Raw genomic sequence first — 53771 nt, forward strand, 5'->3', positions numbered from 1 at the left:
GCGCTGCTGGCGCTGGCGCTGTTCCACGGCGTGCGCAACGCCGACGAGGTCTGGGCCGCCGCCCATGTCGATGAGGACTGGAACATCGAAAAATGGGGCCTCGACGAGGAGGTCGCGGCCCGCAGGGCAGCCCGGCTGGTCGATTTCACCGCCGCGGTGACCATCCTGAAGGCCCTGAAGCCTTGAATCGGGTGGTCGGTTAACGAGAGGTTTGCGGCGTCTCCGAAATACGAATATCTATCAATAGCTTAGGGCGTTTTCCAGGCTAACTGAAAGTAAACTCAGGCGGAGCGGGCAGAACGAAAGGCGAAAATATCTGGGGTTGAATCCAATAGAACCGCTTCATGCCTCGCGAAATGTTCGGCAAGGTATCGAGCGGGGGAGATATGAAGCGGGCAAGAATCACAGTCAAAAACTATCGTGGCTATTCGGACACCGAACCGGTCGTAATTGAGATCGGCCCCGGCTTCACAGCCTTGCTAGGTCGCAACAACGCCGGCAAATCGTCGTTTAAACTTTTATTCTATGAGCTACGCCCGCTCTTTGCGCGTCTTTGCCAAATGAAGCCTGCTTCAAAGGGTGCATAGTTGAGGCCTCGGGGAACGGACTCAATGTAGTCGTCGTGCATCTGTTGCAAGGACATGCCGCCACTTGCCAGGGGAGCAGCGGGCACTCGATTGGTCGGACGCGGGTCGATACCCAGCCGGAGCCCGCGATCCAGGCCGCGCGCGCGGTGTTCCCGACTGATCCCTGGTCGATCGCGGCGCTGCATGTGGTGACGACGCTGACCGGCTCCGCGCTGCTGGCGCTGGCGCTGTTCCACGGCGTGCGCAACGCCGACGAGGTCTGGGCCGCCGCCCATGTCGATGAGGACTGGAACATCGAAAAATGGGGCCTCGACGAGGAGGTCGCCGCCCGCCGGGCAGCCCGGCTGGTCGATTTCACCGCCGCGGTGACCATCCTGAAGGCCATAAAACCCTGAATCAGGTGGTCGGTTAACGAGAGGTTTACGACGCCGGGGTAGCCTCAAGCCCTGGCCGAGACCTCTGATATGGCGATCTCTATCAACAATTCCGTGCTTCCGGTGCTTGCCGCCCAAGAGGTCGGCGGCGTGGCGCCCGAGCTCGTGCTGGCGCAGGGCAGTGTGGTCAATGCGCAGGTCCTGAAAATTCTCGACGCCAATCTGGTGCGGATCGCGATATCAGCGCTTTCCATCGATGTGGCCACGGAGATTCCGCTGCAGGCGGGACAGTCGCTGCAACTGGCGGTGTCGCAGACCAAGGACGGGATCAGGCTTGCACTGGTCGGGCAGGGCGGCGTCGCCAATGATGCCGTCACGCTGTCGCCGCAGGCGCTGGTCGACGCGGCGGCCAACCGACCGACAATCGTAGCCCCCTCCAAAAACGTCCTGACGCCGCTGGAACGCGCGGCCGTGTCGGTCGCGGCACAGAGCGCGGCGACCGAGCAGGACAGCCTCGCGCCATTGTTCGCCAATCTCGGCGCCGCGGTGTCATCCGCTAACCTGCCGCCGAAACTGCAGCAGGCGATTGCGCAGGTGCTGGCGCAACAGACCAGCCTCGACCAAAATCTCGACGGTGGTGACATCAAGACCGCGTTCCAGAAGTCCGGGATTTTTCTCGAAGCGTCGCTGGCATCGGGCGCGGTGCCATCGTCAGGCGCGCCCGATCTGAAGGCCGCGCTGATCGTGCTGCGCCAGACGCTGCAATCGGCGCTCGGCGGGGATGCAACGGTGACCACGAAAGCGCCGCCGGCACAGGCCGGTTTGCCGAATGCCGCCCCCAGCCTCGCGCCTTCTGCGGCTCCCGATCTCGACGTCCACGAAATCCTGCTGCCGCAGGCCCGGCTGCCTGTCGCTCAGGAGATTGCCCAAGCGCGCGGCGGCCTGCAGGGCGCGCTCGCCCAGGCCCTCAATTCCGGACCGAGCGCGGGCGCGACCATGAACCTGCTGCAGGAAGCGCTGCAGCAACTCGGCACTCCCGCGCGGTCGGCAACACTGTCGAAGGCGGCTCCCGGCGACGACGTCACCGTTCACACCAACACGCCGCCGCCGCCGTTTCGCGGCGCATCGCCGACCGCGCAGCCGGTTGCGTTGCCCTCGCTCGCGCCGGACGCGCCGCTCGCCACCACGGCGCATCATCTGCTCGACGACACCGATGCCGCGATTGCGCGGCAGACCCTGCTGCAGGTCGCCTCGCTGCCGGACCGCATCGATGTTACAGGGCCGAAGATCGACGCGACGACGCCGCGCTGGAATTTTGAAATCCCGTTCGTGACGCCGCAGGGCACGGCGATGGCGCAGTTCGAGATTGCCCGCGACGGCAGCGCCAGCGAGGCCGAGGCCGCCAAGCGGGTGTGGCGGGCGCGGTTTTCGCTCGATGTCGAGCCGACGGGGCCGATTCATGCGCTGGTGTCGCTGGTCGGCGAGAAGACCTCGGTGAGAATGTGGGCGGAACGATCAGCCGCCGCCGCGCAGCTGCGCGCCGGTGCTGCGGAATTGAGCCAGGCACTCACCAGGGCCGAGCTGCAGCCCGGCGAGATTGTGATCCGCGACGGCGCGCCGCCGCAGGCCGTCCCCGCCAAAGCCGGGCATTTCCTGGATCGCGCGCTATGAGCGTCGAGGTCCGCAATCAGCTCGCGGTCGCGCTGCACTACGACAAGAAAGGCGCGCCGCGCGTCGTCGCCAAGGGCAAGGGCACCATCGGCGCCAAGATCATCGAACTCGCCAAGGCCCACGACATCCCGATCGAGGAGAATGAGGTGCTGGCGGGCGCGCTGTCCCATGTCGAGATCGGCGACGAAATTCCGGAGGAGCTCTACAAGGCGGTCGCCGAAGTGCTGATTTTCGTGCTGCGTCTGTCGGGACGAATTCGCTAGCTGCGCTTTGTACCGGTCGCAACCGCGATCACCGCTTCTCCGCCTTCGACAAGCGCCCGCGCAGGGCCCTTCTTGCCAAGCACCTGGCTGTTGGCAAACGCACCGTCAATCAACAGCACAAGCTGATCGGCCAGGCTCTCGGGCGACCTCGCCTTGATTGCCTTGGCGAGCGCCAGGAATCGCTGATGCAGCTCGGACTTGTTTTTCTGCGCAACGGCGCGACCGGGCAGGCCGGGCTGCGGAAACTCGATCGCCATATTGAGAAACGGGCAACCGCGATAGCGCGGACCGGTGATGTAGGCCGCGAGCCATTTCAAATGTTCGCTCAACTCCTGCCGCGGCCGATCCTTGTTCGCCGCGGCCACCTTGTCCCAGTGCGCAAAGAAATCTCGGTGCTCGCGCTCCAGGAACGCGGCCACCAGATCGTCCTTGGTTGGGAACCAGCGATAGAGGCTGGTTTTGGCCGCGCCGGATTCGGCAACGACGGTATCAACCCCGACCGCGCGAATGCCGTCACGGTAAAATAGCTCGCTGGCCACGTTCAGAATCTTCTCGCGCACCGGGCTGCTTTGCCGGGGCCGGCGCTTGTTCGTCGCTTCGGTCGCTTCCGCCATCGCACGGCATCCTCTTTGGAACTTTCACGTCGCTTGACAGTACAGACCTGTCCGTACTACATCAATAGATACAGACCTGTAGCGTTTATGGGTCCGAAACGAAGAGTGGAGGATCCGTGATGACGCATCAGATTGGTATCTACGGCGGCGCGGGGCACACCGCGAAAATGGTGGCGGCCGAACTGCGGGATCGGGGCTTCGTGCCGGTTCTGGGCGGACGCAATCGCGCCAAACTGGAGGCCGCGGCGCAGGGGCTGAACGGCGTGGAGGTTCGCACCGCCGATATCGCGCGTAGCGATGAACTGCGTGCGTTCCTGAGCGGCTGTAGCGCGGTGGTCAATTGCGCGGGGCCGTTTCAGGCCACGGCCATGCCGATTGCCTCGCTCGCGGTAGAACAGGGCATTCACTATTTCGATTTCACGACCGATGCTTCGATCGTCAACGCGCTTCATCTGGAGTTGGGGAGGGCGGCCGCGGCGAAGAAGTTGCTGATTGCACCGGCGATCGGCTTCTATGGATCGCTGGCGGAATTGATGGTGCGCGCCAGCGCGCCTGATCTTGCTGCGGCCGACGATGTCCTGATCGCCTATTCCGTCAAGGGCTGGAAGCCGACGATTGGATCGCTCAAGGCCATGGCCGAACTCGGCGGGCGGCGTGGCGTCCATACCAACGGACGGTTCGAGATCCGCACCGGCGAGCCGCGGTTTCAGACGTTCAGCTTTCCCGCGCCGGTGGGAGAGGCGCCGGTCTTGCTGGATTACCCGGCGCCCGAAGTCGTGACCATCCCGCGCTACCTCACAACATCAGAGATAAGGGTGATGATGACGGTAGGGACGGTAAAGGATCTGCGCGCCGCACCGCCGCCGGATTCCGTATCCGACGAGGAGCGTGCCGGAACTGACTATATCATCGTCACCGAAGTCACCGCGGCGGGCCGGGTTTATCGGGCCACGCTGAGGGGCGGCGATATCTACCGTATCACCGCGCCGATCATCGGCGAATGCGTCGAACGCGCGCTGACGGATCGCGCGCGCATCCATGGGGTGGTTTCCGCAGCGGAGGCTTTCGACGCCGCGGACATGCTGCAGCAGGTCGCCCGGCATGGGCTGACCGTCTCATTCAACTGACCAGGGAGGACGACGATGACTGTTATGACGATGCCTGCAACCGCCATTCCGAATTATCAGGACGTTGCGCGCCGCTATGCGGACGCGTCGAATGCCCATGATGTCGGCGCCATCATGGCGATGCACAGCGACGATACGAACTACCATCTGCATGGAGAGGTCGAGATCCATCGCGGCCGCAAGGCGGTGACCGACAAATTCACGACCCAGCTCAAACAGGTGCCAACATCCATTTCGCGTTGAAGTCGCTCCATGGCGGTAGCGACCATTTTGTGTTCGAGGCCGTGATCACCTACACCCGAAACGGCGAAAAGTCGCGGTTCGACGGCATTGACCTCATTACGATTCGCGACGGTCTGGTCGTCAGCAAGAACTCCTATATGGTCAAGGCGGAGTAGGGTCGGCCGTATCCGCCACGGTTTTACCACGATGTGAGTGAACTTGGCGGCGGCCGGCCATTGCGTCCGGCCGTTGCAGAGGTGCTCTTTCGTGATCAATCGCCGCCATGCGCTCGGACTTGTTGCCGCCGCGAGCCTTTTGCCTTCGCGCAGTTTCGCCAATGTCTCGTACCAGCGCAGCGAATTCCGCGACAGCCTCGCAAAGCGGTTCTTTGATCTGGGCACGGATGGCACCTTCGTCGGCTACAAGGTCGACGATTATCTGATGATCGCCAGCGACAAGGTCCGCTCCGGAGAGGACAAGCTGCCGGCTTCCACCTTCAAGATTCCGAATTCGCTGATTGCGCTGGAGACCGGCGTGGTCGAGGACCCCGACAAGGACATCTTCAAATGGGACGGGGTGACCCGCAGCATCGAGGCGTGGAACACGGACCACACGCTGCGCTCGGCGATCGCGGTCTCCGCGGTGCCGGTCTATCAGGAGATCGCGCGGCGCATTGGCTTAGAGCGGATGCAGAAATATCTCGACCTGTTCGAGTATGGCAACCGCGACATCGGCGGCGGCATCGATCAGTTCTGGCTGACCGGAAATCTCCGCATCGATCCCATCCAGCAGATCGATTTCGTCGACCGGCTGCGGCGCGGCGTGCTGCCGGTCGGCAAGCGCTGCCAGGAGCTGGTGCGCGACATCCTCCCCGTAACGAAGGTCGGCGACGCCACGATCCGCGCCAAGAGCGGTTTGCTGGGCGCCGAGCAGGGCAAGCCGTCCCTGGGCTGGATGGTCGGCTGGGCCGAGAAGGGCAGCATGCAAACCGTGTTCGCGATGAACATGGATTGCAAGGAGCCCGCCCATATCGCCGCGCGCATGACGGTGACGCAGCAATGCCTGTCGGACATTGTCGCGATTTAATGTCCCCGCTTCTGGCGGCCGGGATCGCGCTGAACTAGCATTCCCTGCGATGGCAAATCGCCATCAACGGGGCTTTGGCATGCTGCATCGCCGCGCTGTCGTGCTGGGTGGGTTGGCGCTTTCGCTCGGTGCCGGCTACGCGCGGGCACAGGCTCCTGCCGAGGAGAGTCTTTCGACGATCCTGAAGGAGCGGGTGGATATCGGCCGCGAAACCACCGGCCTCGTTGCCGTCGTTCTCGATGGCGGCCGGCGCATCGATGCCGCCTACGGCCGCTCCGACGCCGCTGACAACCGTGCGCTCGATGCCGACAGCGTTTTCGAGATCGGATCGATCAGCAAGGTTTTTACCGCGCTGCTGTTTGCCGACATGGTGGTGCGCGGCGAAGTGTCTTCCGGTGATCCCGTCGCCAAATTGCTGCCCGCGAACGTTCGCGTGCCCGAATTCCAGGACAAACCGATCACGCTGCTCGATCTTGCGACCTATATGTCGGGCTGCCGCGCATGCCTTCCAATTTTGCGGCGAAAGACAAGAGCAATCCCTTCGCCGATTACACGGTCGAGAACCTCTACGCTTTCCTGGCCGACCACCAGCTGCGCTTCATGCCCGGTACCCATTATGAATACGCCAATCTGGGCTTCGGTCTGCTCGGTCATGCGTTGGCGCTCCGCGCCGGCATGAGTTACGAAGAACTCGTGATCTCCCGCATCTGCGCGCCGCTTGGCATGGACGATACACGGATCACGCTGTCGGGTTCGATGCAGTCGCGGCTGGCGCGCGGACACAACTCCAGGCTCGAGCCGGTGGCGAACTGGGACATTCCCACACTTGCCGGCGCCGGCGCGCTGCGCTCGACCGCGAATGATCTGTTCAAATTCCTGGAAATGGCCCTCGGCAACAGGTCGTCGCCGCTGGCGCCGGCCATGGCCATGACGCTGGGCGAGCGCCACCCGACCGAGCGGCCGAGAGTGGAGGTCGGCCTCGGTTGGTTCCTGAGCACCAGCTACAAGGATGAGATCGTCTGGAAGGATGGCGGCACCGGCGGCTATGCCACGTTCGTTGGGTTCTCGATGAAATCGCACCGAGCCAGCATCCTGCTGTCCAACACGGCCGACTACGGGCCGAACCTCAGGCTCGGTGTCCATCTCGTCAATTCTGCCTACGCGCTGCCAAAACTGCGCCGCGCGGTGCCGGTCGATCCGGCGGTGCTTGCGAGCTATGCCGGCCGCTACATGCTGGCCCCGACCTTCGTGCTGACGGTCCGCGCCGAGGGCGGTCGGCTGTTCGTCCAGGCGACAGCGCAGCCGGAGTACGAAGTGTTTGCCGAGGACGACACCAATTTCTTCTATCGCGTCGTCGACGCCCAGATCACCTTCGATCGCCTCGACAACGGCGCGACGCCGCCGCTGACGCTGACACTGCATCAGAACGGCAGGGATCGGCCGGGACGGCGGCTGCAATGATCCGGTATTGCGCTTCCCGCTACCCCAATTTGAACAGCGCCTGCAAAAAGTCGCTCACGGCCTTGCGCGCTTCCGCGGCGGTCGCCGGGTTGCCGCCGACATGCGGGTTGAGCTCGATGCAGGCGTCCTTGTAGCTGAACGGCGCCTTGGTATCGGCATTCATCAAGACGCCGCCTTCGCCCTCGCTGAGCTTGCAGCTGCGCGCGGTCTGCGAATTGGCCGAGACCGTCGTCGCGCTGAGGCCGAGCAGGCCGGAATCGAAGCCGTGCGGGGAGTCCGGATATTCGGTCAGCACCACGTCGCGCTTGGCTTCCTGTAGCCGCGCCAGATAGGCCTTGCAGCTCGAGACCGGATTATAATCGTCGGGCGTGCCGTGATGGATCCGGATCGGGCGCGCCGCGATCTCGGTGTCGGTGGCGTAGGTCGTCGAGCAATCCGGATAGAACGGGATGTAGGCGGCGAATTGCGCGCCGGACTTGTTCCACAGTTTGTTGAAGCGATCGAGGCTGGCGTAGAGCGTGGCCTGTCCGCCGCGCGAAAATCCCATCAGCACGATCCGCTCAGGATCGACGCGCGGATGCTTGGCGAGGATCTCCAGCGAGCGGTAGATATCGACGATGAAATTGAGCCGGCCGAGCAGGCCCTGGTTCGGGCCAACAGCGGTGAGACCGCGGCCGGAGAAGCCGTCGATCACGAAAGTCGAAATCCCCAGGCTGTTGAGCTGACGCACCCACGGATCCATCCCGGCGCCGACGCCGCTCGAGCCGTGCATCAGCACCACGACCGGCAGTTTTCCAGTGCCTTGCGCGATGCGGAATGAACCGGCGACGGTGACCTGCTTGCCGTTGGCGTCGCCGTTCAAAAATTGCTGGTCCGAAATCGTCAGCGACGGGATCGCGTAGATTTCGGTCCGCGCGGCGACTTCCTTCGGGATCGATTGCGCGTTGGCCTCAGGCGAGCTCAGGAGAATCCCGCCGCAGAAGATCGCGGCCGTAACGGCGAAGCGCCAGTCTCTCAGCATCGGTGTACCCCCAGTGTTTTTCGTTGTGGGGGCAACTAGACCAAGCAGGGCAATACCTGTCAAACCGGACAGCCCTAGGTCGATTTCTTCCCGATCCGCCCGAGATGGGTGAAGCCAAACCCGGTGGCATATTTCAGCCCAAACCCCAGCGCGCGGTCGAAGCCGATATGGGCGAGCCAGATCATCGCGATCGACAGCACCAAAGGCTCGGCCGTCACAAAGCCGACCGTCATCAGCGCCATCGGCACCATGTAGGTGTGGGCGGCGTTGTAGAGCATCGCGCCGAAGCGCGGCCCGAAAAAATAGGCGGCGAAGCTGAGGTCGGGCGCCAGGAACAGGGCGGCGTAGACCGACCACGATCCGTCCCAGACCCAGTAAAGCAGCGTCATCCCCAGAAATAGCGCCAGGCCTTCCAGCCGGAGCATGGTTCGCAGGCCCCCGGTAACGGTCCCGGTAGGCTCGGCGGTCGCAGTATCCGTCAATTGCATCCCCTGTGCAGAGGTGCGGATATAGGTGCATTTCCGCACCGGTGCCAGAGGGCATGGAGGGGTGTTTCCGGTTCGCAAAAGGCCGTGTTAGAACCCCGGCCAATTCGGACCTATGACGGGCGGCAGCAAATGAAAGATATCCTGGACACCCTCGAAGAACGGCGCGCCGGCGCCAAGCTCGGCGGCGGCGAGAAGCGCATCGAGGCGCAGCACGCTCGCGGCAAGCTGACCGCGCGGGAGCGCATCGAACTGCTGCTCGACAAGGGCTCGTTCGAGGAATTCGACATGTTCGTCGAGCACCGCTCGGTCGAATTCGGCATGGAAAAGAACAAGATCCCCGGCGACGGCGTCGTCACCGGCTGGGGCACCGTCAACGGCCGCAAGACCTTCGTGTTCGCCAAGGATTTTACCGTGTTCGGCGGTTCGCTGTCGGAGACCCACGCGCTGAAAATTACAAAACTGCAGGACATGGCGATGAAGGCGCGGGCGCCGATCATCGGGCTCTATGATGCCGGCGGCGCGCGCATCCAGGAAGGCGTCGCGGCCCTCGCAGGCTATTCCTACGTGTTCCGGCGCAACGTCATTGCGTCAGGCGTGATCCCGCAGATCTCAGTCATCATGGGCCCCTGCGCCGGTGGCGACGTCTATTCGCCCGCGATGACCGACTTCATCTTCATGGTGAAGAACACGAGCTACATGTTCGTCACCGGGCCCGACGTGGTCAAAACCGTCACCAACGAAGTGGTCACGGCCGAGGAACTCGGCGGCGCCTCCGTGCACGCCACGCGCTCCTCGATCGCCGACGGCGCGTTCGACAACGACGTCGAGACGCTGCTGCAGATGCGCCGGCTGATCGACTTCCTGCCCAGCAACAACACCGACGGCGTGCCGGAATGGCCGAGCTTCGACAATATCGAACGCCTCGATATGTCCCTGGACACGCTGATCCCCGACAATCCGAACAAGCCCTACGACATGAAGGAACTGATCCTGAAGGTCGTGGACGAGGGCGACTTCTTCGAAATCTCGGAGACGTTTGCCAAGAACATCGTCACCGGCTTTGGCCGCATCGCCGGCCGCACCGTCGGTTTCGTCGCCAACCAGCCGATGGTGCTGGCGGGCGTGCTCGACTCTGACGCCTCACGCAAGGCCGCCCGCTTCGTTCGGTTCTGCGACGCCTTCAACATCCCGATCGTGACGTTCGTGGACGTGCCGGGCTTCCTGCCGGGCACCGCGCAGGAATATGGCGGCCTGATCAAGCACGGCGCAAAACTGCTGTTCGCCTATTCGCAATGCACGGTGCCGCTGGTGACCATCATCACCCGCAAGGCCTATGGCGGCGCGTTCGACGTGATGGCGTCCAAGGAAATCGGCGCCGACATGAACTACGCCTGGCCGACCGCCCAGATCGCCGTGATGGGCGCCAAGGGCGCGGTGGAAATCATCTTCCGCAGCGACATCGGCGACGCTGACAAGATCGCCGCCCGCACCAAGGAATACGAAGACCGCTTCCTGTCCCCCTTCATCGCCGCCGAACGCGGCTACATCGACGACGTCATCATGCCGCATTCGACGAGAAAGCGAATCGCGCGGGCGCTGGCGATGCTGAAAGACAAGAAGGTCGAGATGCCGGCGAAGAAGCACGACAATTTGCCGTTGTGAGCGCTTCGTAGGGTGGGTTAGCGAAGCGTAACCCACCATCTTTGATCTTCGCGCCGGCAAGTGATGGGTATCGCTTCGCTCCACCCATCCTACGCAGCGTTAGCGGCCCGCCAGAAACCCCAGCACCAGCTCATTGTATTTCCCCGGCGCCTCCAGAAACACCAGATGCCCGGTGTCCGGTATCACCTCGGCGCGGGCGTTCGGCATTTTGGCGGCGAGCGTTTTGGCGAGGTCGGCGTTGTGGCCCATCTTCGTCCGCAGCGCTTCGGGTGCATTGGCTTTGCCCGGTGCGTTATGATCGTCGGCGCCCATGATGAACAGGGTCGGCCGCGTGATCAGCGGTATTTCATGCGCCACCGGCTCGCGGTAGATCATTTGCGCGGAGCTTACGAAGGCGCGCAGCCAGCGCGGATATTCGGCGCTGCCCTTGATGTTGAAACGCGCATCGATGAACGGCGTCACCTGGTCCGCCGGCAGCTTCAGCGAATAGTTGGTCTCTAACTGTTTGCGATATCCGTCAGCGGTCAGTTTGTCCTCGTTCTCCAGAATCTTTTCGGTCGGCGTCGGCGGCACATAGAGACGGTAATCCTCCAGCCCGATCGGCGCGGTCAGCACGAGATGATCGACCCGGTCGGGGTAGGCGCGGGCGATCCGCACGCCGAGCATTCCGCCGAGCGAATGGGCAACGATGTCAGCTTTGGCGATCTGCAGATGATCCAGCAGCGCCATCGTGTTGCGCGCCAGCGTGTCGAAATGCAGCTCGCCCTGCGGCTTGGAGGATTTGCCGAACCCGATCTGGTCCGGCACCACCACGCGATAGCCTGCGTCCGAGAGCGTCTTGATGACCGGCGCCCAATAGCTCGACGGGAAATTGCGTCCGTGCAGCAGCACCACGGTGCGCCCGTTCGGCTGCACTGGGGCGACATCCATATAGGCCATCCGCACTTGCTCGCCGTCATTGGTGAGTGGCAGCAGGCTGACCGGATAGGGATAGGAAAATCCTTCGAGGCCGATGCCATAGGACTCGCGCGCGGCGGCGCCGGCTGGTGCATGAAGTGAAGCGAGCAGGGCGCTGGCCAGCGCCGCGGCACAAAGACGATTCATTTGATAACTCCGACGGCGGTGATCTCGCGTGGCGGCATCACGACGCGATGTCCACATTTGGCAACGACATACCGACGTTATGGTTTGCAGTGGAAGGGGGAAGCCCTTCACGAAACGTCACCATCGCTTGATCGGGGTCGTGCTCCATGAGCGGCGCGGACCAGCCGCGCCACCGATCCTGCGTGCAGGCCTGAAGCCCGACGCCTTGATCACCGGCACCCCCAGCGCGTAGGGTGACTTTCCACCAATTCCGGTATCTACCCTCCAATGATTGAAGACGACCCGACCGAAGAGATTTCACGGATCGAAGCGCGGCTTGAGGAGCTTGCCGAGGCCGCCGAGCGATGCCGGAAGTATATTCTGGCTTCCAAAGCGGCGATCGCCGGCGGCGCCGCGCTATTGCTTGTGACGATGCTTGGCCTGTTCGGAGTCGGCATAGTTTCCGCGCTCGGATCGATCGCGATGATCCTGGGCGGAATTGTCTCGCTCGGATCGAATGTCAGCACCTTGCGGCAGACGGAGGAAGCCATCGGCGCTGCCGAGCTGCTCCGGTCCGATCTGATCAGCAGGATCGACCTGCGGATGGTTCGTGATGCGCCGATGAAGCTGGCCTGACGGCTGGCGGTCGCCTTGACGGACGCAACCGCCCGTACGGGCCAACAACTACTGTTTTGATCCGGTCCAGCTTCCAACGCATCCGTCGGATCGCCGGAACGAACCGGAGCCGCTGCGGCCCGAGAGGCGTCCGGACATGGTCCAACTCAGGCTCCCGGCGCTGCCGGTTCCGGACACCGAGCCGTTCGAGCTGACTTGACCGGTGCCGTATTGCCCCACCATCCTGCCGCTGGTGACGACCACCGTGTCGGTGGAGCTGGCGCAGGGCGTGCCGACGCTGGTAAGAACCCATGCTCCATCCAGATTGCCACCGCCGCCCCCGCTGCTTCGCGGTGCCCGGCGCGGTGCCTCCGCTTCGGGCTTGCTGCGTCGTGCCGGCTTTTCGGGTTCAACCGCCCGGGGCGTCGTGCGCGAACCGGACAGCGATTTTTCGTCATTGCCGATGCTGCCGCCCGCGCTCCCTGATTGCGCACGGGCCATATCAGGCAAGGCGACTATGGCTGACAGCAGGGCGGCTTTGACAATAAATCGAATGACGTTTTGCATAATAAATTGGTGTCCAATGAAGAGGGTCCTGGCGGCCGGACCCATCGGCAAAATAGCGCGCCGATCTGCGGGCAAGACTTGCCGGTCTCGCCGCACTCGTCAAGCGCTGCGCCCTTCGGACTTTGGACAGTGCCGCTAAGCGCGGTAGGCTTGATCAGCTAACTGAAATCCACCAATTAAATCTGGAGCGTCCCCAGGGAGCTACGGCTACGCCCGCGCCATGATTCCCGTTTGGCCTGCTCGCAAGCCGCGACCAGAAAAAATCCACCACGCCGACGCCGCCCACGCACCATGCGAAAAAGAACTCGGCCCGGGCATAGCTGTGCGCGCCCAACAGCGTGTCGAATAGTGCGAGGATGAAGCCCGTTGCAACCCAGACGATATCGCCGTCCGTGGGAGGTTTTCGTTTGAAGGCGTGAAGCACGGCTGCGTAAGCCAGTGCTACTGATACGGCCACGCTGCCCCAGGCCGTAGCGGCGACGACGTACAAGCCCGGCACGGCCTGACAAGCCTCTCCGCACCACGCCTGCGCGGATTGGGCCAAAGCGGAATGATAGGCGGCGTGAGCCACACCGCCGAGCAGCAGGGCGAAGCAGACCACATGACGGAGCGTGCGGAGCGCCGTTTGATGCTGGCTGGTCCAGGCGTCAAAGCGCGCCACCGCTGCGCGGAAAGCTTGTTTAGTGGATTGAACCAACTGCATGGGCAGTTAGACGTGGTGAACGGCTGGAAGGTTCAGGTCGCTGGGCGAGGCGGGGTATTGGCTCCGCCACCGGTGCCGTAGGGTGGGCAAAGGCGCGCTTGCGCCGTGCCCACCATCCACATTTCCGGTCGGAATGGTGGGCACGCTGCGCTTTGCCCACCCTACAATTCTCCACCAGCTACTTCATTCCCATGCAGCTCGCATAGAACGTCGTGGTCGCCGGCCAGTCCGAGAACATACCGCGGATGCCGACCTGTTTTGCGAGCACATCGAGCACCGTCAGCGTGTCGCCGTCGCGGTCGATGGCTGGTTTGATCGAGCGATGATAGAAGCCGCCGCCCTTGTTCAGCGGGCCGTCGCGCTCCAGCGACCAGCCGATCAGGTCGAGGCCGGCGGCCTTCGCGGCCTTGGCGTATTCCGACGGAATGATTTCCTTTTTGTCGTTCAGCGTTAGCATGGTCCAGATCGGCGGCGCCAGGATTCTGACGCCAGACGACTTGAGTTCGGCCATCGACGGCTTCCAGGTCTCGGGCTTGGCGGGATCAAGACCCTGCTTCTCGTAACGCTCCTCGAGATAGACCGCCTGCGCGCCGAACGCCGGCTCGCTCTTCACCCAGAACAGCACGTCGGAAAGATTAAAGCTTTGCGCGAACACGTCGCTCGCCGGAACGCCCGCGGCCTTGTAGGCCTGCAGCATTTGCGCGGCATACTTCTCCTGGGTGTAGTCGCCGTCGAACGGCATCGGCACTTCGGGCGACTTCAGCTCGGGCGTGAACTTGGCGCCGAGGCTCTTGATCAGCGCGATACTTTCGTCATGCGTCATCAGCGTGCCGGAAGCGGCGTAGAGATCCGTGCGCCAGCGCGGCGTGCCGTTCTGGTAATCGGCCACGTTGGTGGCATCAGGATTGAAGCTGTCCATCTTCGCGGTCAGCGACTTGAACTCGGCGAGCGTGATGTCGCTGGTGCAGCACTTGGCGGAGGCCTTCTTGCCGGCGGCCGGGTCGGATGGGCTGAAACCTTGCGTGCATTTGGCGGCTAGCGCCGGCACCGACAGGATGTTGGTGGTGGTGTGCAAATCGCATTGTGCATGCCGGCACACCAGCTGGCGATCCTTGGTGAAGGTCACGTCGCATTCGATGATGCCGGCGCCCATCCGGGCTGCGGCGGTATAGGATTCCTTGGTATGTTCGGGAAATTGCATCGCCGCGCCGCGATGGCCGATCGAAAAGTCGGTCTTGTGGAACGGGCCGGTGCACTGGCTGAGCTTTTCCTTGAGCGGGCCATCCTTCATCTTGTCGACGAGGTAGAACGGGCGCGGGCCGATCTGCGCGTCGCGGGGCAGGGGCACGCTTTGCGCCTCGGCGGGGGCGGCGGGCGCAAACAGCGCGAGCGCGGAGAATAGAACCAGAAGGCGGCGAGAGTGCATGAACGAACCTCGAAGTGGCGGAGTAAAAAACGGATATCACCACGACATTATGACGTCCGCGTGTGGGGTTGCGCTCGCTCGGCGTTTATCTACAGTTCGCGCGGTCGCACGGCGGCGATCTTACGCAAAATAACAATCGGGAGGAACCGAAATGCCCAAGGCCTTGTTCGTCGTCCGCGCCACCGTGACGGATGTCGCAAAGCGTCAGGCGTTCGATACCTGGTATTCGCGCGAGCATCTGCCGGACGCGGTCAAATCGTTCGGCGCCGAGAAAGCGTGGCGCTACTGGAGCCTCAGCGATCCCGCACTGCATCACGCGATGTATCAGTTTTCCGACGAGGCCGCGCTCGATCGCGCGACCAAAGCTCCCGACATGACCCGACTGATCGCCGATTTCAACCGCGACTGGCCCGACGTGACGCGCACGCGCGAGGTGCTGGTGCTGGCCGAGGAGTTTGGGAAGTAACTCACCGTCGTCCCGGCGAAGGCCGGGACCCATAGCCACCGGCGGCAGTTGTTGCGCACGCTGGTGGTGATCTTCCTTTTCCAGCAACAGTGGCCGCGGCGTATGGGTCCCGGCCTTCGCCGGGACGACGTTCGTGGCGACAGGCAAACCTGAACGCGCAGTTCAGCTGCCATTCATCTCGGCGCACCGAAACTCTCCTGCTCAATCCAACCGATCGCAGAGGAGGAGATGTCATGGAGCGCCGGCACTTTCTGAAACTCGCCTTTGGATTTGTAGCAGGTGGTGTCGCACTTGCGGCCGGCGCACAGGCCGCCCCGCTGACGCCGCAGCCGCTGGTTCCGGATGGCCAACTCCCCGCCAATCCGGATGCGCAACCCGCCGTCACGTCTGGCGATGAGGTCGATCGGCTCCAGCCAGAGGAAGTGCGCGGGGGTCGAGGCCGTGGCCGTGGCCGCGGATGGGGTCGTGGCCGTGGCTGGGGCCGAGGCCGGGGATGGGGCCGCCGTCGCTGGGGCTGGGGCCGTCGTCGTTGGGGCTGGCGCCGCCGGCGCTGGGGCTGGCGCCGCAGGCATTACGGCTGGCGTCGCCGTTACTGGCGCCGTCGCTACTGGCGTCGCCGTTACTGGTAAGGTTCGTGGGTACGGGGCGGGGATGGCATTTGCCGTCCCTGCCTTGTTCGGCTCGGCGTGGACTTCATCCCATCCGGCTACCTGATTTTCGGCGAAGTCTCGAAATTCGCCTGCGTGTCCTGCGTATGGAGGTGCTTCAGCCTTCCGCGTTCTTCGATCAGATAAAAATGGTTTCCGACGATACCGGCCTCGTTGCGGGCGCCGCGAAACACGATCATGCGGCTGTTGGCGCGGCTGACGACGGGATCGAAATCATCTGACACCTCGTGCCAGCCCGAGATCGTGAACAGCTCGATGATGTTGCCGGTGCGCGCATCGAGCAAGGTGGGCGCGACGCAAGTCGAGCCGCAGGGCAGCTTGACCACGATGTAACGGCCCGCCGCATCGATCTTCCCGTCGTCGGCCGCGGCGAAAAAAGTCTCGCGGCGGGCGCGCAAATCCGGCGTCACCAGCCGCGGTTTTGCGACTTTGCCGGCATAGACCTTGGCCGGATGGTCCGCGAATTTGGGTGGTCCTTCGGCATGCGCCGACAGGGTGAGGCAGGCCAGCGCGATCGCGGTGGCGACAAAGGGGAGGGAATTCATGGCTGCTTGCCTGGAAACGTGCACCCCGCTTCGTCTGCGTGACAAGCCGCCACGTTCAATGTCGTCCTGCCCATAAAAAAGCCCCGCCGGAGCGGGGCCTTTTGCCGTATGAATTGATGTTACCGAACGCGGCAGCGCCCGTAGGCCCAGACCATGCCATAGGGGCAAACCCGGCCGCCGGGCCGCACCACCACAACCGGGGGGCGCACAACTGCACGCGGGGCGACGTAGACGGCGCGTGGCGCCACTACAACGGCGCGCTTGGGCTGGCAGCCGCCATAGGGACCGCGATAATAGCCAGGGCCGCATCCGCCCGCGGCGTTGGCCGCGCTGAAGCTCGCAAACGAGGCTGCGACCAAGACTGCAGCGAAAAGGTACTTCATGTTTTCTCCCGATATTTAGCCGCCATGCGGCGCGGTTCCGAACCTAGTCACGGAGACCTGAATAGAAAATGAATGTTGTCGATTCGTGAAACAGCAGCAAGAAATTGCCGGTTGAGCGGCTGTCACATTCCCGTTGCCGCGCCTCATTTGCGGCCAATTCGTAAACAAACGGGCTGCACGAATTAAGCTTCGCTCGGGCCGAACAGCGCCGCGAACCGCTTCTCGCCGTTGCGCGTGAAATTGACGACGCGGCTGCCCGGCGCGGTATCGCGCGCGGCCCAGTTCAATTCGGTGAACCGGCTCATGACAGCCGCACCCAACGTGCCGGCGAGGTGGTGCCGCCGTTCGCTCCAGTCGAGGCAGGCCTTGCAGACCGGCCGGCGCGGATGCGCCAGCGTATCGGCGTCGATCTGCAGCGCCTTCGCCATGAAGCGCTTGCCTTCACCGGTGAGTTCGATGGTCTCCTTGCTTTGCCGGACCAGCTTCTGCTTCTTCATGCTGTCGAGCATTTGCACGCCGAGATCGCCGGCGAGGTGGTCGTAGCAAATCCGCGCCCGGCGCAGCGCCGGATCCTTTGGCCCGGTGCGCACGCGCATGTGGCCGGCACGGGCGGCAAGCCCCGCCAGGCCCTCGAGCACGCCGGCGACATCGGGGTCGGCGAGGCGGTAGTAGCGGTGACGGCCCTGCTTCTCCTGCTCGATCAGCCCGCCGGCTTCCAGTTTGGCCAGATGCGAACTCGCCGTCTGCGGCGTGATCCCGGCCTCGTGCGCCAACTCGGTCGCGGTCAGCGCGCGGCCGGTCATCAGCCCGGTCAGCATGTTCGCGCGCGCGGGGTCGCCGACCAGGGAAGCAACCATTGCGATGTCGGGGCCTGCTTTCATAGTTCGATGATAGCCGAAGCATCGACGACGATCAAGCGGGTAGTGTTGCCTTGAACGTCATTGCGAGCGAAGCGAAGCAATCCATCGCGCCACACGCGGAGGAATGGATTGCTTCGTCGCTGCGCTCGCAATGACGACAACAAAGACCGGAGTCCCACATGACCATCACCGTCTTCATCCGCTACCAGCTCGATCCGTTCAAGCGTGCGATGTTCGAGGAATACTCGAAAAACTGGCTCACCATCATTCCCCGATGCGGCGGCGACCTGATCGGCTACTGGATGCCGCATGAAGGCACCAACAACATCGCCTTCGCGCTGATCTCCTTCGACAGCCTCGCGGCCTACGAGAGCTACCGGGCGCGGCTGCGCGCCGACAAGGAAGGCATGGCCAATTTCACCTTCGCCGAGGCGAACCAGTTCATCCTCGCCGAAGAGCGCACGTTCCTGCGCAAGGTCGTGGCGTGAGCGTCTGGCGGAGGCGGCGTCGCGTACCTATGTTGGCCGCGCCAACAAACAATTCGGGGAGTGACCATGCTGACAACTGCTGACAAACGCGCCGCCTTCAAGAAGTTGCACGAGAGCGGCTGCTTCATCATCCCCAATCCGTTCGACGTCGGCAGCGCGAAGGCGCTGCAGCATCTCGGCTTCAAGGCGCTGGCGTCCACCAGCGCCGGTTTTGCCTGGGCCATCGCCAAGGCCGACAATGCCGTCACCGTCGACGACGTCTGCGATCATCTCGCCGCGATCTCTGCTGCGGTCGACATTCCCGTCAATGCCGATTTCGAGGACGGCTTTGCGCATGAGGCGGACAAGGTCGGCGTCAACGTCGCGCGCGCGGTCAAGACCGGCATCGCCGGCCTTTCGATCGAGGATTTCACCGGCGACAATGCCAAGCCGCTGTTCGATCGTGAGCTCGCTATCGATCGCATCAGGGCGGCGCGCCAGGCGATCGACGCCGACAATAGCGGCGTGCTGCTCACCGGCCGCTGCGAGGCATTCCTGCGCGGGGTGAAGGACATGAAGCTCGTGATCGACCGGCTCACCGCGTATGCCGAGGCCGGCGCCGACGTTCTCTATGCGCCCGGCATCTCGACGCCGGAAGAAATTTCGGCGGTCGTGAAAGCGGTCGCGCCAAGACCGGTCAATCTTTTGGTCGGCGCGGCCGGGCCTTCGCTGAAAATTGCCGGCGATCTCGGCGTCCGCCGTATCAGCGTCGGCGGTGCGCTCGCGCGGATGGCGTGGGCCGGCTTCATGAAGGCATCGAAGGAGATGGCGGAGCAGGGCACGTTCACGGAGTTCGCGAACGGCTATCCTGGCGGCGAACTCAACAAGATGTTCAGCTAACACCTTCAAAGAAAAACGCAGCGGGCGAAATGCCCGCTGCGCTGTCGTTTCATATCACTCGTCAGATTACGCTTGCTTCAGCCGTTACTGCTTGGCCGGTGCGTCAGCCGGAGCGGGCGGCGCCGCCGGCGAGGGCGCTGCCGGACGCGGCGGCGCGGCACCGGTGGTCGTGCCGGGCTGGTTGTTGGACTTCGGCGTTACGTCACGCATGCCCGGAGGCGCCGCGGGGGTAGCCGGCTGTGTTTGCGCGGTCTGGCTGGACGGCGTGGTGCCGGCCTCGTTGACGCTGGTATTGTTCAGACCATAGAACAACGCACCCATCACCACGGCGATGGCAATCGCGAACATCGCGATCTTGGTGCCGTTGGCCGGAGCCTCGGCGAGCTGCGGGTCGGCCTGTATCTCGTTGTCGAGACTGTTCATACGTGCCTGACGGCGGATTTCGTCATCACTCAGATTGGCACGATACGGGTCGTTCGGATTGTAGGTCATCAATCAGTTCCTCCGTTAGAACCCCAAAGTGTTTAGCGGAGATACAATGGCTGGCGCGGCCGGATGTTCCGCGTCAATCTTGCAACCGGTTAATGATGGAACCCGTGATTCGCGGGTTCCATCGAACCGTGAGGTTGCGAAGAGGCTGCATAAGAGGTTGCCATGTGGGCCCTGCCGCCCAGCGATACCGTGCTGCACCTGTTGTCTTATGTGGCCCTGACTGCGCAGGCGATGACGGCCGCCCTGGCCGCCGGGCGCCGCAGCATGGATTGGGCCGGCGTATGCATGCTGGGTTGCATTACCGCGCTCGGCGGCGGAACCATCCGTGACGTGCTGCTCGGGCACTACCCGCTGGTCTGGGTGAAGAACCCGTCCTACCTGGCGCTGACCGCGATTGCGGCTTTCGTGACCATCCTGATTGCGCGCCATGTGCACCGGCTCAACCTCGCATTCCTGGTGCTCGATGCGATCGGCCTCGTGGTGTTCACGATGGCCGGCTGCGACGTCGCCCGGCAAGTCGGCGCGCCGCTGCCGATCGTGATCGTCGCCGGCATGATCACGGGCTGCGCCGGCGGCGTGCTGCGCGATATCCTCTGCAACGACGTGCCGCTGCTGTTTCGCTCCGAACTCTACGCCAGCGTTTCCGTCGTCACCGGGCTGTTCTACGTCACCGCCTTCGGGTTGCAGTTGAATCACGAACTCTGGACCGGATTGACGTTCGTGCTCGGGCTGACGCTGCGGCTGCTCGCGATCCGCTACAAATGGGAAATGCCCAAATTCGTCTTCGGCGGCGATCAGCGCTGACCGACGAACGCAGCGCACCATAACGCTTTAGCCAGAATCGCCTGCAGCCAAAGGCCGCTTGGGGCGTTATCCCCAAACGCAGGGCAGCCGGCGACGTCATGCCGTTTCGTGCCGGGGCGGTCCGGCGACACAAAGTGAAACCGGCCGGCGTTCTTCCCGGCACGAAATTGCGATCTTTGATCGCGCGGCTGACTTGCCGAGATTTGTGGTGCGGGAAGCGGAAAATCCGACATAGACTGGTTCTAAGAAGTTCTGACGCCTACATAAAACACAGCCTTGCTCAGAAATCGTCTTGGCGATCAAAGCGGCTGGCAAAAGAGGGCTTAAATGGGAATCAACCAGGGTCCGATCAGTCTCGATCAGAAATACACCCAAGGAAGCGGCCATATCTTCCTGACCGGCATCCAGGCGCTGGTGCGGCTGCCGATGGCGCAGATCCGCCGCGACCGCGCCGCCGGGCTCAACACCGCAGGCTTCATTTCAGGCTATCGCGGCTCGCCCCTTGGCGGTTACGACCAGCAGCTGTTCGCCGCCCGCAAACATCTCGAGCAATACAACATCAAATTCCAGCCCGGCGTGAACGAGGATCTCGCGGCCACCGCGGTCTGGGGCTCGCAGCAGCTCAATCTGTCGCCCGGCGCCAACTATGATGGCGTGGTCGGTATCTGGTACGGCAAGGGCCCCGGCGTCGATCGCTGCGGCGACGTGTTCCGTCACGGCAACGCGGCAGGCTCGGCCAAGAACGGCGGCGTACTGGTTCTCGCGGGCGACGACCACGGCGCCAAATCGTCCACCGTGCCGCATCAGTCGGACCATGCCTTCATGTCGGCGCTGATGCCCTATCTCTATCCCTCCAGCATCCATGAAATGATCGAGATGGGTTTGCTGGGTATCGCGATGTCGCGCTACTCGGGCTGCTGGGTCGGCATGAAGGTGATCACCGAGACGGTGGAAACCACCGCCGAGATCGACCTCACCGACGAGATGACGCCGTTCGTGATCCCGACCGATTTCGAACTGCCGGAGGGCGGCCTCAATCTGCGCTGGCCCGACGACCGCTTTGCGCAGGACCGCCGCTTGCAGGACTACAAGGGCTTTGCCGCGATCGCCTTTGCCCGCGCCAACAAGGTCAACCGCGTCACCATGGATTCGCCGAATGCCCGCTACGGCATCATGGCGTCAGGCAAGAGCTACGAGGATATCCGCCAGGCGCTGCGCGAACTCGGCATCACGCCTGAAATCGCCGCCAAGATTGGTCTCAGGCTTTACAAGATCGGCATGCCCTGGCCACTGGAGCCGGAAGGGGTCAGGCAATTCGCTGTTGGACTCGAAGAAATCTTCATCATCGAAGAGCGCCGCGAGATCGTCGAAAATCAAGTGAAGCAGGAGCTGTTCAACTGGCGCGACGATGTCCGTCCCCGGATCATCGGCAAGATGGACGATCACGACAAGCGCTTCCTGCCGTTTGCGGAAGAGCTCAGCGTCGCCTCGCTGGCAAGCTCGCTGACCGAGCGACTGCTTCGACTTAATCTCAATCCTGAAATCGCGGCACAGCTGCGCGCCAAGGCCGACTGGTTCAACGGCCGGCAGGCGACGCAGATGCAGGCGGTGGCGCCGATCACCCGCACGCCGTATTTCTGTTCGGGTTGCCCGCACAATACCTCCACCAAGGTGCCGGAAGGCAGCCGCGCCTTTGCCGGCATCGGTTGCCACTTCATGGCGCTGTGGATGGACCGCTCGACCGAGACGTTCACCCATATGGGCGGCGAGGGCGTGCCCTGGGTCGGTGTCGCGCCCTTCACCAAGGAAGAGCACGTGTTCGCCAATCTCGGCGACGGCACGTATTTCCATTCCGGCAGCCTCGCGATCCGCCAGGCGGTCGCCTCCGGCGCCAACATCACCTACAAGATCCTCTATAACGACGCGACCGCGATGACCGGCGGCCAGCATGTCGACGGCGAATTGTCGCCGCAGCAGATCACCTTCCAACTTCACGCCGAAGGCATCCGCGAAATCTATCTGGTCTCGGAAAATCCCGACGCCTATCCGGCCTCCGAGATCGCGCCCGGCGTCAAGACTGCGCATCGCGACGAACTCGACACCGTCCAGAAGACGCTGCGCAAGGTGAAGGGCGCCTCCGCGATCGTGTTCGTGCAGACCTGCGCCGCCGAAAAGCGTCGGCGCCGCAAGCGTGGCACGCTGGAAGACCCGGCGCGTCGCGTCATGATCAATCCGGCCGTCTGCGAAGGCTGCGGCGATTGCTCGGTGCAGTCGAACTGCATTTCGGTCGAGCCGCTGGAGACGGAGCTCGGGCGCAAGCGCACCATCAACCAGTCGACCTGCAACAAGGACTATTCCTGCCTGAAGGGCTTTTGCCCGTCCTTCGTCACCATCGACGGCGGCAAGATGCGCAAACGCGCGGCGGCGGGCGTTGGCGACATCGGCGAGCTGCCGGAGCCTGCCTCAAGGCCGGCGCTGGACCGTCCCTATAACGTCGCCGTCGGCGGCGTCGGCGGCACCGGCGTGCTGACCATCGGTGCATTGCTCGGCATGGCCGCGCATATCGAGGGCAAGGCCAGCATGATCCTCGACATGTCCGGCCTCGCCCAAAAGGGCGGCGCGGTGCTCAGCCATGTGCGTCTGTCAGAACACACCGCCGACGTCACCTGTTCGCGCATCGTCACCGGTACCGCCGATCTCGTGCTGGCGGCCGACGAGGTGGTGGCCGTGTCCAAGGAAACCATCACGCTCTGCGAATCCAGCCGCACCACCGGAATCATCAACACCCACCTCATTCCGATCGCCGACTTCATCCTCAACCGCGATTTCAATTTCCAGGCCCGCAAGGTCAACCACGTGCTGGAGACCGCGCTACGCAAGGATTCGTCGTTCTTCGATTTCACCAAACCCGCCGAAATGCTGCTCGGCGATTCCATCGCCACCAACATGATGATGATGGGTTTTGCCTATCAGAAGGGCCTGCTGCCGCTCTCGGCCAAGGCCATCGAACAGGCGATCGAGGTCAACGGCGTTGCGATCAAGCTGAACATCCAGGCATTCCAGCTCGGACGTCTGGCCGCACACGACCCCGCAAAGCTGATCGCGATGATGAAGGATCAGGACGGGAGCGTCGCACCCAAGACGCTGGACGCGATGTCGCTCGACGAGATCATCGCCCACCGCAGCAACCTCCTGACCGAGTATCAGGACGCGAAACTCGCCGCCCGTTATCAGGCGCTAGTAAAGCGCGTCCGCGACGCCGCCATCGATGGCGGTTACGACGAGGCCTTGCCGCGCGCGGTCGCGATCAACTATGCAAAGCTGCTGGCCTACAAGGACGAGTACGAAGTCGCACGGCTCTACACCGACGGCCGCTTCGAAAAGCAGCTTCGCGACCAGTTCGAGGGCGATTTCAAGTTTTCATTCAACCTCGCGCCGCCGATCCTCGGCGGCGGCCTCGACGCGCTGGGCCGGCCGAAGAAGCGCGCGTTCGGCGCGTGGATGATGCCGGTGTTCCGGATGCTCGCGAAGATGAAGGGCCTGCGCGGCACCGCGTTCGACATCTTCGGCCACAGCGCCGACCGCAAGCTGGAGCGCGATCTGATCGCCGGCTATGAGAAGGACGTCGCGACCGTGCTCGGCCTGCTGTCGCCGCTCACGCTCGATACCGCCGTTGAGCTGTTGTCGTTGCCCGACCGCATCCGCGGCTACGGCCCGGTCAAGGAGAAGGCGGTGCACGACGCCAAGGCGCGCTACACGCAACTGGCCGCCGATCTCGTCAACCCGCCACCGGCGCCACGGCAGATCGCGGCGGAGTAGGGGCGAGCCCTCACGACATCGTCGTCCCGGCCTTGAGCTCAGATGCGCAATTGCGCATCGGGGGACCCATAGCCACCGATCTCAGTTTTGCGAATGCTGGAGCTCCAGCATGCCTAAAACGCAAAAGACCTCCGAGCCGAAGCTGGAGGCCTTCACTGTCACGAGGGGTACATCCGCCCTTCGCGACCACCACTGGAGCGCATTGCTGCGCTATGATTGATGTTCATAATCCATGACCGTCAACGTTTTATGACGTTGAAAGTTTCTTTGGCATAGACGCGCTGCGCGCACTCGCGGCCGACCTCGTCAACCCGCCGCCGGTGCCGTGGCAGATCGCGGCGGAGTAGCGAGCGCTCTCACAATGTCGTCGTCCCGGCCTGGTGCGCAATTGCGCACCGGGCCGGGACGACGGAGAGAGCAGAATCCGCCTTACGGACCAGGTTTCGTCATTGCGAGCGAAGCAATCCACCCTTTCTTCGCGCGACCCGGTGGCTCGCAATGACGGCGTGGAGAGAGCGGGTGCGACAAAACAACCCGACGGGCAAATCAATTCTGGTTTGCGGAAATCGTGTCAAGCCCTAAATTTCCGAAAATCAAAAATATTTCTCTTTCCTTCGGCCCAAATCACCGGCACATTCTCGCCATCCCGTCCCACTCAGAGGGGCGTTGGCCATCGTCACAACGAGGGACGGGGATGCGGTGGACGCTGATGTTGCGATTGACGGTCGCGGCAAAGGCGTACGGCAAAAGCGTGTGGTCCTGGCGCCCGTAACGGCGTCAAGCTCTGAAGAAGCTAACGCTTCCGAGGGGTGACGGTGGCAATAGAGGCCGTCTCACCGGGGAGAGCGCGTCATAAGCCGTAAAGCCACTGCGCAGGGAATGTCGGATGTTCTCCGCTGCCCTGTATGCTCGTGTGCAGCTTTCTTAGCACAATCGCACATGAGACCGCGGGTGCAGCGCGCATCCGGCATTCCCTGCGCCCTCTGTTTTGAAGGGCGAAACGATTTGTAAAACTTCGGGCGATCAGCGCCGCGAGAATGCGAAACTGTATCCACGTCGTCCCGGCGAAGGCCGGGACCCATAACCACAGGGAATAGTTTTGCGGAAGGTCTCTGCTCCCGAGCCTCTATTGAATGATCACGCGGTATGGGTCCCGGCCTTCGCCGGGACGACGATCTGGATACTTCGACAGCGTCGGCATCCCGACCTGATACGATGTTCGCCCATAATCATCCCGACTTGAGTCCAGTCGCTACGTCTCGCCTGACGGAATATTTCCTCGCTTGCCAAGGCCCTCCCGACAGGCCAGAAAAACCTTGGAAATAAGAAACGCCAGCGGAGAATGATTTGACCATCAAGGGCAAAGCCTACATTGCCGGGATCTACGAACATCCCACCCGGCACGCACCCGATAAATCCACCGCGCAGTTGCACGCCGAGGTCGCCAAGGGCGCGATCGAGGACGCCGGGCTCACCAAGGCCGACATCGACGGCTATTTCTGCGCCGGCGATGCCCCCGGCGGCCTCTGGCCGATGGTCGACTATCTCGGCCTCAAAGTGCGCCACATGGATTCCACCGATACCGGTGGCTGTTCCTATCTGATCCATCTCGGCCACGCCGCCGAGGCGATCGCTGCCGGCAAGTGCTCGATCGCGCTGATCACTTTGGCCGGCAAGCCGCGCACCGGCCCGATGCCGCCGCGCGCCGCCGGCGCCGAGGCCGATTTCGAGGCCGCCTATGGCGCGACCACCCACAATGCCTACGGCATGTGTGCCATGCGCCATATGCACGACTACGGCACGACAAGCGAACAGCTCGCCTGGATCAAGGTCGCGGCCTCGCATCACGCCCAGTACAACCCGCACGCGATGCTCAAGGAAGTCGTCACCGTCGAGGACGTACTGAACTCGCCGATGATCTCCGATCCGCTGCATCGGATGGATTGCTGCGTCGTCACCGATGGCGGCGGCGCGCTGATCGTCACCACGCCGGAAATCGCCAAGAGCCTGAAGAAGCCGCTGGTGCGTCTGATCGGACACGGCGAGGCGATGAAGGGCCCGCGCGGCGGCAAGGATCTCGATCTCACTTATTCTGCCGGCGTCTGGTCCGGCCCGCGCGCCTTCGAGGAAGCGGGCGTCACGCCGAAGGATATCAAATACGCCTCGATCTATGACAGCTTCACCATCACGGTCTTGATGCAGCTCGAGGATCTCGGCTTCTGCAAGAAGGGCGAGGGCGGCAAGTTCGTCGCCGACGGCAATCTGATTTCCGGCGTCGGCAAACTGCCGTTCAACACCGATGGCGGCGGCCTCTGCAGCAACCATCCCGTCAACCGCGGTGGCATGACAAAAATCATCGAAGCGGTGCGTCAGCTGCGCGGCGAAGCGCATCCCAAGGTGCAGGTGCAAAACTGCGATCTCGCGGTGGCCCATGGCACCGGCGGACTTCTCGGCGTGCGCCATGCCGCCTCAACCTGCATTCTGGAGCGTGCGTGATGGCCGAAGCAAAGAAACTCCCCGTGCCGCAAGGCAATCCCGAAACCGCGCCGTTCTGGGAAGCCGCCAAGCAGGGCAAGTTCATGATCAAGCGCTGCACCGCCTGCGGCGAGCCGCATTTCTTCCCGCGCTCGATCTGCCCGTTCTGCTTCTCCGACAAGACCGAATGGGAGGAGAGCTCCGGCGAGGCGACGATCTACACCTTCAGCCTGATGCGCAAATCCCCCACCGGGCCTTACGCGATCGCCTATGTCACGCTGAAGGAAGGTCCGTCGCTGCAGACCAACATCGTCGACTGCGATATGGACAAGCTCAAGATCGGCCAGAAGGTCAAAGTGGTGTTCAAGCCGACCGACGGCGCCCCGCTGCCGTTCTTCACGCCCGCGTAAATTCTTCCCTTCTCCCCTTGTGGGAGAAGGTGGCGCGAAGCGCCGGATGAGGGGTTCTATCGGCGGGCATATGTGCCTGGTGAAGCAACCCCTCACCCAAGTGAGTTTGTAACGAGCGCCGGTGCTGCCCTCTCCCACAAGGGGAGAGGGCGCATTAACGGGCGCCGGTGAAAAGAAAGAATTCGGGAAGGACGCGCGAAGATGCCGATCAAGTATGAAGAGCTGATGGCCCTGAAAAATCTCGGCCAGAAATATGCCTATACCGACCGCGAGGTGATGCTCTACGCCTATGGGATCGGGATGGGCGCCGATCCGATGGACGAGAAGGAGCTGGCCTTCGTCAACGAGGGCACGCTGACGCCGCGTCCGCTCAAAGTGGTACCGACGTTCGCCTCGGTGGCGGCCTGGGGGGCGGGTCCCGGCGAGATGAATCTCAATCGCGTGATGGTGGTCGACGGCGAGCGCGACATCACCTTCCACAAGCCGCTGCCCGGCGCGGCGCATATCACGGCCGACTCGACCGTGCTCGACGTGTTCGACAAGGGCAAGGACAAGGGCGCGGTGATCCGCCACCAGACCGTGCTCAGGGACGAGAAGGGCGAGAAGCTTGCGACACTGGTCGCCTCGCGTTTCGCGCGCGGCGATGGCGGGTTTGGCGGACCGTCTGAAGGCCAGCCCGAGCCGCACAAGGTGCCGAGCCGCGCGCCCGACAAGATCGTCGATATTTCCACGCGCCCGGATCAGGCGCTGGTCTACCGCCTCTGCGGCGATCGCAACCCGCTGCACAGCGATCCCGAATTCGCCAGGAAGGCCGGTTTCCCAAAACCGATCCTGCACGGCATGTGCACCTACGGCATCACCTGCCGCGGCGTGCTGCAGACCTATGCCGATTATGACTCGTCCGCCTTCCGGCAGCACGCGGCGCGATTCTCCTCGCCGGTCTATCCCGGCGAGACCGTGACGATGGAATTGTGGAAGGACGGCAACGTCGTTTCGTTCGAAGCCAAGGTGAAAGCGCGGAACGTCACCGTCATCAAGAGCGGCAAGACGGTGCTGGGATAAAGCGACGAATGCGGTGCGCCCCCTCGCCCCGCTCTTGCGGGGAGAGGGTTGGGGTGAGGGGCTCTCTCCACGAACTGTGACGGTGGTGAGACCTGTACCCCCTCACCCGAAAGCTTCGCTTTCGACCTCTCCCCGCAAGCGGGGCGAGGTTAAGAAAACAAGAGCGATAAAAGGAGAACCACCATGGGATTACTCGACGGCAAGGTCGCGCTCATCACCGGTGCGGGCGGCGGGCTGGGTGAGGCCTACGCCAAATTGTTCGCGCGCGAAGGGGCGGCGGTCGTGGTCAACGATCTCGGCGGTCCCCGCGACGGCTCCGGCGGCGACCAGTCCATGGCGCAGAAGGTGGTCGAGGCGATCAAGGCCGAGGGCGGCCGCGCGGTCGCCAACGGTGCCGACATCTCGACCATGGCTGGTGGTCAGTCGGTGTTCGACGACGCCATCAAGAATTTCGGCCGCGCCGACATCCTGGTGAACAACGCCGGCATTCTGCTCGACGAGACTTTCGCCAAGGCCAACGAGGCCAACTGGGACAAGGTGCTGAGGGTGCACCTCAAAGGCACCTTCTGCTGCACCCAGCCGGTGTTCAAATGGATGCGCGAGAACGGCGGCGGCGTCATCGTCAACACGTCCTCGACCTCGGGCCTGATCGGCAATTTCGGCCAGACCAATTACGGCGCCGCCAAGGGCGGTATCTGGGGACTGTCGAACGTGCTGGCGATCGAGGGCCGCAAATACAACATCCGGATCTGGACGCTCGCTCCGGGTGCGCTAACCCGCATGACCGCGGACCTGCCGCGCTACATCGAGAACCCAAAGGCGGCCCTTGGGCCCGACGGCATCGCGCCGGCGGTGCTATACATGGTCAGCGATTTGTCGGGCGACCAGACCGGCAAGACGCTCGGTGTTTCCGGTCCCCGCGGCGTCCGCGAGATGCGGATGATGGAAATGGAAGGCTGGAAGCCGCCGGGCGAGGCCTGGAAGGCGCAGGATATCGTCGAGCATGCCAAGGAGATCTTCTTCTCCGAGGAACAGATCAAGATGGGCGCGCGTCGCTTCTGACGCTCGTCCCATCCCCGAAGGAGGCGCTATGCTCGCACTGCGGCCCGCCCGTCCCGAGGAAGCGCCGGCACTTACCGAATTGTGCCTGCGCTCGAAGGCCGTCTGGGGCTATGACGCGGCCTTCATGCAGGCTTGCCGAAGGGAGCTGACGATGACGCCCGCGGTCATCATGTCATCCCGCGTGCAGGTCGCTGAAGTCGACGGCCGCCTCGCCGGCGTTGCCGAGGTGAAATCCGAAGGCGATGTCGCGCAGCTCGAAAGGCTGTTCGTCGAACCGGGCATGCTTCGCGCCGGCACCGGCCGACAGCTGCTCGATTGGGCCAAGGCCACGGCACGCGCCGCCGGGGCCACGACAATGCTGATCGAGGCCGATCCGGACGCGGCCCCGTTCTACCGCCGCATGGGGGCGGTCGATGATGGCGTTGTTCCATCCGGCTCGATCCCCGGAAGGTTCATTCCCAGGCTTAATCTCTCGCTTTGAGACATCAGCCAGTAGGTGGTATCACTGGATCAGGGATATCGCTCGCTCACTCTTAACTACGGAAACTGACCATGAAGCTCACCGCCCAGGCCGCAGGCACCTTTGCGATTGCGCCGACCCCGTTTCACGATGACGGCCGCATCGACGAGAAATCGATCGATCGGCTGACCGACTTCTATGCCGAAGTCGGCTGCGACGGCGTCACCGTGCTCGGCATTTTGGGCGAGGCGCCGAAGCTCGACGCTGATGAAGCCGAGCAGGTCGCGATCCGCTTCGTCAAGCGCGCCAAGAACATGCAGATCATCGTCGGCGTCTCCGCGCCGGGCTTTGCCACCATGCGCTCGCTGGCGAAGGCGTCGATGGATGCGGGCGCTGCCGGCGTGATGATCGCGCCGCCGCCGCACTTACGCACCGACGACCAGATCACGGGCTATTTCAAGCAGGCGCAGGAAGCCATCGGCGACGACATTCCCTGGGTGCTGCAGGATTATCCGCTGACGCTCAACGTCGTGTTCACGCCCGCTGTGATCCGCAAGATCGTGATGGATAGCCCGTCCTGCGTGATGCTCAAGCACGAGGACTGGCCGGGGCTGGAGAAGATTTCGACGCTGCGCGGTTTCCAGAAGGACGGCTCGCTGAAGCCGATGTCCATTCTCGTCGGCAATGGCGGCATGTTCCTCGATTTCGAGATGGAGCGCGGCGCCGATGGCGCGATGACCGGCTACGCTTTCCCGGAATTGCTGATCGATGTCGTCAAACTGCAAAAGGCGGGCAAGCGCGACGCCGCGCACGATCTGTTCGATGCGCATCTGCCGCTGATCCGTTACGAGCAGCAGCCGGGCGCCGGTCTCGCCGTGCGCAAATATGTGCTGCAGAAGCGCGGCGTGATTGCCTCCAGCGCGCAGCGCAAGCCGGGAGCGACCATCACCGCGACGGCAAAGGCCGAAGTCGAATATCTGCTGTCGCGGGTGGCGCGGGTCGATCGCCGCGCCAATCTGCAACCGCAATCCAGTGCGGCGGGTTGATCCGATGACCGAACCCGCCAAAGCACCGCGCCCTGCGTCCACAATCCTGTTGCTGCGCGACGCCACGGCGCAGAAGGGCGACGGCAAGAGCCGCGCCGAAATCGAGGTCTTCATGATGGTTCGCCATTATGAGATCGACTTCAATTCCGGCGCGCTGGTGTTTCCCGGCGGCAGCGTCGACAAGGGCGACCAGGAGATCATCGCGGCGCCTGAACTATATTCGGGCGGCGAGGGGCTCGACGAGGCCACGCTCAGCTTCCGCATCGCGGCGATCCGCGAGACCTTTGAGGAGAGCGGCATCCTGCTGGCGCGGCCGAAGGGATCGAAGACGCTGGTCGACGCCGTCAGGGCCAGCGAGATCGAGACCGCACATCGCGCCGATCTCTGCGACAGCAAGATCAGCTTCCTGAAAGTTCTGACCGACAACGGCATGGTGCTGGCGCTCGATGAACTCGTGCCCTATGCGCACTGGATCACGCCCGAAGGCATGCCGAAGCGTTTTGATACCTGGTTTTTCCTCGCCGCCGCGCCACCCGAACAGGTCGGCGCCCATGACGGCAAGGAATCCACCGATTCAATCTGGGTGTCGCCGCGCGAGGCGCTGGAAGGCGGCGAGACCGGCCGCTTCAAGCTGCCGTTTCCGACCACGCGCAACCTGATCAAGCTCGGCAAGCAGGACAGCGTGCAGGCCGCGCTCGAGGATTCCAGAGGCAAGTCCGTCGTCACGGTGACGCCGATGATGACCAGGAACAATGGTGGCCGTCAGCTGCGTATCCCGCTCGAGGCCGGCTATGACGGCGACGTGTTCGAGGTCGGCTCGGTCGGCTGAGGCACGCATGCACACTTCGGTGATGAACGAAGTATCGTAAGGTCTGCAGTCTGTAATGTCCGGCCCTGGCATGGATCAGGACCGGAATCACCGACATGGGCGAAAGCCAACCGCAGCACCGGGGGATCGTGAGCGAACTGGGGCTGCTTCTCCTGCTCGCGACGCTATGGGGCGCGTCGTACACGTTCCTGAAAGTAGCCGTGGAGACGATTCCGCCGATCACGCTGATCGCGGGCCGTACGTTGATTGCGGGGCTGCTGCTGGTGGCCATCATGCACGGCCGCGGGGTGAAAATGCCGACGGATGCTGCGAACTGGCGCCGCTTCCTGTTCCAGGCCTGCCTCAACAGCGTCATTCCGTGGGTCATGGTGGCCTGGGGTGCACGGGCGCTGGACGCCGGCGTCGCCACCATCCTCAATTCGACCGCGCCGATATTCACGTTCTTCCTGACCTTCGCGATCACCCGTCACGAAGCGGTAACCTCACGAAAGCTGATCGGCGTCATCGCTGGCATGGCCGGCATCTGCCTGATTGTCGGCGTGCAGGCGCTCGGCGGCCTTGGTGAGCAACTGATCGCACAGATCGTCTGTGTCCTTGCCGCAGTCTGCTATGCCGGCGCGGCGATCTTCGGCCGCAATTTTGGGGGGCTCGATCCGATGGCGCCGGCGGCGGGATCGCTGCTCTGCGGCGCCGCGATCCTGATTCCGCTCAGTCTCGTTGTCGACCGTCCCTGGACGCTGGCGCCGTCGATGCATTCGCTGCTGGCGCTGCTCGCGATCGCCGTGTTCTCGACCGCGCTCGCGTTCGTCATTTACTTCCGCCTGATCCAGACGCTCGGATCAGTCGGCGCCACCGCGCAGGCCTATCTGCGCGTGCCCATTGGTGTGGCGTTCGGCGTGACCTTCCTCGGCGAGCAATTGAGCTCGACGGTATGGATCGGGTTAGCCTGCGTGGTTGCCGGCGTTGCCGCGATGACGATCCCGGCGCGGAGGACGAAACCGGTGCCGGCGTAGCTCACGCGAGATAGGCGTCGACCGCCGCCTGGTCCTGGTCCCAGACCCAGCATTCCCCCAGCAACCCATCGCGCACGGCATAGACCAGCAGCCGTTCGAATTCCTTAGCCTTGCCGTCGCGCTCGAAGCGCTCGCGCACCAGCAGCGCACCGCGCTCGGGGCCGGCCATGATGTCGACGATGCCGAGCAATTTTCGGCTGGTGCGGCGGGTGACCTCGGCCAGGATCGCGAGCGCGGCCATCTTGCCCCTGTGGTCGCCGGCGAGCGGGTTGCGGCCGAAATAGTGCAGCGTGAAATCTTCATGGTAGCAAGCCGCGAGCGCGGCGCGGTCGCCGGCAAGCCAGGCGCGCGCGTAGCGCGTCACGGCCTCTCGGTTGCGCTCAATCGCGGCTTGGCTGTCGGTCTCATCAGGCTTATCTGTCATCGTGCTGGGTCCTGTTGCGGTCCGGCACCCTAAATTCGCCTGAACCATCCGGGCTTTCAGAAACTGGCTATGCGCGCAATCGGCGAGGCGAAATTGTTGGGGTGGGGCGCCCGCGTGCTCTATCTCGGCCCGGCCTTCGGATTGACGCCGCACCGCAATGCGACCGCCGTACTTGCCATCGGCCTCGATGCGGCGCTGGAAGTGGCCGACGACCCCACGGACACCGCGACCGACTATCGTTCCACCCGTAGCGTGTTGATATTGCCCAACAGCCTGCATCATCTGCGGATCGCGCGCGGGCGCATGGCGTTCCTCTATGTCGACCCGCTCGGACGCGACCTCAAGGCATTGCTGGCGCGAATGACGGATACGCGCGCGCGAGCGGCGTTTGAACTGCGGGAAGAATCCGCGGTGATCGAGATCATGACCGGCCTTGCCGAAAACCGCATCGCGGCGCGCGACGGACGTTTGTCGCTCAGCGAACTGCTGGGCGTGGGCACGGGCACCAAAGCCAACGCACGGATTTCGGCGGCGCTGCGGCTGATGCGGGACGAGCCGCACCGGGCGCACCGCCTGACGGAGTTGGCGGAACATGCGGGCCTGTCGGCGTCGCGATTCCTGCATCTGTTCAAGGCGGAGACCGGCGTGCCGCTCCGGCGCTACCGGATCTGGATCCGGATGGGCGCTGCGGTGCGCGCCTGCGGCGAGGGCTCATCGTTGACGGAAGCCGCCCACGCCGCCGGCTTTGCCAGTTCGGCGCATTTCAGCAGCGCCTTTCGGGACATGTTCGGCATGATGCCGTCCGACCTGCTGAAAGCCTTGCGGCCCGTGGAGGGTTAAGGGAGGGGCCAACGAGGTCAAAGGAGGCCGGCATCACGCCGACCGAGGCTCGAGATCTGGCCATTTTGCCGCACTGGCCAAAGCCCCCGCCGCGGCTGGAATCCCGTATTGGAGCAGCCAGGACCGGGGAGTGTGACGCCGGCGTGACCCCCGGGGAGGCCTGGATCGGATCACCGCCCGGCCGGTCTGGCCGGCTTCGCGAGCTATTTCAGCATGTTCCCCACGACCCGAATAACGTCGTATATTGCGGCCGATAGGAGCCCGGCCTCAATAACATGACCTCTGAATTGCCGCCGAATTCGCCAATGACGCGATCGTTCTCGTTGTCGATCGGCCAGCTGACATTCGGCAGTTTCATGCTGGTGCTGGCGGTGATTATCATCACCTCCACCGCCAGCGTCATAGCCATCCGCCACATCGATGCGACCTTCGGCGAGCTGCAGCGGCTTCAAAGCGTCGGCGACCTCGCCGAGGATATCGACCGGCGCATGAACGAGTTGCGTCTGGCGGCCCGGGATTTCGTCACCGACCCCGGCACCCAATCGGTCCAGGTCGGCGAGGCGGCGACCTCGCTCGGCGAGGTCCTGAAGAAAACCCGGCTGGAGCTTGCTCCCGAACAGCAGGACATGATCGACGGCGTCACCGAGCGCCTGTCGACCTACCGCAGCGGCATCGAACGTATTTCCGCCCTGATCAACCGCCGCGCAGAGCTGATTGTCGGGCTACCGCCGCTGCGCGAGAAATTCGATGCCGCGATCGCCGACACCCCCGATCCACTGATCGCGTCGGCCCTGTTTCAGACCCAAAGCCAGATTACCTCGGCTTTGCTGGCGCGAAATCCGTCCGCCGCCGAACTGGCGGCGCAAAGCATGCGCTCGATGACGATGGCGGAGCCGAAGCTTCGCGCGGCCGTCGATGATTATGCCCTCGCGATTATCAACATCTCGACCCGCGAGCGGCAGATATCCGACATCGACAAGGAGGTCTTGGGCGCGGAGGGCCGCCTGATCCAGCGCGTCACCGAATTGTTGCGCGAGGTCAGCGCGCGTCGCGGCCATGTGTTGTCCCGCGATTTCGCCCGGACGCTGACGGAAGCAAAATGGCAGAGCATCGTGCTCGGCACCGCCGGTGTCCTGATCGGGCTGTTCGCCTCGCTGCTGGTGGTCAGGCGCACGGTGCGTCCGCTCGCGACGATCGCAACCTCGATCCGCAAGGTGGCCGGCGGCGAAAAGAACACCTCGATCCCGCAGACCGATGTCGACAACGAAATCGGCGATATCGCGCGAGCCGCCGAGGTGTTTCGCCAGACGCTGGTCGATGCCGACGCGGCGCGCGAGGCGGCGGTACGCGCGCTGGCCGAACAGCGTCTCGCCGAGGAAAGCTATCGAAAATTGTTCGAGGCGTCGGTGGACGGAATCTACGTAACCACGCCCGGAGGCGCACTGCTTAACGCCAACCCGGCGCTGGCGCGGATGATGGGTTACGCCACGCCGCAGGATCTGATCAACGGCCTCGGCGACGTCTCCGAATCCGTCTATGTCGATCCGCAGGCGCGGGTTGAATATGAGCGGCTGATGGAACGCGACGGCATGGTACGCGAGTACGAATACCAGGTTCGCGCGCGCGACGGGACGGTGCTCTGGCTCTCGGACAGCGCCAGCGCCGTGCGCAACGACGATGGCGAACTGGTCCGTTACGAGGGAACGGTCCGCGACATCACCGACCAAAAACGGGCCGAGGACGCGATCGCCGAAGGCCGCCGTTTGCTGCAGCAGGTGATCGATACCGTGCCCGCGGTGATCAACGTCAAGGACAAGCAGCTCCGCTATCTCCTGATGAACCGCTACATGGCCGGTATTTTTGGCATCGAGCCTGGGGAAGCCATCGGTCGCACCACGGCCGACCTGATGTCACGCTATGGCGCGGCGAAGACCGATGAGCCGGACAAGCGGGTGTTGGCCGGCGGCAGCGAACTCGGCTTCTATGAGGAAGAGTACAAGGATTCCACCGGCAATATGCGGCAATGGCTGGTCAACAAGCTGCCGCTACTGGACGCGTCGGGCGAGATCGAGAACATCGTCACGGTCGCGCTCGACATCGGCGAGCGCAAGCGCGTCGAACTCGAGATGCGCAAGGCCAAGGACGCCGCGGAAGGCGCGCTGCGAAATTTGCGGGAAACGCAGAATTCGCTGATTGAAGCCGAAAAACTCGCAGCCCTCGGGCGGCTGGTGGCGGGCGTCGCGCACGAGGTCAACAATCCCGTTGGCATTAGTCTCACGGTCGCCTCCGCGCTGGAGCGCAAGGCGGCGAATTTCACCGCCGAGGTGGCGCGTGGCGAACTGCGGCGTTCCAGTTTGACCGATTTTCTCGAAACCAGTCGCGACGCGTCATCGCAACTCGTCGCCAATCTGAATCGCGCCGCCGAACTGATCCAGTCGTTCAAGCAGGTCGCCGCCGACCGCAACTATTCCGACCAGCGCAGCTTCGATCTTGGCGATCTCACCGAGCAGGTGGTGATGAGCTTGCGGCCGGGCCTTCGCAAACACAATCTGACACTCAATGTCGATTGCCAGCCTAACCTGACGATGAACAGCTATCCCGGGCCCTACGGACAGGTGCTGACCAATCTGTTTCTCAATTCGGTGGCGCACGCGTTCCCTGACGGCAAGCCGGGCACGGTCGATATCCAGGTGCGCGAGTCAGGCAAGGACAATGTCGAGGTTCTGTTTTCCGACAATGGATGCGGCATGACCCTCGACGTTCGTCGCCGCGCGTTCGATCCGTTCTTCACGACACGGCGCGACCAGGGCGGCACCGGGCTTGGCCTGCACATCGTCTACAGCATCGTGACCAACCGGTTAGGCGGGCGGCTCGACCTTGATTCGGAGCCGGGAGGCGGCACGCGGATCCAGATGATCCTGCCGCGCATCGCGCCGCTCGAAATGGCGGCAGAATAGCAATCAGGTACCATCGATGAGCAATGGAATTGATTTGTCGGAGAAGCTGTCCACATTCTCCGAGCACTGGTCGCCACGCACGGTTACGCAGTTCAACAATTGCGACGTCATGGTTGTGAAAGTGAAAGGTGAATTCGTCTGGCACAAGCACGATGACACGGATGATTTCTTTCTCGTGCTGAAGGGCGTGCTGGATATTCAGCTGCGCGATCGAACGATCACGCTCGGGTCGGGGCAGATGTATGTGGTGCCCAAGGGCGTCGAGCATCGGCCCGTTGCGAGGGAAGAGGTCCATCTACTGTTGATCGAGCCCACCGGCACGCCCAACACCGGCGATGCTGCAACAGCCGCACCGCGCAGGAGGGTGTGATATTCTACCGATGAGCGGCGGTTAGCCTAGTTGGTATCGGCCAGCTTGCGCAGCGTGGCGCCGAAAATCTGGCTGGCTTTGCCGACCAGCGCCGTCCCGTTCATGGTTCCGCGCGTATCGGTGAAGGTGCCGGATACGCCAATGCCGACGGGGGCCGGCCCGCCGAACAGCGGATTGGCATCGGGGCTCGACGTGTGACGCTGCACCAGCACCTCGCCCTTGAAGGTATCGCCCTTCACGGTGTAGCTGCCGGTGTAAAACAGATAGGCATCGCCGCCGAGGATCTGGCCATCCCGGAACAGAATCACACCGCTGCCCTTGCCGGATCGCCCGTCCAGCAGGCTGACGTGGATCGAATACAGACCGTTCTTCATGACGTCCCAATCCGGCCTCCGCGCCCACGGAACCCGGTTATCGTTTATGCCAAAGCGGAACCCGCGGCGTCAACGTGGCAGGCCGCAAATACCGGCCGCAAATATACCGGCGCGAGTCCAACGCCGCCATGACACGAGGATGACTGGCGGCGGGTTCCGAATCAGGTTGGCCCGCGAAATGCACCGCCTGTTGCGCACCGGCCGGTGGGTGTTGGAGCAACAGACAGGTGAGCAACTGGATCAATTCCGGCGGCCATGCGCCGCGTCTTACCACCGAGAATGACAACCGCGGAACTCCGGGCAACCGCCATGCGGGCTGGCGAAAGACACTGCTGAGATCGGGTGTCGTGGCGCTGTGGGCGATTGCCGCGCAGGTCGGGCATACGCGCGATCTGGACGGCCGTTACGCCCCTTCGCCGCTCAAGGAATGGTTCGACTCCCTGAGAAGCGGGAAGGGGCCGTGTTGCTCCGATGCCGACGGCAGCGCAGTCAGCGATGTCGATTGGGAATCGAGCAACGGCCGTTACCGCGTGCGCATCGAGGGCGAATGGTTCGATGTGCCCGAAGACGCGGTGATTACGGAACCCAACCGCGTCGGCCGAACCATGGTGTGGCCGATTCGTGGCTACGCCGGATTGACCATCCGCTGCTTTATGCCGGGATCAATGACGTAGCGCGGTGGATCACGCGTATTTCTGGTCGCGCTCCAGCAGCTCGATGGAAATGCCCTGCGGTCCGCGGATGAAGCAGATGCGTACGCCGGGCCGGATCGTGGTCGGTGGCTTGGTAAACTCGACGCCCTTGGCCTTGATCTCGGCGGCGACGGCGTCGATGTCCTTTACCGTCAGCCCGAAATGATCGAGGCCTTGATACGGCGTCACCGGCGGCGTGTTGACGCCGTCTCCGGCCGCAACAGGGGCGATGAACACGTTGGCGCCGCCGAGCTTGACGTCGATCCTGCCTGGTCCGCGGACGATCTCGCCGCCCAGAATGTCGGCAAGCCAGGCTGCGGTCGCTTCCGGATCGGGACTGCGCAAATGGACATGGTCCCAAGTTACTGTCGGCATATTCGTCTCCCCCAAGCGTCTTCGCGGCTAGCATTGCAGCGCCGCCAATCTAGCGGCCGGCCGTCCGCAATTCCATCCCCTGTCGTGCACCTGGCACCGCAGAATTGTCGAGCTTGCGTGCAACCATTCGGGCCGTGGGTGATTATTGAGCTAGCGGCGGAACCGTACAGCGGCAGTCGTGTGAGAGGCCGTACGGTGTAACGCCCGTGGGGCCTTTTTCATGTGCGGGTGCGGCGACCGATATCGCCGCCGGGTGAGGGCATCGCCATGATGATCGCTGGACGGTCGTTCGGAGCCCCGCAAGCGCGACTGCTCGCGTTGCCGGCCATCGCAATCGCGGGATGCACGATCTGGATGATGCTTCCCGGACCGAGCGACGCCGAGGGCCACGCCGCAGCGGAACCTACCCCGACCATCTACGCGCAGAATGTATCCCTGGTTGATGGGGCGGCTCCCGCCGCGACTTCCTTGGCAAATCCGGACCAGATGGCGACGCCCGCCGCGGTGACCGCACCGTTGTCGATTGCGCCGGAATCGAAGTCGCCGATCGAGGGTTTGAGGATTTCCTCGCAATCATGGCGAAGGGGCGGCCTCGGCTCGAAGGCGCTCGTTACCTTCACGCTGCGTAACGCCAATGATTATCCGGTGAAGGATGTCGAAATTGCCTGTGCCTTTACCCGCAGGGACGGCAGCCATTTGACCGAGCGGCGGCGGGTGATCCCGGACACCGTGAACACCAGGAGCCGGAAGCACTATTCAAGTGTGCTGGTCGGCTTCGTCAATGTTAACGCAAACAAGGCGAAATGTGCGCTGGTGACGGCAAGTCGAACCTAGCGCTGCGAACCCAACCTTGCGAACCCGAAAATGTGATCGCCGCCGTTGAACCTTGGGGATGCCCCAGGAACTAATCACTATATCTCCAGTTAGGCGAATGAACCGCGCGAATGGTGCGGGGGGAGCCACGCCAATGCCCGTAGCGCGTTATTTCCTGTTTGTCGGCGCAGCGCTGCTCGCGTTGTTGTTCGCGCTCGATGCCTTTGCCCCGCAACAGGTCGCCGTGGCCAGCAATTCGACAGGCTCGATCGACAAGACCGTGGTGCGGATCCGTTCCGACCAGAAACCGCCGGAACGCGTGGTTTATGACATGAGCCTTCCCACCATTGTTCCGCCGGCTGTGACCACCCAGGTCGCGGCGGCTCCGGCTGCGCCGATTGCCGACATCAACGCCCAGGCTCGGGTGCGTGACACCTTTGCCCAGTTCGTACCGGCCGAAGCCAAGAAGGTTGAGCCGCAGGCTCCGCGCAAGCGCAAGGTCGCCAAGGCTCGCTCGGTTCAGCCGTCGCCGGTGCGCGTTGCCCAGCAGCAGCACTTTGGCTTTGGCTTATTCGGGAACAACACCTGGTAAGGGTCTCATGCGCCGCTTGCGACATGCGCCGCCCTCGGGCCGGGCGGTTTTGACGGTTACCGCGGCAACTGCGGGATTTTGTCGACAAAACGGTTGAAGCAGGTCAGCCGCTCGTCTTCCTCCTTCACGAACCGGCATTCACTGGCGCTCTTGGCGGCCGGCGGCTTGGGTTTCGGCTGCGGCGCATAGACGCCGTCATAGCAGGTCAGGCGTTCCTTTGTCGCGTCGTCGATATCCTGACAGGCTTGCAGCTTCTGCGCGATGGACAGGGGCTTGGCGGGCGCCGCCTTTGCCGACTTCTTCTCGGCAGGAGGTTTTTTCGACCCGACCTGCACCAGCGGTTTGTCGCCAACCGTCGGAGGAGGGGCCGGGTTCGCGGGGGCGGGCGTGGCCGTTCCCTGAGCAAACGCCGCGGCCGGATACAGGATCGCCAGCGCCAGGATCATCTTTCTCATATCAATCGCTCTCGAATGCGTGGTGGGCGGCCCGGCCTTGCGCCGAAATGGCGCACTCGGAGAGATTCGAACTCCCGACCCTCGGAATCGAAATCCGATGCTCTATCCAGCTGAGCTACGAGTGCCTGTAGCCCGCCCGATTATCAGACTTGTCCGGGCAGGGCCAGCAGCGGAACGTTTAGTAACAGGGGTGCCGGCCGCCCTGGCCGATGTAGGCGGCCGCGCCTTGGCGGCAGTGGTTTGTTGAGGGGCCGTCATAATAGGCAAAAGTGCCGGGCTGGGGGCCGGGCCCGTAATTGTGCAGGTAGCTGATCGGGTAGGGCAACGGCCAGTGCTGGCGGTGGTGCCGGTTATGGCGGGCGTCCGCCAGGCTCGGCGCCAGGGCCGCGGCAGCAAAGAGGGCGGCGGCGATTAAAGACTTGGCTTTGGGCATTTTGATTCTCCGGAAAATCCCACTGGAAACTAGACAGTTTTGGCCGGTTCGGGGGGAATTTTACGCAAAACGACAGGAAAAGCTCCGGAAAACTGGCGGAAGCTTGCCTATTTTTGGCCCCTAAAGGATGCTTAACGAAATCCCAACACAGTCCGGCCAAGGTTCTGCGGTGTGGTCTGGACCTCAAGGACCACCTTCCGCTTTGACAAGGCTATCTGGTTCCCAATCGACCCATGCGCATCACGTCCCTTGCCCTGCTGTCCCTCTCGGTTCTGGTCGCGACCCCGGCGCGGGCCGATCTGCACATCACGCGCGACCATGGCGGCTACGTCGAGGAATACAAGACGAAGTACAAGCGGATCCGCGAGCGCAAGGAACGCGTCATCATCGACGGCATCTGCAACTCGGCCTGCACACTGGTGTTCGGCATCGTGCCGATGAACAAGATCTGCGTGACGCCCAAGGCAAGCCTCGGATTCCACCAGGCCTATTACGACAAGGCCTTCACCTTCGGCATCAAGGTCACGAGCTCCGACGGAACGTCGGACCTGATGTCCTATTATCCGGATACCGTGAAGGACTGGATCCGCCGCAATGGCGGGCTCACCACCGAGATGAAGAAGATCAAGAACGGTGGCGAGCTCTGGAAGATCGTCGATCCCTGTCCGGAAGCGTTTTGAACCGAGCGCAATCGCGCTGGCTGTGTGTCATCACCACTCCCTAAAACGTCACCACGCCACGGATCGATTCCCCGCGCTTCATCAGTTCGAACGCGTTGTTGATTTCGCTCAGCGGCATCACATGCGTGATCATCGGGTCGATCTGGATCTTGCCCTGCATGTACCATTCGACGATCTTCGGCACGTCGGTGCGGCCGCGCGCGCCGCCGAACGCGGTGCGACGGATCCGCGCGATCAGTCCTTGCCGCATGGCATATGATCGGGCACTACGCTTTCGCAAATGAACCGTGACCTTGAAGATCTTGCCGCGCGGGCGGCGCCGGCGATTTTCGTCGTGCTGTGGAGCACCGGCTTCATCGCCACCAAATACGTCGTCAACAACGCCGATCCGTTGACCTATCTCGCGATCCGGATGGCGCTGGTGGTCGTCTTGATGGCGGTGATTGTCGCGATCGTGCGGCCCCGCTGGCCGGATCGGATCGGCATCTTCCACAGCGCCGTCGCCGGCATTCTGGTGCACGGGTTCTATCTCGGTGGCACCGCGATTGCGATTGCGCATTCGATTCCCGCGGGGCTGTCCGCGCTGATCCCCGGCCTGCAGCCGATCCTGACCTCGACCATCGCCAACCGCTGGCTCGGTGAGCGCGTCACGGCCATTCAATGGGCCGGACTTTTGCTTGGGCTAGCGGGCGTGGTGCTGATCCTGCACAATCGGCCGATGAGCGGCGACGCGGGCTGGGGTTGGCTTGCCTCCGGCGTGTCGCTGATCAGCATTACGCTCGGCACGCTCTACCAGCGGCGGTACTGCAACGCGATCGACTGGCGTGCGGGCAATCTCGTACAATACATCGCAGTTACGATCTTCTTCGGGCTCGGGGCATGGCTGTTCGAGAACAATGTGGTGCATTGGACCACGGAGTTCGTGCTCGCGCTGAGCTGGCTGGTCGTGGTGCTGTCGATCGGATCGATCGGGTTGTTGTACTGGCTGATCCGCCGCTCGGCCGCGACGTCGGTGGCGAGCCTGTTCTATCTGGTGCCGGCGGTGACGGCGCTGATGGCCTATGTGCTGTTTGGCGAGCAGCTCGATGGAATCGCGCTTGTCGGCATGACCGCGTGCGCGGCTGCGGTGTTTCTGGTCAACCGGCGCACTGCCTAGTTCAGCGATTGCGAATGCTCGCATAGGCCGCGAGCGCGCGTTCACGACCAACCTTGTGCTCGATGATCGGCCGCGGATAGTTTTTGCCGAGTTCGATGTCGGCGCTTGCCAGTTCAAGCGGTGTCGCGGTCCAGGGTTGATGGATCAAATTGTCAGGCAGTTGCTTCAGCTCCGGCACCCAGCGCCTGACGTAAACGCCATCGGGATCGAACTTCTCGCCCTGCAGGATTGGATTGAACACGCGGAAGTAGGGGGCGGCATCGGCGCCGCAGCCGGCGACCCACTGCCAGTTGGCCGGATTGCTGCCGGCATCGGCATCGACAAGCGTGTCCCAGAACCATTGCTCGCCCTCGCGCCAGTCGATCAAGAGATGCTTGACGAGGAACGAGGCCACCACCATCCGCACACGGTTGTGCATCACGCCGGTGTGCCAGAGTTCGCGCATGCCGGCGTCGACAATGGGGTATCCGGTCTGCCCGCGTTGCCACGCGCGCAATGCCTTGGTGTCGTGCTTCCAGGGAAACGCGTCGAACGATGGCTGCAGATTGCGCGTTGCGAGATCCGGTACGTCATAGAGCAGATGACGGCAGAATTCGCGCCAGCCGAGTTCGCTGAGGAACTTATCGATATCGGATGACAGGCGAGGGTGCTCGGCGGCGGCGAATCTTGCGGCGTGCCAGACCTGACGCGGGCTGATCTCGCCGAAGCGAAGATGCGGCGACAGAAGCGAGGTGCCCTCGCGGTCGGGGCGGTCGCGATCACCGGAATAGCCGGCGATACCGCCGGCGAGGAATGCCTTGAGCCGCGCCTGCGCCGTGGCTTCGCCAGGCCGCCAGTTTTCGCGCAAGCCGCCAGCCCAATCGGGGCGGGTTGGTTCGAGATGCCAGTCTTCCAGCGCATCGCTGGCAATATCGGATTTGCCGTTCAGCTTCTTCGGCGCCGGCAGCGGCTTTGGCGGATCGCCGAGGGATTGCACCCGCCGCCAGAACGGCGTGAACACCCGCAGGCCGCGGTTCTCCTTGTTGCGGATCTGGCTCGGCGCCACCAGCAGGTCGCCGGGAAATCTGTGAGTGGCAACACCACCGAGCGCCGCCGCGACCTGATCCGCCACCCGCTGGTGGGGTGCCTGTGCAATCTCGTTCCAATAGACGGCGCCGGCATCGACCTCGCGCGCAAGGCTGGCAATGACCGTTGAGGCCGACCCTCGGCGCAATACCAGGGACGCGCCCCGATCCCGGAGGCTCTCCTGCAAGGCGCGCAGCGACCGCGCCAGCCACCAGCGGGCAGCACCTCCGAGCGGACGAATGCCCGGCGTCCTCTCGTCGAGCACGAAAATGCATACAACCGGCGCTTGTGTGTTGGCGGCCGCATGCAGGGCGGGATGGTCCGAAAGGCGCAGGTCGTCGCGGTACCAGACGATGGCAGGGCGAGGACTCGTCATGCGCGTATAGATTTCATCAAATTCCCAAGCCTTTGCCTAGGGTTGCATCCATTAATCCGATCGTAAGCAAGAACCGTCAAATTGAGCCCGATTTTGGGGAAAATTGCACATGTCCTTGCCGTCGTTTGGAAAACTCCTGCCGTCGCTGAAGCTTCGTCTCGGCACCAAAGCGGTCATCTCGGCCGTTCTCCTGATCGCGGTGAATACCGCGCTGGTGGTGGGCGCGGCCTATTGGTCGCTCAACTCTGAGTTCGGCGACCGGGCGCTTCGCGACATCGAGGTCAATCTGCGAACGCTGGCGCTGTCCTTTGCCGAGACCTACCCCGACGCCAAGATCACGCTGAAAGACGGCATGGTCGCCAAGGCCGAAGCGGCAAAGATGCCAGAATTCAAGGACCACGCGATCGTCGATCGCTCGGTTGGCTATGTCGGTGGCAACGCGACGCTGTTCGTCTACGACGAGGCCAGCAACCAGTTCGTCCGCCGCTCCACCAACGTGAAGAAGGAAAATGGCGACCGCGCCGTCGGCACCCAGCTTGCACCTGACCATCCCGGACAACCGATCCTGCGTCGCGGCGAGGCCTATAAGGGGCCGGCCACGCTGTTCGGCAAGACGTTCATGACGGCCTATTACCCGATCGCGAATTCGACCGGAAAGGTGATCGGCGTTCTCTATGTCGGCATTCCGATGGCGCAGTTCGAGACCATGCTGTCGCATGCCATTCAGAACATGGCGATCGCAGCGGCCATTGCAGCGCTTCTGGTGATGTTGCTGACGATGCTGATCGTGCGCCGCGTGACCAAGCCGCTGATCTCGGTCACGGCCTCGCTCACCGCCATCGCCAACGGCAACAGTGACGTCGAGATCGATTGCCACGAGCGCATGGACGAGATCGGCGAGATCGCGCGCACGGTAGCGGTGTTCAAGAACAACTCGCTCGAGCGCCGCCGGCTTCGCGATGAACAGACCGCGGCGGCGGCTGCCGCCGTCGAACAGCGCAAGGCCGAATTGCGCGGGTTCGTCGACGAGTTCCAGACCAGCGTCGGCGGTATCCTCGACAAGGTGCTGAATTCCTCGGGTGAATTCGAGCGCGTGGCCAAGCAACTCACCGAGACCGCGCGGACCACCGCCGGGCTTTCGGGCCAGTCGGCGGGCGCGTCGGAGACCGCCTCCGAGCATGTCCGCACCGCAGCCGTTGCATCCGATGAACTCTCCAACTCGATTGCCGAGATCACCCGCCGCGTCCAGGAATCGAACGGGATCGCGGCCGACGCGGTCAAGCAGGCCGCGGCCACCGACCAGCGCATCAACGAGCTGTCGGAGGCGGGCGCGCGGATCGGCGACGTGGTGAAGCTGATCACCTCGATCGCCGAGCAGACCAATCTTCTGGCACTCAACGCGACCATCGAGGCCGCCCGCGCCGGCGATGCCGGCCGCGGGTTTGCGGTGGTGGCCCAGGAGGTCAAGAGCCTCGCCGGCCAGACCGCCAAGGCCACTGAGGAGATCTCGAGTCAGATCGGCAGCATGCAGCTTGCGACCGAAGAGTCGGTCAGCGCGATCAAGGCGATTGGCCAGACCATCGAGCGCATCAGCGATATCGCGACCTCGATTTCGGCCGCGGTCGAACAACAGCGCGGTGCGACGGCGAACATCGCCCAGAGCGTCCGGGCCGCCGCGAGCGGGACCGCCGACGTCGCCGTCAACATCCGCAACGCTGCGCAGGGCGCGGGCGAAACCGGCGAGACTTCCAACCGCATGTTTGCCTCGGCGCAGGCGCTGTCGGGCGAGAGCCTGCATCTGAAGGCCGAGGTCGAGAAGTTCCTGGACCGCGTTCGCGCGGCCTGATCGCAATCTGGCTGCTACCAATCTTTTCCTTGACGCCGGTTCTGATGACATCAAAACCGGCGTCATATTTTTTCTGACGCCTTGAAAGCGCGATGAACCGTTACTGTTTCGGCTGCGGCACGATCCGGATGTAGGGCTTCGGCGACTTCCAGCCCTGCGGATAGATCGTCTTGGCCTCGTCGTCGGTGACTGAGCCCGCGATGATGACGTCTTCGCCCTGTTTCCAGTCGGCCGGGGTCGCGACCCGATGCTTGGCCGTCATCTGCAGGGAATCGATCACGCGCAAAATTTCCTGGAAATTGCGGCCCGTGGTCATCGGATAAACCAGCACCAGCTTGATCTTCTTGTCCGGTCCGATGATGAAGACGTTGCGCACGGTCTGGTTATCGGCAGCGGTCCGCGTTGCGACATCCCCGGAGGTGGAGGCGGGGAGCATGTCGTAGAGTTTTGAGACGTTGAAATCGGTGTCGCCGATCATCGGATAGTTCGGCGCCGCGCCTTGCGTCTCCTTGATGTCCTCGGACCATTTCGAATGCTTGTCGACGGGATCGACGCTGAGCCCCATCAGCTTGACGCCGCGCTTGTCGAATTCAGGCTTCAACTTTGCGAGAGCGCCGAGTTCGGTGGTGCAAACCGGGGTGAAATCCTTCGGATGCGAGAACAACAGCGCCCAATTTGAGCCGATCCAGTCGTGGAATTTGAGTTTGCCCTCGGTGGTCTGGGCTTCGAAGTCCGGGGCGACTGCGCCAATCTGGAGTGCCATGGTACACCTCATCTCATTAAAGTTGCAGGAGAATTTCTGTTGATCTGTATAAGCCCTAGCAGGGTGGAAGTGAACCTCCGGCCAAAAAAGGAGAGATCCTTCTCCGCGAATAGGGAACTCCTAGCACCTTCTTTCGATCTGCGCCCCTGCGACGAAAAATCCACAGCGGCGGTAATCGCCCGGATCGCCCCGATATCGCCTTTTATGGTCCGCAAGACCCCGGTCCCGGTTGCCGGGGACGTTCATCGGTCGTTCAACCGAACCGTGACATCAGTCACAGCGACTAATTGGCAACCATCTAAAAATCTCGGAATGCAAGTTCCGAATCGTTAACCACTCGTTTACGCCGGCATCGCAATGCTGGACCAGAAAAAGAAATTGAGAAGTGCAAGCTATGTCTGCCCCTAGTACTACCAAATCTATTGAAGCGTTCGCCGTTCTCCAGCCTTCCTGCCGCAAGACCGCCGCCCATGCGCTGACCATCGTGCGCGACGGCGTCATCACCGGCGAGGGCCCGACCACCAATGGCCGTATCCATTTTTCCCGCGCGCTCGATGCCGATGATGCCGCCTGGTGCGCCCGCATCCTGACCGCGACCGCCGTCGAGCATCAGCCGGTCAGCCGCGCCGAAGCCGAGGCGCTGTTCGAAATCAGCGACGCCGCCGCCGAGCGCAGCGACGGCGGCCGTTTCGACGATCTGCTCGCCAAGGCGGTCGCTCATCATGCGGCGTCCGAGTCTGGCCTGCCCGTGCCGCCGCGCACGATTGCCCTGTCGCCGGACACCGACATCGAAAGCTGGGCCCCCGCCAAGGCCGTCAACATCGACACCAAGGTGCTGGAGTGGATTGCCGCCCAGATGCGCGGCAAGCGCCGCTCCAACCACGCGCTGGCGGCGATGGTCGCGACCCTGGTCGGCGCCGCCGCACTGCCGCTCGCGCAGCTGCCGGGCATGCTGGACATGGGGATGATGTAACGTCATTCTTGCATCGTTGAATTGAAAACGGCGGGGATTTTCCCCGCCGTTTTTGTTTGATGGAGCAGGGTGGCTACTAAATCGTCATTGCGAGCCAACGGGTCGCGCGAATGCGCGCCCGATGACAGGCTTCGCGAAGCAATCCATCGCACCACGCAAAAAGAATGGATTGCTTCGTCGCAAGTGCTCCCTTGCGCAAACGCTTTGCGTTTGTCGCAGGCAATGACGGCACGGCAAACACAGCTCGACATTCTCGCGGGACGTTGTGCCCAAGCCGTTGCCCGAGCCGCCGCTTTCCAGTCCGACCTCGAACGGGCATTGCACCACATCGCGGGCCACAGGCCTTTAATTCCCGATCCGGCACCCCATATAGAGTCCCATGGCACAATGGAAAGCATCTGTCGCGCGGCAACCACCGAAGACCAAGGCGGAACTGCGGGAGATGCTGACCGACGCGGTTCGCAACACGCAGCCCGGTGCTGACAAAAAGCCGAAGCGCTCCCCGAAGGTCGAGAACGAGCAGCCCTGACGGGCCGCCCGACGATATATCCGCGGCAGTTGCGGTCGATCCGAACAGCTTGGCCTGACAAGATTCACAGGGAATAGCGTATGCGGCTGGTTGCCAAACCCACCGAACAAGAGATCATTGAGGGGCCGCAAGCGGTATCCTTTCAGATCGCGAACGGGAACTCGCGGCAGCGCTGCCTTCTGCAAACCGATCTTCCGACGCAGGCGCTGGCCCACAAATATCTGCTCACCAATTGGCCTGTTATCGAGCGCAGGGCGCGCGAGGCTCTCGCGACCGGAGCCCTTGACGATGGTCAAATCAAACTGGCCATGGTCTAGAATCTTGTTTTGACGCGTTTTCTACGCAGATAAGTCTACGCAATCTGCGTAAGCTTGATTGCTATGCGAACCGGTGTCCACTTCGCTCGAAAACGCTATAGTTCGTTCAACAATCAATGTCGGTTTTGGTCTACAGGAAATAGTCATGCTCAAGGATCGCGAGAATATCCTGAATGCGCTTCGCGAGAAGCCGCTCAAGGTCTACGAGATCATGAAACGCGCCAATCTTCCGAATGAGGAAGCCTGCCAGTCGCTGCTTCTGAAAATGCGCGACGAAGGTCTGGTGAAATTCGACATTCACAAGGGACGCTGGCTTGCCGGATGATGGCGGCTCGCCGGATGATGGCGCGGCGCGGACGACAAGTCGCCGCGCCGAAAATCGATGTCGGCTCGAATCTGGATCGCGGCTAATCCTGGCCGCGTGTGTCTCGAATGTCCCGCAAGAGCCAGGCGAGCACAAGAACCGAAGGCGTCCAGGCGAGTAGTGCTCCGATCAACATCGCTTGCGCGCTTGTCATGATGGCTCCTCCGCTTACTCTATCGACAACTTTCACCTCAACGGTTTCGGCTCATCTACGTCCGAGAGGCGGTCTGCAGTCCGGACCTGCCGCATCGCTGGATTATTTTTGGTTTGCGACAGACGGCTCGGGGCATTTGTAGAGCCATCTCCAGTAGGCCTTGTTACGATCCCGCTGACGCTTGCAGTGCTCGCGGCACCTGGACGAGCAGAACTGCCCGAAGCGCCAGCTGAAACGGACCAGCCCGAAGGGGCGGTCGCAGTTCGGATTGTCGCAACGATTTGTCATGATGCGGCCTCCGCGTTCGTTCGCAGGATCAAGCGAATGAATTTTTCCTGGCCTTGGCCGAGGCAAGAACGTCCGCAGTAACGTTCACGCGCCGGATTTCGCAGACATACTATCTTGGGTTCTTCACTGTCGCATTCGGAACAGCGTGGGCCTGTACGCATGGCGACCTCCTCCTGAGGAATTGCCATTCACTGATCGTGGTGTACTGGTTGTCGTGCCGTCGGATTTACCGGAGGGCGACGATGCCTCACTCTCGTTCCGTCCCGCCCCATATACAACTTGTCTAGATGGTTGATCGGCTTATCCCTAGGTATGACCGGCTCGAAACCGTCATTTCGGTGGGATGGAATTGTTGTTTTGGCCCTGTCGCCGGACCGATCGGAATAGCGGCGCCAGATGCCGTGCTAACCCGATCGGATCGGGTCATCGGCTGTTTTTACGCGCCGTGCCCGCGCAGTGCGGCGTCGAGGCAGTTGATCAACGCCTCGCCCGTGAAGGGTTTGGTGAGAAAGCAGCTCGCGCCGGCCTTCAGTGCTTGCATGCGCGCGTTCTCAGTCGCGAAAGCCGTGATGAAAATGAATGGCAGACGGTATCCGTCGGCAACCAAGTGAGCTTGCAGCTCGAGACCGCTCATGACCGGCATTTGAATATCTGCTATCACGCACGAGGTGTCATGCAGATGAGGCGACCGCAGGAACGCCCCGGCCGATTCAAAGGTGTGAACGACGTATCCAAGCGTTCTCACGAGATTGTAGGTCGCGGTGCGAACGGAGCCGTCATCGTCAATGATTGAAATTACGGGTGGGTGGGCCAAAGCGGTGCTTCCTGACGTGCTGGCAGAATGCCTCTTGCTGCAAGCCGCTTGAGGGCAGAGTGCGTCGCAAATCGGGGGCGGAAAATCATACTTAGGTTTGCAGGACGGGGGGATCGCTCAACGACCCGCCGCTATTGCGGCGGTGCCGGGCGCTGTATTTCGAGCGCCTGGGCCATCTTCACCAGCTCGGCCAGCGATTTCGCGGCCATTTTTCTCATGATGTTTCCGCGGTGTATCTTCACGGTGATCTCGGCAATGCCGATTTCGGCCGCGATCTGCTTGTTCATGAGCCCGGTCGTGACCAGCGCCATCACCTCGCGCTCCCGGGCAGTCAAGGTCGCAAACAGCGCGTGCAGGTCGGAGCGGATCTTTGCTTCATTCCGGCTATTTCGATCGCGTTCGATGGCCGCCGTCACGGCATCCAGCATGTCCTGATCGCGGAACGGCTTGGTCAAAAAGTCGACAGCCCCGGCCTTCATGGCCCTGACCGTCATGGGGATGTCGCCGTGGCCCGTCATGAAGACGATGGGAATGTGAATGCCTGCCTTGGCAAGGTCGGCCTGAAAGTCGAGACCGCTCAGTCGAGGCAGTCTGATGTCAAGGATCAGGCAGCTCGCAACGTCCGGAAGCTTGCTCTGCAGAAATTCAGCGCCCGAACCGAACACTTCGACCCGCAAGCCCACCGAGCGGAAAAGATTCCGGAGCGCTTCACGCACCGACACGTCATCGTCGACAACATAGACGATCGGCTCGTCCGGGCCGCCAACGTTGCGAGGCGAGTTTGAGCGGCCGGTCACGGCGTATGGTCCTCTTGATGCATCGGCAGGCTGAACTGAAACGTCGCGCCGGGCCCGACATTGATGGAGGCCGACAGTCGCCCGCCATGGGACTCGACGATTGATCGGCAGATCGACAGGCCCATGCCCATGCCGTCGGATTTGGTGGTGAAGAAGGGAGCGAACAGCCGGTCAGCATTTTGAACGGCTAATCCGACACCGGAGTCTGTCACCGTGACCAGAATCTGGTCGGCGTCCTCCTGGTGCGTCCGGATCGCCAGCTTGCGTGGTCGGTCGGTGACCGGTTGCATCGCTTCAATGGCGTTGATGACGAGGTTGAGGATGACCTGCTGCAGCTGAATCCGATCGCCGAGGACCTGGCCGAGAGCGGGAGCGAGTTCCTTCCGCAGCACGATCCGGTGGCTGAACAGTTCACGATGCAGCAAGGTGACCACCTCATTGACGACCGCATTGATGTCGAGAGGCGCTTTCTGATCGGCGGTCTTGCTTACCAGCCCGCGGACGCGCTGGATCACTTCGCCCGCCCGGTTGCCGTCATCGACAATCGAGCCCAGAGCGCTGCGCGCTTCCTGCAGTTCGGGAGTATCGCGGTCGAGCCAACGCAGCGCGGCCGAGGCGTTGGCGACGACGGCGGCAAGCGGCTGGTTTACTTCATGGGCAATCGACGCGGCCAGCTCCCCGAGCGCCGTCACGCGCGTGACATGCGCCAGTTCAGCCTGTGCCTCGTGCAGTTTCTCCTCGGCTCGCCTTCGTGCCGTGACGTCTGTCGCCGCGCCGACAAATTCGATGCCACCAGATGCATCGGTTACGGCATGCGCGGCTGCATGGACATATTTGACCGAGCCGCCGGGCATCAGCAATCGATATTCGTGATCGAAATCCCTGCCGTCGCGGGACGCCCGGTCGATGGTCTGTTGCGCGCCCGCTCGATCGTCGGGATGAATGCGTTGAATGACCATGTCGAGTGCGACAGAAGGTGCCTTTTCAAAGCCGAATATCCTGAAGGTTTCGTCCGACCAGATAATTTCGCCGGTGGCGACGCGCCAGCCGAAGCTGCCGGTGTGGCTCAATCGCTGTGCTTCGGCCAAATAGTTCCCACTCTGCCGCAAGGCGTTTTCAGCCTCCTTGCGCTCGGTGATGTCCTCGCATGCGATCAGGACGATCAGCCGGTCATCCTGCCGTCGCACGGCTTTCGCGTTTTCACGAACCCACAGCGCCGAACCGTCCTTGCGGACCTTTCGGATCTCCCAACTGTGCGTTTGCCCGATATGCGCCAGACAGATTTCAACGCTTTTTCGCACCGCGTCCCGGTCTGCTTCAAAGAAGACGCCGAGCACCGGTTGTCCCCGCAATTCGCTGACGAGATAGCCGAGCTGGGCGGCGCCAAAAGTGTTCACCGACAGGACGATGCCTTCCGCATCGACCATGAAGTACATGACGGGGTTGTGCTCGAAGACCTCCTTCCACTGCGCCTCGCTCTCGCGCAGGGCTTCTATTGCGCGTTGTTCGGCGCTTGCCCGGCTCTCAAGCGCGGCTTCCATTTGCCTGCGGGTGCTGCCTACCAGGTGCATCACGATCAATGAGGCGAGAAACAGGGCGAAAAGCAGCACGACGGCAATCAGATAGTCGGCAACCTCCGGGGCGGGACCGAGCACGAGCCAGATGCAAGCCGCCGTCAACGATGCCAAAGCCATGCCGCCGAGCAGCGATTGCTCGGCCGAGCGCCGGGATTTTAGTATCTGGTTACGCATGGCATTGGGCCGTCCGGCCCCGCGCCGCGTCGTCAGGTGATCATCACCATCGACGGCAACACGTGGCCCCACGAATGAGCCGCATCCTAGCAGCTTTTCCAGGCCCGGAGGTATGGTGCATCGCGATACGCAGGTGGCTCAGAGCGCTTGACGGTCGCGGCCGTTCGTCGCGCCTGCAAGCCCCGGTTGACGATCGCGGAACGCGCAATGTCGACAACTGGATATCGCTGCGGGAGGAGGTGGCACTCCTGGTCCCTCGCAAGGCTCGGGCGGCTGATCCTAAACTTAAGTATGCTCCTCTCACCCAAATGTAACGTGCATATCAACCTCCGTTCAATGGTTCGGCGAGTCTCGGCGACTAGGCTGGCGCGATAGCCGAGCGGCAGCAGGAATCTCGCGCCATCGCTCTTGCTGATTGAACGTTGAACCTCGGCGCCGCTGTCCGGGATAGCCGCATTGTAAACATCGCTTGCGTAACGACCGCCGTCTCGTGCCGCCACAAATTCGGGGATTGAGATGCCAAAGCCAAGCCTGCAATTGATCCACTGCTCGAACGATATTCGACCGGGTGCAAAACGCCGGCAGGACAGCACCAGCTTCCAACCATACGTTATTCCTGGAGGCGCGCGATCCGTGCCGGGCGAGCGTTCATGGGAGGCCGCGCTTGATCTGGTCGATTTTGGCGTTTTGGTTTGCTATGAAAACTATCTTGCCTTCCTTGAGGCGAGTGCTGCCATTCTCGGCGGCTCCAAGTGGACTAATCATGAAAAGACCCGCTAGATTGACAAGGCACGCCGGAACCACGCGTGGTGCATCGACGATCCCTTGCTCCGGGGCGTCAA

The 53771-nt window shown here is 62.8% G+C and carries 58 protein-coding genes, 1 tRNA gene and 4 pseudogenes; 40 read left to right on the plus strand and 23 right to left on the minus strand.

Features of this window, described 5'->3' with window-relative positions; genetic code table 11:
• The 5 genes and pseudogenes from JQ600_RS28465 to JQ600_RS28485 form a co-directional block, all read left to right on the plus strand.
• Window positions 1-186: pseudogene (locus JQ600_RS28465) on the plus strand (ATPase); the annotation flags it as partial.
• Window positions 187-344: 158 nt separating this feature from the next.
• On the plus strand, window positions 345-587 hold the full coding sequence (locus tag JQ600_RS28470; protein WP_212490185.1) for an AAA family ATPase: 243 nt from the start codon (window positions 345-347) through the stop codon (window positions 585-587).
• A gap of 113 nt (window positions 588-700) precedes the next feature.
• Window positions 701-982: pseudogene (locus tag JQ600_RS28475) on the plus strand (ATPase); the annotation flags it as partial.
• A gap of 69 nt (window positions 983-1051) precedes the next feature.
• On the plus strand, window positions 1052-2632 hold the full coding sequence (locus tag JQ600_RS28480; protein ID WP_212387917.1) for a flagellar hook-length control protein FliK: 1581 nt from the start codon (window positions 1052-1054) through the stop codon (window positions 2630-2632).
• A complete protein-coding gene (locus JQ600_RS28485; protein ID WP_192733834.1) occupies window positions 2629-2895 on the plus strand; it encodes an EscU/YscU/HrcU family type III secretion system export apparatus switch protein in 267 nt (88 codons plus the stop codon). The genes JQ600_RS28480 and JQ600_RS28485 overlap by 4 nt, the downstream gene beginning before the upstream one ends.
• Here JQ600_RS28485 and JQ600_RS28490 read toward each other — a convergent pair.
• Window positions 2892-3509 (minus strand): TetR/AcrR family transcriptional regulator, encoded by a 618-nt coding sequence (locus tag JQ600_RS28490; protein ID WP_212387921.1) that lies wholly within the window; start codon window positions 3507-3509, stop codon window positions 2892-2894. The genes JQ600_RS28485 and JQ600_RS28490 overlap by 4 nt on opposite strands.
• A gap of 119 nt (window positions 3510-3628) precedes the next feature.
• On the opposite strand from JQ600_RS28490, the gene JQ600_RS28495 reads away from it, so the two are divergent.
• The 6 genes and pseudogenes from JQ600_RS28495 to JQ600_RS37285 all read left to right on the plus strand — a co-directional run bounded on the left by JQ600_RS28495 (window position 3629) and on the right by JQ600_RS37285 (window position 7405).
• Window positions 3629-4636, plus strand: a complete 1008-nt coding sequence (locus tag JQ600_RS28495; RefSeq protein WP_212387924.1) for a saccharopine dehydrogenase NADP-binding domain-containing protein — start codon at window positions 3629-3631, stop codon at window positions 4634-4636.
• Window positions 4637-4651: 15 nt separating this feature from the next.
• A complete protein-coding gene (locus JQ600_RS28500) occupies window positions 4652-4879 on the plus strand; it encodes a nuclear transport factor 2 family protein (RefSeq protein WP_212490186.1) in 228 nt (75 codons plus the stop codon).
• Window positions 4876-5034 carry a nuclear transport factor 2 family protein gene (locus JQ600_RS28505; protein ID WP_212490187.1) on the plus strand — a complete coding sequence of 53 codons (159 nt, stop codon included), beginning with the start codon at window positions 4876-4878 and terminating at the stop codon, window positions 5032-5034. The genes JQ600_RS28500 and JQ600_RS28505 overlap by 4 nt, the downstream gene beginning before the upstream one ends.
• A 91-nt stretch (window positions 5035-5125) precedes the next feature.
• Window positions 5126-5944 (plus strand): class D beta-lactamase, encoded by an 819-nt coding sequence (gene blaOXA / locus JQ600_RS28510; RefSeq protein WP_212387938.1) that lies wholly within the window; start codon window positions 5126-5128, stop codon window positions 5942-5944.
• Between the two features lie 79 nt (window positions 5945-6023).
• Window positions 6024-7009: pseudogene (locus JQ600_RS37045) on the plus strand (serine hydrolase domain-containing protein); the annotation flags it as partial.
• Between the two features lie 3 nt (window positions 7010-7012).
• Window positions 7013-7405 (plus strand): DUF3471 domain-containing protein, encoded by a 393-nt coding sequence (locus tag JQ600_RS37285; protein ID WP_283815734.1) that lies wholly within the window; start codon window positions 7013-7015, stop codon window positions 7403-7405.
• Between the two features lie 19 nt (window positions 7406-7424).
• On the opposite strand, the gene JQ600_RS28520 is transcribed toward JQ600_RS37285, so the two are convergent.
• Both JQ600_RS28520 and JQ600_RS28525 read right to left on the minus strand, forming a co-directional pair.
• Window positions 7425-8426, minus strand: a complete 1002-nt coding sequence (locus JQ600_RS28520; protein ID WP_212387942.1) for a dienelactone hydrolase family protein — start codon at window positions 8424-8426, stop codon at window positions 7425-7427.
• 74 nt (window positions 8427-8500) lie between these two features.
• A complete protein-coding gene (locus tag JQ600_RS28525; protein ID WP_409363290.1) occupies window positions 8501-8851 on the minus strand; it encodes a DUF4260 domain-containing protein in 351 nt (116 codons plus the stop codon).
• 192 nt (window positions 8852-9043) lie between these two features.
• Between JQ600_RS28525 and JQ600_RS28530 the strand changes: the two genes are divergently transcribed.
• A complete protein-coding gene (locus tag JQ600_RS28530; RefSeq protein ID WP_212269263.1) occupies window positions 9044-10576 on the plus strand; it encodes an acyl-CoA carboxylase subunit beta in 1533 nt (510 codons plus the stop codon).
• Between the two features lie 99 nt (window positions 10577-10675).
• Here JQ600_RS28530 and JQ600_RS28535 read toward each other — a convergent pair whose 3' ends face one another.
• Window positions 10676-11680 carry an alpha/beta fold hydrolase gene (locus tag JQ600_RS28535; protein WP_212387946.1) on the minus strand — a complete coding sequence of 335 codons (1005 nt, stop codon included), beginning with the start codon at window positions 11678-11680 and terminating at the stop codon, window positions 10676-10678.
• 267 nt (window positions 11681-11947) lie between these two features.
• Here JQ600_RS28535 and JQ600_RS28540 point away from each other — a divergent pair, with 267 nt between their 5' ends.
• Entirely contained in the window at window positions 11948-12295 is a 348-nt protein-coding gene (locus JQ600_RS28540; RefSeq protein ID WP_212387949.1) for a hypothetical protein, read from the plus strand.
• 48 nt (window positions 12296-12343) lie between these two features.
• Here the strand turns inward: JQ600_RS28540 and JQ600_RS28545 are convergent, their stop codons facing one another.
• From JQ600_RS28545 to JQ600_RS28555, 3 genes are all read right to left on the minus strand, one after another.
• Window positions 12344-12841 (minus strand): hypothetical protein, encoded by a 498-nt coding sequence (locus JQ600_RS28545; RefSeq protein WP_212269259.1) that lies wholly within the window; start codon window positions 12839-12841, stop codon window positions 12344-12346.
• A gap of 154 nt (window positions 12842-12995) precedes the next feature.
• A complete protein-coding gene (locus JQ600_RS28550) occupies window positions 12996-13544 on the minus strand; it encodes a hypothetical protein (RefSeq protein WP_212387952.1) in 549 nt (182 codons plus the stop codon).
• A 178-nt stretch (window positions 13545-13722) separates the two neighbouring features.
• Window positions 13723-14970: a glycerophosphodiester phosphodiesterase family protein gene (locus tag JQ600_RS28555; protein WP_212490189.1), complete on the minus strand. Its 1248-nt coding sequence runs from the start codon at window positions 14968-14970 to the stop codon at window positions 13723-13725.
• 151 nt (window positions 14971-15121) lie between these two features.
• Between JQ600_RS28555 and JQ600_RS28560 the strand changes: the two genes are divergently transcribed.
• Window positions 15122-15436 (plus strand): hypothetical protein, encoded by a 315-nt coding sequence (locus JQ600_RS28560; protein ID WP_212387955.1) that lies wholly within the window; start codon window positions 15122-15124, stop codon window positions 15434-15436.
• A gap of 706 nt (window positions 15437-16142) precedes the next feature.
• Here the strand turns inward: JQ600_RS28560 and JQ600_RS28565 are convergent.
• From JQ600_RS28565 to JQ600_RS28575, 3 genes are all read right to left on the minus strand, one after another.
• Window positions 16143-16649: a hypothetical protein gene (locus tag JQ600_RS28565; RefSeq protein ID WP_212387958.1), complete on the minus strand. Its 507-nt coding sequence runs from the start codon at window positions 16647-16649 to the stop codon at window positions 16143-16145.
• Window positions 16650-16768: 119 nt separating this feature from the next.
• Window positions 16769-17032: a GCG_CRPN prefix-to-repeats domain-containing protein gene (locus JQ600_RS28570; protein ID WP_212266115.1), complete on the minus strand. Its 264-nt coding sequence runs from the start codon at window positions 17030-17032 to the stop codon at window positions 16769-16771.
• Window positions 17033-17214: 182 nt separating this feature from the next.
• The gene (locus JQ600_RS28575) at window positions 17215-17913 is read right to left on the minus strand and encodes a helix-turn-helix transcriptional regulator (protein ID WP_212387961.1); all 699 of its coding nucleotides are present in this window, start codon (window positions 17911-17913) and stop codon (window positions 17215-17217) included.
• Window positions 17914-18071: 158 nt separating this feature from the next.
• Here JQ600_RS28575 and JQ600_RS28580 point away from each other — a divergent pair, with 158 nt between their 5' ends.
• The gene (locus JQ600_RS28580; protein ID WP_212387964.1) at window positions 18072-18380 is read left to right on the plus strand and encodes an NIPSNAP family protein; all 309 of its coding nucleotides are present in this window, start codon (window positions 18072-18074) and stop codon (window positions 18378-18380) included.
• Between the two features lie 66 nt (window positions 18381-18446).
• Window positions 18447-19259: an oxaloacetate decarboxylase gene (locus JQ600_RS28585; RefSeq protein ID WP_212387967.1), complete on the plus strand. Its 813-nt coding sequence runs from the start codon at window positions 18447-18449 to the stop codon at window positions 19257-19259.
• An 84-nt stretch (window positions 19260-19343) separates the two neighbouring features.
• On the opposite strand, the gene JQ600_RS28590 is transcribed toward JQ600_RS28585, so the two are convergent.
• Entirely contained in the window at window positions 19344-19751 is a 408-nt protein-coding gene (locus tag JQ600_RS28590; protein WP_212387978.1) for a hypothetical protein, read from the minus strand.
• A gap of 162 nt (window positions 19752-19913) precedes the next feature.
• Between JQ600_RS28590 and JQ600_RS28595 the strand changes: the two genes are divergently transcribed.
• The 10 genes from JQ600_RS28595 to JQ600_RS28640 all read left to right on the plus strand — a co-directional run bounded on the left by JQ600_RS28595 (window position 19914) and on the right by JQ600_RS28640 (window position 32731).
• Window positions 19914-20555 (plus strand): trimeric intracellular cation channel family protein, encoded by a 642-nt coding sequence (locus JQ600_RS28595; RefSeq protein WP_212266120.1) that lies wholly within the window; start codon window positions 19914-19916, stop codon window positions 20553-20555.
• A 327-nt stretch (window positions 20556-20882) separates the two neighbouring features.
• A complete protein-coding gene (locus JQ600_RS28600) occupies window positions 20883-24374 on the plus strand; it encodes an indolepyruvate ferredoxin oxidoreductase family protein (protein WP_212387980.1) in 3492 nt (1163 codons plus the stop codon).
• 1347 nt (window positions 24375-25721) lie between these two features.
• Window positions 25722-26870 carry a thiolase domain-containing protein gene (locus JQ600_RS28605; RefSeq protein WP_212266124.1) on the plus strand — a complete coding sequence of 383 codons (1149 nt, stop codon included), beginning with the start codon at window positions 25722-25724 and terminating at the stop codon, window positions 26868-26870.
• Window positions 26870-27259 carry a Zn-ribbon domain-containing OB-fold protein gene (locus JQ600_RS28610; protein ID WP_212266125.1) on the plus strand — a complete coding sequence of 130 codons (390 nt, stop codon included), beginning with the start codon at window positions 26870-26872 and terminating at the stop codon, window positions 27257-27259. Before JQ600_RS28605 ends, JQ600_RS28610 begins: the two co-directional genes overlap by 1 nt.
• A gap of 201 nt (window positions 27260-27460) precedes the next feature.
• Complete coding sequence (locus JQ600_RS28615) at window positions 27461-28321, plus strand: MaoC/PaaZ C-terminal domain-containing protein (protein WP_212387983.1); 861 nt, start codon at window positions 27461-27463, stop codon at window positions 28319-28321.
• Window positions 28322-28504: 183 nt separating this feature from the next.
• Window positions 28505-29383, plus strand: a complete 879-nt coding sequence (locus JQ600_RS28620) for an SDR family oxidoreductase (protein WP_212266127.1) — start codon at window positions 28505-28507, stop codon at window positions 29381-29383.
• Window positions 29384-29411: 28 nt separating this feature from the next.
• Window positions 29412-29864, plus strand: coding sequence for a GNAT family N-acetyltransferase (locus JQ600_RS28625; protein ID WP_212387985.1), 453 nt, complete (start codon window positions 29412-29414; stop codon window positions 29862-29864).
• A 71-nt stretch (window positions 29865-29935) separates the two neighbouring features.
• Window positions 29936-30889: a dihydrodipicolinate synthase family protein gene (locus JQ600_RS28630; RefSeq protein ID WP_212266129.1), complete on the plus strand. Its 954-nt coding sequence runs from the start codon at window positions 29936-29938 to the stop codon at window positions 30887-30889.
• Between the two features lie 4 nt (window positions 30890-30893).
• Window positions 30894-31718: an NUDIX hydrolase gene (locus JQ600_RS28635; protein WP_212387987.1), complete on the plus strand. Its 825-nt coding sequence runs from the start codon at window positions 30894-30896 to the stop codon at window positions 31716-31718.
• 95 nt (window positions 31719-31813) lie between these two features.
• A complete protein-coding gene (locus JQ600_RS28640) occupies window positions 31814-32731 on the plus strand; it encodes a DMT family transporter (RefSeq protein WP_212387989.1) in 918 nt (305 codons plus the stop codon).
• 1 nt (window position 32732) lies between these two features.
• Here the strand turns inward: JQ600_RS28640 and JQ600_RS28645 are convergent, their stop codons facing one another.
• Entirely contained in the window at window positions 32733-33155 is a 423-nt protein-coding gene (locus JQ600_RS28645) for a nuclear transport factor 2 family protein (protein WP_212387991.1), read from the minus strand.
• Window positions 33156-33224: 69 nt separating this feature from the next.
• Between JQ600_RS28645 and JQ600_RS28650 the strand changes: the two genes are divergently transcribed.
• From JQ600_RS28650 to JQ600_RS28660, 3 genes are all read left to right on the plus strand, one after another.
• Window positions 33225-33995, plus strand: a complete 771-nt coding sequence (locus tag JQ600_RS28650) for an AraC family transcriptional regulator (RefSeq protein ID WP_212387993.1) — start codon at window positions 33225-33227, stop codon at window positions 33993-33995.
• Between the two features lie 275 nt (window positions 33996-34270).
• A complete protein-coding gene (locus tag JQ600_RS28655; protein WP_212387995.1) occupies window positions 34271-36952 on the plus strand; it encodes a PAS domain S-box protein in 2682 nt (893 codons plus the stop codon).
• A gap of 16 nt (window positions 36953-36968) precedes the next feature.
• A complete protein-coding gene (locus JQ600_RS28660; protein ID WP_212388005.1) occupies window positions 36969-37322 on the plus strand; it encodes a cupin domain-containing protein in 354 nt (117 codons plus the stop codon).
• A 26-nt stretch (window positions 37323-37348) separates the two neighbouring features.
• Here JQ600_RS28660 and JQ600_RS28665 read toward each other — a convergent pair whose 3' ends face one another.
• Window positions 37349-37696: a GrlR family regulatory protein gene (locus JQ600_RS28665; protein ID WP_192733799.1), complete on the minus strand. Its 348-nt coding sequence runs from the start codon at window positions 37694-37696 to the stop codon at window positions 37349-37351.
• Window positions 37697-37923: 227 nt separating this feature from the next.
• On the opposite strand from JQ600_RS28665, the gene JQ600_RS37460 reads away from it, so the two are divergent.
• Window positions 37924-38370, plus strand: coding sequence for a hypothetical protein (locus tag JQ600_RS37460; RefSeq protein ID WP_212388007.1), 447 nt, complete (start codon window positions 37924-37926; stop codon window positions 38368-38370).
• A 9-nt stretch (window positions 38371-38379) separates the two neighbouring features.
• Here the strand turns inward: JQ600_RS37460 and JQ600_RS28675 are convergent, their stop codons facing one another.
• Window positions 38380-38763 (minus strand): VOC family protein, encoded by a 384-nt coding sequence (locus JQ600_RS28675; protein ID WP_192733798.1) that lies wholly within the window; start codon window positions 38761-38763, stop codon window positions 38380-38382.
• A gap of 267 nt (window positions 38764-39030) precedes the next feature.
• On the opposite strand from JQ600_RS28675, the gene JQ600_RS28680 reads away from it, so the two are divergent.
• Together JQ600_RS28680 and JQ600_RS28685 are read left to right on the plus strand one after the other, a co-directional pair.
• Window positions 39031-39597 (plus strand): hypothetical protein, encoded by a 567-nt coding sequence (locus JQ600_RS28680; protein ID WP_249136138.1) that lies wholly within the window; start codon window positions 39031-39033, stop codon window positions 39595-39597.
• Window positions 39598-39694: 97 nt separating this feature from the next.
• Window positions 39695-40168: a hypothetical protein gene (locus tag JQ600_RS28685; protein ID WP_249133835.1), complete on the plus strand. Its 474-nt coding sequence runs from the start codon at window positions 39695-39697 to the stop codon at window positions 40166-40168.
• 56 nt (window positions 40169-40224) lie between these two features.
• Here JQ600_RS28685 and JQ600_RS28690 read toward each other — a convergent pair whose 3' ends face one another.
• From JQ600_RS28690 to JQ600_RS28700, 3 genes are all read right to left on the minus strand, one after another.
• Window positions 40225-40614 carry a hypothetical protein gene (locus tag JQ600_RS28690; protein WP_409363289.1) on the minus strand — a complete coding sequence of 130 codons (390 nt, stop codon included), beginning with the start codon at window positions 40612-40614 and terminating at the stop codon, window positions 40225-40227.
• A gap of 57 nt (window positions 40615-40671) precedes the next feature.
• A tRNA-Arg gene (locus JQ600_RS28695) sits at window positions 40672-40748 on the minus strand.
• Between the two features lie 53 nt (window positions 40749-40801).
• On the minus strand, window positions 40802-41056 hold the full coding sequence (locus tag JQ600_RS28700; RefSeq protein WP_212266138.1) for a hypothetical protein: 255 nt from the start codon (window positions 41054-41056) through the stop codon (window positions 40802-40804).
• 233 nt (window positions 41057-41289) lie between these two features.
• Here JQ600_RS28700 and JQ600_RS28705 point away from each other — a divergent pair, with 233 nt between their 5' ends.
• Entirely contained in the window at window positions 41290-41736 is a 447-nt protein-coding gene (locus tag JQ600_RS28705) for a hypothetical protein (protein WP_212266139.1), read from the plus strand.
• Window positions 41737-41776: 40 nt separating this feature from the next.
• Here JQ600_RS28705 and JQ600_RS28710 read toward each other — a convergent pair.
• Window positions 41777-41953 (minus strand): annotated as a pseudogene (locus tag JQ600_RS28710) (S-(hydroxymethyl)glutathione dehydrogenase); the annotation flags it as partial.
• A 63-nt stretch (window positions 41954-42016) separates the two neighbouring features.
• Here JQ600_RS28710 and JQ600_RS28715 point away from each other — a divergent pair.
• Window positions 42017-42892, plus strand: a complete 876-nt coding sequence (locus JQ600_RS28715; RefSeq protein ID WP_212388013.1) for a DMT family transporter — start codon at window positions 42017-42019, stop codon at window positions 42890-42892.
• A gap of 1 nt (window position 42893) precedes the next feature.
• Here the strand turns inward: JQ600_RS28715 and JQ600_RS28720 are convergent, their stop codons facing one another.
• Window positions 42894-44333 (minus strand): deoxyribodipyrimidine photo-lyase, encoded by a 1440-nt coding sequence (locus JQ600_RS28720; RefSeq protein ID WP_212388015.1) that lies wholly within the window; start codon window positions 44331-44333, stop codon window positions 42894-42896.
• Window positions 44334-44442: 109 nt separating this feature from the next.
• Here JQ600_RS28720 and JQ600_RS28725 point away from each other — a divergent pair, with 109 nt between their 5' ends.
• On the plus strand, window positions 44443-46179 hold the full coding sequence (locus JQ600_RS28725) for a methyl-accepting chemotaxis protein (RefSeq protein WP_212388017.1): 1737 nt from the start codon (window positions 44443-44445) through the stop codon (window positions 46177-46179).
• A gap of 100 nt (window positions 46180-46279) precedes the next feature.
• On the opposite strand, the gene JQ600_RS28730 is transcribed toward JQ600_RS28725, so the two are convergent.
• Entirely contained in the window at window positions 46280-46942 is a 663-nt protein-coding gene (locus tag JQ600_RS28730; protein WP_212388019.1) for a peroxiredoxin, read from the minus strand.
• A gap of 394 nt (window positions 46943-47336) precedes the next feature.
• Between JQ600_RS28730 and JQ600_RS28735 the strand changes: the two genes are divergently transcribed.
• The 4 genes from JQ600_RS28735 to JQ600_RS28750 all read left to right on the plus strand — a co-directional run bounded on the left by JQ600_RS28735 (window position 47337) and on the right by JQ600_RS28750 (window position 49086).
• Window positions 47337-47915: a hypothetical protein gene (locus tag JQ600_RS28735; protein WP_212388021.1), complete on the plus strand. Its 579-nt coding sequence runs from the start codon at window positions 47337-47339 to the stop codon at window positions 47913-47915.
• Window positions 47916-48294: 379 nt separating this feature from the next.
• Window positions 48295-48444, plus strand: a complete 150-nt coding sequence (locus tag JQ600_RS28740; RefSeq protein ID WP_212266145.1) for a hypothetical protein — start codon at window positions 48295-48297, stop codon at window positions 48442-48444.
• An 80-nt stretch (window positions 48445-48524) separates the two neighbouring features.
• A complete protein-coding gene (locus JQ600_RS28745; RefSeq protein ID WP_212388023.1) occupies window positions 48525-48761 on the plus strand; it encodes a hypothetical protein in 237 nt (78 codons plus the stop codon).
• Window positions 48762-48906: 145 nt separating this feature from the next.
• On the plus strand, window positions 48907-49086 hold the full coding sequence (locus JQ600_RS28750; RefSeq protein WP_192733787.1) for a hypothetical protein: 180 nt from the start codon (window positions 48907-48909) through the stop codon (window positions 49084-49086).
• A 917-nt stretch (window positions 49087-50003) separates the two neighbouring features.
• On the opposite strand, the gene JQ600_RS28755 is transcribed toward JQ600_RS28750, so the two are convergent.
• The 3 genes from JQ600_RS28755 to JQ600_RS28765 all read right to left on the minus strand — a co-directional run bounded on the left by JQ600_RS28755 (window position 50004) and on the right by JQ600_RS28765 (window position 52929).
• Window positions 50004-50381 carry a response regulator transcription factor gene (locus JQ600_RS28755; RefSeq protein WP_212266147.1) on the minus strand — a complete coding sequence of 126 codons (378 nt, stop codon included), beginning with the start codon at window positions 50379-50381 and terminating at the stop codon, window positions 50004-50006.
• Window positions 50382-50512: 131 nt separating this feature from the next.
• Window positions 50513-51178: a response regulator transcription factor gene (locus JQ600_RS28760; protein WP_212266148.1), complete on the minus strand. Its 666-nt coding sequence runs from the start codon at window positions 51176-51178 to the stop codon at window positions 50513-50515.
• Window positions 51175-52929, minus strand: coding sequence for a PAS domain S-box protein (locus JQ600_RS28765; protein ID WP_212266325.1), 1755 nt, complete (start codon window positions 52927-52929; stop codon window positions 51175-51177). The genes JQ600_RS28760 and JQ600_RS28765 overlap by 4 nt, the downstream gene beginning before the upstream one ends.
• A gap of 516 nt (window positions 52930-53445) precedes the next feature.
• On the opposite strand from JQ600_RS28765, the gene JQ600_RS28770 reads away from it, so the two are divergent.
• Window positions 53446-53709 (plus strand): hypothetical protein, encoded by a 264-nt coding sequence (locus JQ600_RS28770; protein ID WP_212388025.1) that lies wholly within the window; start codon window positions 53446-53448, stop codon window positions 53707-53709.
• The last annotated feature ends 62 nt before the right edge of the window (window positions 53710-53771 follow it).

It is taken from the genome of Bradyrhizobium sp. AUGA SZCCT0176 (assembly GCF_018130145.1).
GTDB lineage: Bacteria > Pseudomonadota > Alphaproteobacteria > Rhizobiales > Xanthobacteraceae > Bradyrhizobium.

Coding starts and splice junctions, on each gene's coding strand:
- JQ600_RS28470 (WP_212490185.1), top strand. CDS start 345: ATGCCTCGCGAAATGTTCGGCAAGGTATCGAGCGGGGGAGATATGAAG.
- JQ600_RS28480 (WP_212387917.1), top strand. CDS start 1,052: ATGGCGATCTCTATCAACAATTCCGTGCTTCCGGTGCTTGCCGCCCAA.
- JQ600_RS28485 (WP_192733834.1), top strand. CDS start 2,629: ATGAGCGTCGAGGTCCGCAATCAGCTCGCGGTCGCGCTGCACTACGAC.
- JQ600_RS28490 (WP_212387921.1), bottom strand. CDS start 3,509: ATGGCGGAAGCGACCGAAGCGACGAACAAGCGCCGGCCCCGGCAAAGC.
- JQ600_RS28495 (WP_212387924.1), top strand. CDS start 3,629: ATGACGCATCAGATTGGTATCTACGGCGGCGCGGGGCACACCGCGAAA.
- JQ600_RS28500 (WP_212490186.1), top strand. CDS start 4,652: ATGACTGTTATGACGATGCCTGCAACCGCCATTCCGAATTATCAGGAC.
- JQ600_RS37285 (WP_283815734.1), top strand. CDS start 7,013: ATGAAATCGCACCGAGCCAGCATCCTGCTGTCCAACACGGCCGACTAC.
- JQ600_RS28520 (WP_212387942.1), bottom strand. CDS start 8,426: ATGCTGAGAGACTGGCGCTTCGCCGTTACGGCCGCGATCTTCTGCGGC.
- JQ600_RS28525 (WP_409363290.1), bottom strand. CDS start 8,851: ATGCTCCGGCTGGAAGGCCTGGCGCTATTTCTGGGGATGACGCTGCTT.
- JQ600_RS28530 (WP_212269263.1), top strand. CDS start 9,044: ATGAAAGATATCCTGGACACCCTCGAAGAACGGCGCGCCGGCGCCAAG.
- JQ600_RS28535 (WP_212387946.1), bottom strand. CDS start 11,680: ATGAATCGTCTTTGTGCCGCGGCGCTGGCCAGCGCCCTGCTCGCTTCA.
- JQ600_RS28540 (WP_212387949.1), top strand. CDS start 11,948: ATGATTGAAGACGACCCGACCGAAGAGATTTCACGGATCGAAGCGCGG.
- JQ600_RS28545 (WP_212269259.1), bottom strand. CDS start 12,841: ATGCAAAACGTCATTCGATTTATTGTCAAAGCCGCCCTGCTGTCAGCC.
- JQ600_RS28550 (WP_212387952.1), bottom strand. CDS start 13,544: ATGCAGTTGGTTCAATCCACTAAACAAGCTTTCCGCGCAGCGGTGGCG.
- JQ600_RS28555 (WP_212490189.1), bottom strand. CDS start 14,970: ATGCACTCTCGCCGCCTTCTGGTTCTATTCTCCGCGCTCGCGCTGTTT.
- JQ600_RS28560 (WP_212387955.1), top strand. CDS start 15,122: ATGCCCAAGGCCTTGTTCGTCGTCCGCGCCACCGTGACGGATGTCGCA.
- JQ600_RS28565 (WP_212387958.1), bottom strand. CDS start 16,649: ATGAATTCCCTCCCCTTTGTCGCCACCGCGATCGCGCTGGCCTGCCTC.
- JQ600_RS28570 (WP_212266115.1), bottom strand. CDS start 17,032: ATGAAGTACCTTTTCGCTGCAGTCTTGGTCGCAGCCTCGTTTGCGAGC.
- JQ600_RS28575 (WP_212387961.1), bottom strand. CDS start 17,913: ATGAAAGCAGGCCCCGACATCGCAATGGTTGCTTCCCTGGTCGGCGAC.
- JQ600_RS28580 (WP_212387964.1), top strand. CDS start 18,072: ATGACCATCACCGTCTTCATCCGCTACCAGCTCGATCCGTTCAAGCGT.
- JQ600_RS28585 (WP_212387967.1), top strand. CDS start 18,447: ATGCTGACAACTGCTGACAAACGCGCCGCCTTCAAGAAGTTGCACGAG.
- JQ600_RS28590 (WP_212387978.1), bottom strand. CDS start 19,751: ATGACCTACAATCCGAACGACCCGTATCGTGCCAATCTGAGTGATGAC.
- JQ600_RS28595 (WP_212266120.1), top strand. CDS start 19,914: ATGTGGGCCCTGCCGCCCAGCGATACCGTGCTGCACCTGTTGTCTTAT.
- JQ600_RS28600 (WP_212387980.1), top strand. CDS start 20,883: ATGGGAATCAACCAGGGTCCGATCAGTCTCGATCAGAAATACACCCAA.
- JQ600_RS28610 (WP_212266125.1), top strand. CDS start 26,870: ATGGCCGAAGCAAAGAAACTCCCCGTGCCGCAAGGCAATCCCGAAACC.
- JQ600_RS28615 (WP_212387983.1), top strand. CDS start 27,461: ATGCCGATCAAGTATGAAGAGCTGATGGCCCTGAAAAATCTCGGCCAG.
- JQ600_RS28620 (WP_212266127.1), top strand. CDS start 28,505: ATGGGATTACTCGACGGCAAGGTCGCGCTCATCACCGGTGCGGGCGGC.
- JQ600_RS28625 (WP_212387985.1), top strand. CDS start 29,412: ATGCTCGCACTGCGGCCCGCCCGTCCCGAGGAAGCGCCGGCACTTACC.
- JQ600_RS28630 (WP_212266129.1), top strand. CDS start 29,936: ATGAAGCTCACCGCCCAGGCCGCAGGCACCTTTGCGATTGCGCCGACC.
- JQ600_RS28635 (WP_212387987.1), top strand. CDS start 30,894: ATGACCGAACCCGCCAAAGCACCGCGCCCTGCGTCCACAATCCTGTTG.
- JQ600_RS28640 (WP_212387989.1), top strand. CDS start 31,814: ATGGGCGAAAGCCAACCGCAGCACCGGGGGATCGTGAGCGAACTGGGG.
- JQ600_RS28645 (WP_212387991.1), bottom strand. CDS start 33,155: ATGACAGATAAGCCTGATGAGACCGACAGCCAAGCCGCGATTGAGCGC.
- JQ600_RS28650 (WP_212387993.1), top strand. CDS start 33,225: ATGCGCGCAATCGGCGAGGCGAAATTGTTGGGGTGGGGCGCCCGCGTG.
- JQ600_RS28655 (WP_212387995.1), top strand. CDS start 34,271: ATGACCTCTGAATTGCCGCCGAATTCGCCAATGACGCGATCGTTCTCG.
- JQ600_RS28660 (WP_212388005.1), top strand. CDS start 36,969: ATGAGCAATGGAATTGATTTGTCGGAGAAGCTGTCCACATTCTCCGAG.
- JQ600_RS28665 (WP_192733799.1), bottom strand. CDS start 37,696: ATGAAGAACGGTCTGTATTCGATCCACGTCAGCCTGCTGGACGGGCGA.
- JQ600_RS28675 (WP_192733798.1), bottom strand. CDS start 38,763: ATGCCGACAGTAACTTGGGACCATGTCCATTTGCGCAGTCCCGATCCG.
- JQ600_RS28680 (WP_249136138.1), top strand. CDS start 39,031: ATGATGATCGCTGGACGGTCGTTCGGAGCCCCGCAAGCGCGACTGCTC.
- JQ600_RS28685 (WP_249133835.1), top strand. CDS start 39,695: ATGAACCGCGCGAATGGTGCGGGGGGAGCCACGCCAATGCCCGTAGCG.
- JQ600_RS28690 (WP_409363289.1), bottom strand. CDS start 40,614: ATGATCCTGGCGCTGGCGATCCTGTATCCGGCCGCGGCGTTTGCTCAG.
- JQ600_RS28700 (WP_212266138.1), bottom strand. CDS start 41,056: ATGCCCAAAGCCAAGTCTTTAATCGCCGCCGCCCTCTTTGCTGCCGCG.
- JQ600_RS28705 (WP_212266139.1), top strand. CDS start 41,290: ATGCGCATCACGTCCCTTGCCCTGCTGTCCCTCTCGGTTCTGGTCGCG.
- JQ600_RS28715 (WP_212388013.1), top strand. CDS start 42,017: ATGAACCGTGACCTTGAAGATCTTGCCGCGCGGGCGGCGCCGGCGATT.
- JQ600_RS28720 (WP_212388015.1), bottom strand. CDS start 44,333: ATGACGAGTCCTCGCCCTGCCATCGTCTGGTACCGCGACGACCTGCGC.
- JQ600_RS28725 (WP_212388017.1), top strand. CDS start 44,443: ATGTCCTTGCCGTCGTTTGGAAAACTCCTGCCGTCGCTGAAGCTTCGT.
- JQ600_RS28730 (WP_212388019.1), bottom strand. CDS start 46,942: ATGGCACTCCAGATTGGCGCAGTCGCCCCGGACTTCGAAGCCCAGACC.
- JQ600_RS28735 (WP_212388021.1), top strand. CDS start 47,337: ATGTCTGCCCCTAGTACTACCAAATCTATTGAAGCGTTCGCCGTTCTC.
- JQ600_RS28740 (WP_212266145.1), top strand. CDS start 48,295: ATGGCACAATGGAAAGCATCTGTCGCGCGGCAACCACCGAAGACCAAG.
- JQ600_RS28745 (WP_212388023.1), top strand. CDS start 48,525: ATGCGGCTGGTTGCCAAACCCACCGAACAAGAGATCATTGAGGGGCCG.
- JQ600_RS28750 (WP_192733787.1), top strand. CDS start 48,907: ATGCTCAAGGATCGCGAGAATATCCTGAATGCGCTTCGCGAGAAGCCG.
- JQ600_RS28765 (WP_212266325.1), bottom strand. CDS start 52,929: ATGCGTAACCAGATACTAAAATCCCGGCGCTCGGCCGAGCAATCGCTG.
- JQ600_RS28770 (WP_212388025.1), top strand. CDS start 53,446: ATGCCAAAGCCAAGCCTGCAATTGATCCACTGCTCGAACGATATTCGA.